General features: G+C 72.8%; 45 protein-coding genes (2 of these 45 running past the window's edge). 18 read left to right on the forward strand and 27 right to left on the reverse strand.

Annotation, left to right across the window (positions count from 1 at the left end; all coding sequences use genetic code 11):
* From ABT034_RS13085 to ABT034_RS13095, 3 genes are all read right to left on the reverse strand, one after another.
* Window positions 1-767: the 5' portion of a thiolase family protein gene (locus ABT034_RS13085; RefSeq protein WP_351214368.1), read on the reverse strand. The gene continues 301 nt to the left of window position 1, outside the view; the window shows 767 of its 1068 coding nt (coding positions 1-767); its start codon is at window positions 765-767; the stop codon falls past the left edge of the window.
* Window positions 764-1744, reverse strand: a complete 981-nt coding sequence (locus ABT034_RS13090) for a Zn-ribbon domain-containing OB-fold protein (protein WP_351214370.1) — start codon at window positions 1742-1744, stop codon at window positions 764-766. The genes ABT034_RS13085 and ABT034_RS13090 overlap by 4 nt, the downstream gene beginning before the upstream one ends.
* A gap of 106 nt (window positions 1745-1850) precedes the next feature.
* Window positions 1851-2651, reverse strand: coding sequence for a crotonase/enoyl-CoA hydratase family protein (locus ABT034_RS13095; RefSeq protein WP_351214372.1), 801 nt, complete (start codon window positions 2649-2651; stop codon window positions 1851-1853).
* 165 nt (window positions 2652-2816) lie between these two features.
* On the opposite strand from ABT034_RS13095, the gene ABT034_RS13100 reads away from it, so the two are divergent.
* Entirely contained in the window at window positions 2817-4475 is a 1659-nt protein-coding gene (locus tag ABT034_RS13100) for an acyl-CoA synthetase (protein ID WP_351214662.1), read from the forward strand.
* On the opposite strand, the gene ABT034_RS13105 is transcribed toward ABT034_RS13100, so the two are convergent.
* Window positions 4472-5986: an alpha/beta fold hydrolase gene (locus tag ABT034_RS13105; protein ID WP_351214374.1), complete on the reverse strand. Its 1515-nt coding sequence runs from the start codon at window positions 5984-5986 to the stop codon at window positions 4472-4474. The genes ABT034_RS13100 and ABT034_RS13105 overlap by 4 nt on opposite strands.
* A gap of 103 nt (window positions 5987-6089) precedes the next feature.
* On the opposite strand from ABT034_RS13105, the gene ABT034_RS13110 reads away from it, so the two are divergent.
* The gene (locus ABT034_RS13110; RefSeq protein ID WP_351214376.1) at window positions 6090-6905 is read left to right on the forward strand and encodes a pentapeptide repeat-containing protein; all 816 of its coding nucleotides are present in this window, start codon (window positions 6090-6092) and stop codon (window positions 6903-6905) included.
* Window positions 6906-6955: 50 nt separating this feature from the next.
* On the opposite strand, the gene ABT034_RS13115 is transcribed toward ABT034_RS13110, so the two are convergent.
* From ABT034_RS13115 to ABT034_RS13130, 4 genes are all read right to left on the reverse strand, one after another.
* Window positions 6956-8908, reverse strand: coding sequence for a serine/threonine-protein kinase (locus ABT034_RS13115; RefSeq protein ID WP_351214377.1), 1953 nt, complete (start codon window positions 8906-8908; stop codon window positions 6956-6958).
* Between the two features lie 79 nt (window positions 8909-8987).
* On the reverse strand, window positions 8988-9794 hold the full coding sequence (locus tag ABT034_RS13120; protein ID WP_351214379.1) for a GNAT family N-acetyltransferase: 807 nt from the start codon (window positions 9792-9794) through the stop codon (window positions 8988-8990).
* 60 nt (window positions 9795-9854) lie between these two features.
* Window positions 9855-10445, reverse strand: a complete 591-nt coding sequence (locus ABT034_RS13125; protein ID WP_351214381.1) for a cupin domain-containing protein — start codon at window positions 10443-10445, stop codon at window positions 9855-9857.
* A 16-nt stretch (window positions 10446-10461) separates the two neighbouring features.
* A complete protein-coding gene (locus ABT034_RS13130) occupies window positions 10462-11682 on the reverse strand; it encodes a cytochrome P450 (RefSeq protein WP_351214383.1) in 1221 nt (406 codons plus the stop codon).
* Between the two features lie 393 nt (window positions 11683-12075).
* Here ABT034_RS13130 and paaK point away from each other — a divergent pair, with 393 nt between their 5' ends.
* Window positions 12076-13365, forward strand: a complete 1290-nt coding sequence (gene paaK, locus ABT034_RS13135; protein WP_351214385.1) for a phenylacetate--CoA ligase PaaK — start codon at window positions 12076-12078, stop codon at window positions 13363-13365.
* Here paaK and ABT034_RS13140 read toward each other — a convergent pair.
* Window positions 13362-13868, reverse strand: a complete 507-nt coding sequence (locus tag ABT034_RS13140) for a YccJ family protein (protein ID WP_351214387.1) — start codon at window positions 13866-13868, stop codon at window positions 13362-13364. The genes paaK and ABT034_RS13140 overlap by 4 nt on opposite strands.
* A 167-nt stretch (window positions 13869-14035) precedes the next feature.
* Window positions 14036-15541: a fatty acyl-CoA synthetase gene (locus ABT034_RS13145; protein WP_351214389.1), complete on the reverse strand. Its 1506-nt coding sequence runs from the start codon at window positions 15539-15541 to the stop codon at window positions 14036-14038.
* Between the two features lie 156 nt (window positions 15542-15697).
* On the opposite strand from ABT034_RS13145, the gene ABT034_RS13150 reads away from it, so the two are divergent.
* Window positions 15698-18097, forward strand: coding sequence for a penicillin acylase family protein (locus ABT034_RS13150; RefSeq protein WP_351214391.1), 2400 nt, complete (start codon window positions 15698-15700; stop codon window positions 18095-18097).
* Here ABT034_RS13150 and ABT034_RS13155 read toward each other — a convergent pair.
* From ABT034_RS13155 to ABT034_RS13165, 3 genes are all read right to left on the reverse strand, one after another.
* Window positions 18087-19184: a calcium:cation antiporter gene (locus ABT034_RS13155; protein ID WP_351214393.1), complete on the reverse strand. Its 1098-nt coding sequence runs from the start codon at window positions 19182-19184 to the stop codon at window positions 18087-18089. The two genes, ABT034_RS13150 and ABT034_RS13155, sit on opposite strands and share 11 nt — an antisense overlap.
* Before the next feature lie 165 nt (window positions 19185-19349).
* Window positions 19350-20900: an acyl-CoA synthetase gene (locus ABT034_RS13160; protein ID WP_351214394.1), complete on the reverse strand. Its 1551-nt coding sequence runs from the start codon at window positions 20898-20900 to the stop codon at window positions 19350-19352.
* Window positions 20897-22021, reverse strand: a complete 1125-nt coding sequence (locus tag ABT034_RS13165; RefSeq protein ID WP_351214396.1) for an NAD(P)H-dependent flavin oxidoreductase — start codon at window positions 22019-22021, stop codon at window positions 20897-20899. The genes ABT034_RS13160 and ABT034_RS13165 overlap by 4 nt, the downstream gene beginning before the upstream one ends.
* On the opposite strand from ABT034_RS13165, the gene ABT034_RS13170 reads away from it, so the two are divergent.
* Window positions 21990-23831 (forward strand): serine hydrolase domain-containing protein, encoded by a 1842-nt coding sequence (locus ABT034_RS13170; RefSeq protein WP_502972902.1) that lies wholly within the window; start codon window positions 21990-21992, stop codon window positions 23829-23831. The genes ABT034_RS13165 and ABT034_RS13170 overlap by 32 nt on opposite strands.
* 164 nt (window positions 23832-23995) lie before the next feature.
* Entirely contained in the window at window positions 23996-26011 is a 2016-nt protein-coding gene (locus ABT034_RS13175) for an exo-alpha-sialidase (RefSeq protein ID WP_351214400.1), read from the forward strand.
* 56 nt (window positions 26012-26067) lie between these two features.
* Here ABT034_RS13175 and ABT034_RS13180 read toward each other — a convergent pair whose 3' ends face one another.
* The 8 genes from ABT034_RS13180 to ABT034_RS13215 form a co-directional block, all read right to left on the reverse strand.
* Window positions 26068-27231 carry an esterase-like activity of phytase family protein gene (locus tag ABT034_RS13180; RefSeq protein ID WP_351214402.1) on the reverse strand — a complete coding sequence of 388 codons (1164 nt, stop codon included), beginning with the start codon at window positions 27229-27231 and terminating at the stop codon, window positions 26068-26070.
* A gap of 123 nt (window positions 27232-27354) precedes the next feature.
* A complete protein-coding gene (locus ABT034_RS13185; protein ID WP_351214664.1) occupies window positions 27355-28578 on the reverse strand; it encodes a glycosyltransferase in 1224 nt (407 codons plus the stop codon).
* Between the two features lie 71 nt (window positions 28579-28649).
* The gene (locus ABT034_RS13190) at window positions 28650-29558 is read right to left on the reverse strand and encodes a LysR family transcriptional regulator (RefSeq protein WP_351214404.1); all 909 of its coding nucleotides are present in this window, start codon (window positions 29556-29558) and stop codon (window positions 28650-28652) included.
* Between the two features lie 80 nt (window positions 29559-29638).
* Complete coding sequence (locus tag ABT034_RS13195) at window positions 29639-30838, reverse strand: glycine C-acetyltransferase (RefSeq protein ID WP_351214406.1); 1200 nt, start codon at window positions 30836-30838, stop codon at window positions 29639-29641.
* A gap of 3 nt (window positions 30839-30841) precedes the next feature.
* Window positions 30842-31876, reverse strand: coding sequence for an L-threonine 3-dehydrogenase (gene tdh, locus ABT034_RS13200; RefSeq protein WP_351214408.1), 1035 nt, complete (start codon window positions 31874-31876; stop codon window positions 30842-30844).
* A 211-nt stretch (window positions 31877-32087) separates the two neighbouring features.
* Window positions 32088-33644, reverse strand: a complete 1557-nt coding sequence (locus ABT034_RS13205; protein ID WP_351214410.1) for a phytoene desaturase family protein — start codon at window positions 33642-33644, stop codon at window positions 32088-32090.
* A 68-nt stretch (window positions 33645-33712) separates the two neighbouring features.
* Complete coding sequence (locus ABT034_RS13210) at window positions 33713-36028, reverse strand: serine/threonine-protein kinase (protein WP_351214412.1); 2316 nt, start codon at window positions 36026-36028, stop codon at window positions 33713-33715.
* Window positions 36010-36924, reverse strand: coding sequence for an oxygenase MpaB family protein (locus tag ABT034_RS13215; protein WP_351214414.1), 915 nt, complete (start codon window positions 36922-36924; stop codon window positions 36010-36012). Before ABT034_RS13215 ends, ABT034_RS13210 begins: the two co-directional genes overlap by 19 nt.
* A 504-nt stretch (window positions 36925-37428) precedes the next feature.
* Here ABT034_RS13215 and ABT034_RS13220 point away from each other — a divergent pair.
* From ABT034_RS13220 to ABT034_RS13250, 7 genes are read left to right on the forward strand one after another with little or no spacing between them, the layout of a single operon-like run.
* Window positions 37429-38061 (forward strand): type 2 periplasmic-binding domain-containing protein, encoded by a 633-nt coding sequence (locus ABT034_RS13220; protein ID WP_351214416.1) that lies wholly within the window; start codon window positions 37429-37431, stop codon window positions 38059-38061.
* Window positions 38042-38746 carry a cupin domain-containing protein gene (locus tag ABT034_RS13225; RefSeq protein WP_351214418.1) on the forward strand — a complete coding sequence of 235 codons (705 nt, stop codon included), beginning with the start codon at window positions 38042-38044 and terminating at the stop codon, window positions 38744-38746. Before ABT034_RS13220 ends, ABT034_RS13225 begins: the two co-directional genes overlap by 20 nt.
* Window positions 38743-39525, forward strand: a complete 783-nt coding sequence (locus tag ABT034_RS13230; RefSeq protein WP_351214420.1) for an SDR family oxidoreductase — start codon at window positions 38743-38745, stop codon at window positions 39523-39525. Before ABT034_RS13225 ends, ABT034_RS13230 begins: the two co-directional genes overlap by 4 nt.
* Window positions 39526-39539: 14 nt before the next feature.
* Window positions 39540-40289 (forward strand): SDR family NAD(P)-dependent oxidoreductase, encoded by a 750-nt coding sequence (locus ABT034_RS13235; protein ID WP_351214422.1) that lies wholly within the window; start codon window positions 39540-39542, stop codon window positions 40287-40289.
* 39 nt (window positions 40290-40328) lie between these two features.
* Window positions 40329-41630 carry an MFS transporter gene (locus ABT034_RS13240; RefSeq protein ID WP_351214424.1) on the forward strand — a complete coding sequence of 434 codons (1302 nt, stop codon included), beginning with the start codon at window positions 40329-40331 and terminating at the stop codon, window positions 41628-41630.
* Window positions 41620-42807, forward strand: coding sequence for an aminotransferase class I/II-fold pyridoxal phosphate-dependent enzyme (locus tag ABT034_RS13245; RefSeq protein WP_351214426.1), 1188 nt, complete (start codon window positions 41620-41622; stop codon window positions 42805-42807). Before ABT034_RS13240 ends, ABT034_RS13245 begins: the two co-directional genes overlap by 11 nt.
* On the forward strand, window positions 42804-43097 hold the full coding sequence (locus ABT034_RS13250) for a Dabb family protein (RefSeq protein WP_351214428.1): 294 nt from the start codon (window positions 42804-42806) through the stop codon (window positions 43095-43097). The genes ABT034_RS13245 and ABT034_RS13250 overlap by 4 nt, the downstream gene beginning before the upstream one ends.
* A gap of 27 nt (window positions 43098-43124) precedes the next feature.
* Here ABT034_RS13250 and ABT034_RS13255 read toward each other — a convergent pair whose 3' ends face one another.
* From ABT034_RS13255 to ABT034_RS13265, 3 genes are all read right to left on the reverse strand, one after another.
* Entirely contained in the window at window positions 43125-44336 is a 1212-nt protein-coding gene (locus ABT034_RS13255; protein WP_351214429.1) for an acyl-CoA dehydrogenase family protein, read from the reverse strand.
* Window positions 44337-44525: 189 nt separating this feature from the next.
* Entirely contained in the window at window positions 44526-44726 is a 201-nt protein-coding gene (locus ABT034_RS13260; protein ID WP_030216321.1) for a hypothetical protein, read from the reverse strand.
* Window positions 44727-44846: 120 nt separating this feature from the next.
* Window positions 44847-48203, reverse strand: coding sequence for an AfsR/SARP family transcriptional regulator (locus tag ABT034_RS13265; RefSeq protein WP_351214431.1), 3357 nt, complete (start codon window positions 48201-48203; stop codon window positions 44847-44849).
* A gap of 141 nt (window positions 48204-48344) precedes the next feature.
* Between ABT034_RS13265 and ABT034_RS13270 the strand changes: the two genes are divergently transcribed.
* Window positions 48345-50429, forward strand: coding sequence for a SpoIIE family protein phosphatase (locus ABT034_RS13270; RefSeq protein ID WP_351214433.1), 2085 nt, complete (start codon window positions 48345-48347; stop codon window positions 50427-50429).
* Window positions 50430-50440: 11 nt separating this feature from the next.
* Window positions 50441-51466 (forward strand): PHP domain-containing protein, encoded by a 1026-nt coding sequence (locus ABT034_RS13275; protein WP_351214435.1) that lies wholly within the window; start codon window positions 50441-50443, stop codon window positions 51464-51466.
* A gap of 27 nt (window positions 51467-51493) precedes the next feature.
* Here ABT034_RS13275 and ABT034_RS13280 read toward each other — a convergent pair whose 3' ends face one another.
* Both ABT034_RS13280 and ABT034_RS13285 read right to left on the reverse strand, forming a co-directional pair.
* Window positions 51494-52891, reverse strand: coding sequence for an NADP-dependent succinic semialdehyde dehydrogenase (locus ABT034_RS13280; RefSeq protein WP_351214437.1), 1398 nt, complete (start codon window positions 52889-52891; stop codon window positions 51494-51496).
* A gap of 151 nt (window positions 52892-53042) precedes the next feature.
* The gene (locus ABT034_RS13285) at window positions 53043-53711 is read right to left on the reverse strand and encodes a ThuA domain-containing protein (RefSeq protein ID WP_351214439.1); all 669 of its coding nucleotides are present in this window, start codon (window positions 53709-53711) and stop codon (window positions 53043-53045) included.
* Between the two features lie 137 nt (window positions 53712-53848).
* Here ABT034_RS13285 and ABT034_RS13290 point away from each other — a divergent pair, with 137 nt between their 5' ends.
* Window positions 53849-54676, forward strand: a complete 828-nt coding sequence (locus ABT034_RS13290) for a DUF3626 domain-containing protein (protein WP_351214441.1) — start codon at window positions 53849-53851, stop codon at window positions 54674-54676.
* 98 nt (window positions 54677-54774) lie between these two features.
* Window positions 54775-55581: a class II aldolase/adducin family protein gene (locus ABT034_RS13295; RefSeq protein ID WP_351214443.1), complete on the forward strand. Its 807-nt coding sequence runs from the start codon at window positions 54775-54777 to the stop codon at window positions 55579-55581.
* On the opposite strand, the gene ABT034_RS13300 is transcribed toward ABT034_RS13295, so the two are convergent.
* Window positions 55545-56201: a TetR/AcrR family transcriptional regulator gene (locus ABT034_RS13300; RefSeq protein WP_351214444.1), complete on the reverse strand. Its 657-nt coding sequence runs from the start codon at window positions 56199-56201 to the stop codon at window positions 55545-55547. The two genes, ABT034_RS13295 and ABT034_RS13300, sit on opposite strands and share 37 nt — an antisense overlap.
* A 102-nt stretch (window positions 56202-56303) precedes the next feature.
* Here ABT034_RS13300 and ABT034_RS13305 point away from each other — a divergent pair, with 102 nt between their 5' ends.
* A protein-coding gene (locus tag ABT034_RS13305) for an FHA domain-containing protein (protein WP_351214446.1) crosses the window boundary here: on the forward strand, window positions 56304-57671 show its 5' portion. Its footprint extends 1272 nt past the window's final position; the window shows 1368 of its 2640 coding nt (coding positions 1-1368); the start codon lies at window positions 56304-56306; its stop codon lies beyond the right edge, outside the window.

Here is a 57671-nt window from a genome sequence, read left to right on the forward strand (position 1 = left end):
AGGCGGGTGGAGGGCGAGTGGGTGAGGTCGCGGACGCCGAGGGAGTGGGCCTCGATGCGGTGGTCCATGCCGCGGATCCACGCGGGCCGGTCGCAGAGTGCGCGGGCCCGGTCCCCGGCGGCGAGGATCACGGCGGCGGCGCCGTCGCCGATGGGCGGGCAGTCGCCGGTGCGCAGCGGATGGACCACGTAGCCGCCCTGGGGGCGGGCGCCGGGCAGTTGGGCGTGCGGGTTCGCCGTGGCGTCCTCGCGGCTGCGGGCGGCGATCGCGGCGAGGGCGGGCTCGTCGGCGTCGCCCGCGTCGAGGAGGGCCTGCGCCTGGAGGGCGGCGAGGGCGACGGAGTCGGGCCAGAGCGGGGCGAGGTAGTAGGGGTCGAGCTGGCGGGTGAGGACGTCACGGACGGAGCCGGGCGAGGACTTCCCGTAGGAGTAGACGAGGGCGGTGTCGGCCTCGCCGGTGAGGAGCTTCACCCAGGCCTCGTACAGCGCCCAGGCTCCGTCGGTCTCGACGTGGGACTCGGAGATGGGGGGCCAGGCGCCGACGCCGTCGAGGGCCATGGTGAACGAGAAGGCCCGGCCGGCGAGGTAGTCGGAGGAGCCGGAGCAGGTGAAGCCGATGTCGGAGGTCTTGAGCCCGGTCTGCCGGAGCACCTCGTGGAGGACGGGCATGACCATCTCGACCTCGGAGAGGTCGTCGGTGCGACGGCGGTGGTCGCTCTGGGCGAAGGCGACGATCGCCACCTCTCGGCCCGGCCGGTGCGGCGTCACAGCAGCTCCTTGTAGGTGTCGTAGTCGGCGTCGGGCTCGCCGGTGGGCCGGTAGTGGTCGGGATAGCGGCCGTCCTCGCTCCACACGGGTTCGACGCGCAGGCCCATGCGGACCTGGTCGTAAGGGATGCCGCCGATCCGGCCGTGGAGGGCGAGCCCGGCGCCGTCGAGGGCGATGTGGGCGTAGACGTAGGGCACCTCGATGTCGAGGTTCTTCGCCTTGATGTTGACGATGCAGTAGGTGGTCACCGTGCCCCGTGGGCCGACCTCGACCTGGTCGGTGGTGGCGATGCCGCAAGTGGGGCAGGCGCCGCGGGGCGGCACGTACACCTTGGCGCAGGAGGGGCAGCGTTCGCCGACGGTACGGCGCTCGGCGAGGGCGTGGAGATAGCGGGTCTGGGCGCGGCCGGGGCTGTAGGTGTAGTCGAGGCGGGCGGCGGCGACGATGCCGGTGACGGGGGCGTCGAACAGGCCGTCGTGGGGCTGCGGTTCGGGGGCGGTAGCGCTGTCGGTGTCGTACGGCTCGAAGCAGGCGATGTCGGTGATGGCGCCGACGCGTTCGGCGGCCCAGCGGATCCGGACCCGCAGTCCGGTGCGGACGGCTTCGGGGCCGGGTGCGTCGAGGGCGTGCAGGAGGGCGGTGTCGGCGCCGTCGAGACGGACGAGGACCCAGGCGAAGGGGGTCGCCAGGGGCTGGCCGGGGCGGGGCTCGGGGTTCCAGGCCCAGGTGGTGACGGTGCCGGTGGCGGCGACCTCGACGAGGTCGCGGAGCTCGGCGGCGGTGGCGGGGTCGTACTCGACGGGCGGGACGAGCACCTCGCCGGCTTCGGTGCGGACGCCGAGTACGGTCCGCTCACGCAGTCCGGTGAGGAAGGCGGACTGGACGGGACCGAGGGAGCGGGTGAAGGGGAACTCGACGATCAGGGGGGCGCGGAGGATCTCGGGGGGTGGGGTGGGGGCGGGGGTGGCGGTTGTCATGGGTGGGCTCCTTGATGGGGGTGATGGCAAACGCCGGGCGGGCTGGAAACTCGGCCCCGCCGGCGTTTGAGGCGCGGAGGTCCGGGGGTGGAGCCCCCGGTCACGGTCACTCCCGCCGGTACACCGCCGCCCGCTTCTCCGTGAACGCCCTCGCCCCCTCCCTCGCGTCCGCCGTGTCGAAGATCGGCCACCCCCGCTTCAGCTCGGCGGCAAGGCCCTCCGTCTCGGTCATCTCGGCCGTCTCGTAGACCGACGCCTTCACCGCCTCGACCGCCAACGGCCCGCACGCGTTGATGCGTTCGGCGATGTCGAGGGCCGTGTCGAGTGCGGTGCCGTCGGGGACGACGCGGCCGACGAGGCCGATGCGGGCGGCTTCCTCGGCGGTATACGGGCGGCCGGTGAGGAGCATTTCCAGGGCGTGGGTGCGGGCGATCTGGCGGGGCAGGCGGACGGTGGAGCCGCCGATGGGGAAGAGGCCGCGACGGACCTCGAAGAGGCCGAACGTGGCGGAGGTGGCCGCGACCCTGATGTCGGTGCCCTGGAGGATCTCGGTGCCGCCGGCGACGCAGTACCCCTCGACGGCGGCGATGACGGGTTTGCGGGGGCGGTGGTGGCGCAGCATCGCCTTCCAGTGGAGGTCGGGGTCGGCCTTCAGCCGGTCCCGGTACTGCTCGCCCTCCATGCCCTTGCCGGCCAGGGCCTTGAGGTCCATGCCGGCGCAGAAGGCGCCACCCGCGCCGGTGAGGACGACCGAGCGGACGCTGTCGTCGGCGTCGGCTTCCAGCCAGCCGTCGTAGAGGCCGACGAGCATCGGCAGTGAGAGGGCGTTCTTGGCCTCGGGGCGGTTCAAGGTGAGTACGAGCGTGCCGCCTTCGCGCCGCACGGTGAGGTGTTCGGTGCCACCCATGGGGGTCTCCCGTCTCCAGTTCTGGAACAGGTTGCAGTAGCCCGGGGCCCAGTTCAATAGTTTTCTGACACCTAGTCAGATTCTTCTGCGCGACCTCTTCCCCCCGTCGGCGTACGGCGCTCTAATGACCGCCCGAGTCCGTACGTGCCGGGGTCAGGAGGAATGGTGGAGTACAACCTTGCCGACCTGTTCGAATCGGTCGTCGACGTGGTCCCCGACCGCGAGGCGCTGGTGTACGTCGACCATCCGGGCACCGGCGCGGAGCGGCGGCTCACCTACGCCGAACTGGACGCGGCGGCCAACCGGATCGCCCACCACCTCGTCGACGCGGGCGTCCGGCCCGGCGAACACCTCGGGCTCCACCTCTACAACGGCGTCGAGTACCTCCAGACCGTCCTCGCCTGCCTCAAGGCGCGGATCGTGCCGGTCAACGTGAACTACCGGTACGTGGAGGAGGAGCTCGTCTACCTCTACCGGGACGCCGACCTGGCCGCACTCGTCTTCGACGCCGAGTTCACCGACCGGGTGGCGGCGGCACTCCCGCAGACCGAGAAGCTGCGGCACCTCGTACGGGTGGGGGCCCCGGCCGAGGGGGCGGGGGTCCTCGACTGCGTGCCGTTCGCCGAGGCGGAGGCCGCCGGCTCGCCCGAGCGGGGCTTCGGGCCGCGCTCGGCCGACGACCTCTTCATCATCTACACCGGCGGGACGACCGGGATGCCCAAGGGCGTCCTGTGGCGCCAGGAGGACCTCTTCTTCGCGGGGCTCTTCGGCGGGGACCCCTCGGGCGAGCCCGTGAAGCGCCCCGAGGAGCTGGCCGAGCGGGTGGCGGCCGGTGGCTCCGGCATCGCCTTCTTCCCCGCGCCGCCGCTCATGCACGGCACGTCCACGCTGACCGCGTTCATCGCCCTCAACTACGGCCAGCGGGTGGTCCTGCACCGCAAGTACGTGCCTGAGGAGGTTCTCCGCACCCTGGAGAAGGAGAAGGTGTCCAGCATCTCCCTGGTCGGGGACGCGATGCTGCGGCCGCTCGTGGACGCGCTGCGCGGGCCGCTGAGCGGCACTGACCTCTCCGCCCTGTTCAGCCTGTCCTCGTCCGGGGCCATCATGTCCGACACCGTGCGGGCCCAGCTCCAGGAACTCATGCCGAACGTGCTGCTCCTCAACAACTTCGGCTCCACCGAGTCCGGTTCCAACGGCCGCGCGACCGACGACTCCGGCCCGGCCAGGGGCTTCCGGCTGCATGTCAACGAACGCACCCAGGTGGTCGACCCGGCGACCCGCGCCCCCGTCGCCCCGGGCGAGATCGGGCGGCTCGCCCAGCGCGGCCACGTGCCGCTCGGCTACTACAACGACCCGGCCAAGACCGCCGAGACCTTCTTCGAGCGGGACGGGGTGCGGTGGGTGCTCCTCGGGGACATGGCGACCGTGGACGAGGCCGGGGTGGTCACCGTCCTCGGGCGCGGTTCCCAGTGCATCAACACGGGCGGCGAGAAGGTCTACCCGGAGGAGGTGGAGCAGGCCCTGAAGTCGCACCCCGACGTGTACGACGCGCTGGTCGCGGGAGTCCCCGACGCCCGCTGGGGCAACCACGTCGCCGCGGTCGTCCAGCTCCGCGCGGACGCCCCGCCGCTGGACCTGGACTCCCTCCAGACCCACTGCCGCCCCCGCCTCGCCGGGTACAAGGTGCCCCGCCAGCTGGTCCTGACCGACCGCATCCAGCGCTCCCCCAGCGGCAAGGCGGACTACCGCTGGGCCCGCTCGGTGGCGGTGGAGGCGGACGCGGCGGTCACGGGGACGGGCGGGGGCGCGGGGGCCGACGGCTAGAGCCCGAACTCCCGTACCGCCGTGAGGAATTCCTCGGGACGGTCGGTGTGGACGAGATGCCCCGCCTCGATCCCGACGAGGCGGGCGTCGGGGATGCGTTCGGCGAGCCTGGAGAGGTGCTCCTGAGGAACGTGGCTGGCCGGGCCGCCCGTGAGGACCAGAGTGGGGGCCTTGATCGCCGGCAGCTCCTCGCGCCAGGCCGGGTCGGGGGCGTTCAACTGGGCGTCGGTGGCCAGGACGATCTCCCAGTCGAACCCGAGGGGACCTGAGGGGCGCTCGGCCACCGGTCGCGGCGGGTCGAGCGGGACGAAGGCCGGGGGCTCCTCCAGGACGAGCCGGCCGATCAGGTCCGGTTCCCGCTGGGCGAGCAGGAAGGCCGCGGCGGCGCCCATCGAGTGGGCGACGACCGTGGCGCCGGTGAGACCGAGGGCCTTGAGGAAGCCGCCGAGTTCGTCACGGAAGACGTCGAAACCGTAGTGGCCCGGCCGGTCGCTCAGTCCGTGTCCGCGCAGGTCGACCGCGTACACCCGGTGGTCGGCGGCGAGTTCCTTCGCGACGCGGCTCCAGGTGGTGCTGTTCTCACCGCGCCCATGGACCAGGACGACGGGCGGGGCCTCCTCGGAGCCCCGTACCCGGTAGGCGAGGCGTACGCCGTCCACCGTGACCGTACGGACCTCCGGATCGAGGAACGCGGCGACCGGGCGGACGAAGGCATCCGCGTCGTCCACCCACGGGAAGTGTCCGGCGCCCGGCAGGACGACGAGTTCGGCGCCCGGGAAGTGGGAGGCGGCCTCGGCCGCCTTGGCCGGGGTGGGGCCCGCGTCGTACTCCCCCGCCAGGATCAGCACGGGCGCCGTGAGCGCGGTGAGGGCGCGGCGGGTCGACTCCGGATCGCAGGCGCCGTCGCCGTGGTAGGCGGAGACGGCATCCCAGCGCATCCGCCGCGCCGCGGCGTGCTCCTGGGCGGCGGCGTCCCACCGCCCGTACGAGAAGGGCCCGATGATCTCCAGGACGCGTGGGAGCGGGGTGTCCGGGCCGATCGTGGCGAGCGCGGCGCGGGCCTCCGGGTACCACGGCCGGTCGGCGAAGACCTCGACGGCCTTGTCCCATTCCTCGTCGGTGGTGTCGACGCCGACCGCACGGCCGGCGGGGGTGACGAGGACGAGGGAGCGGATCCGCTCGGGGTGCGCGGCGGCGTACAGGGTGGCCAGGGTTCCTGCCGCCGAATGGCCGAGGAGGTCGATCCGCTCCAGGTCGAGGTGGGCGCGGAGCGCCTCGACGTCGCCGACCTGCCGGTCGCAGCGGTACGTGCCGGGGTCGGCGGGTTCGGCGCTCGCCCCGGTGCCACGGGTGTCGAGCACGACGAGGGCGCGGTGGGCGGCGAGTCCCCCGAGGTCGCCGAGGTAGTCGGCGTCGCGCATCGGTCCGCCCGCCAGGCACACCAGTGGCTCGCCCTCCCCGAGGATCCGGTAGGCGAGTTCGGTCCCGTCGTACGTCGTGAACTTCGGCATGGCGCCGATCCTCACCCGCTCCCGGCGATCTTCGCAATCGGTTTCACCGAGAGCGCGATACGGTGGACGGACCGTCCCCGATCTGCGAAGGAACCGTTTCACCGTGCCTGAGACCGGAGATCCCGCGCTGCGCGGCGACTGCGCGAACTGCTTCGGCCTGTGCTGTGTGGCGCTGCCCTTCGCGAAGTCGGCCGACTTCGCCGTGGACAAGGCGCCCGGCGAGCCCTGCCGGAACCTCCGGGAGGACTTCCGCTGCGGCATCCACACCCGGCTGCGGCCCAGCGGTTTCCAGGGCTGCACGGTGTACGACTGCTTCGGCGCGGGCCAGCAGGTCTCCCAGGTGACCTTCGGCGGGGTGTCCTGGCGCGAGGCGCCGGAGACCGCGAGCCGGATGTTCGGCGTGTTCTATGTGATGCGTCAGCTGCACGAGCTGATGCGCTACCTCAGCGAGGGGCTGGCCCGGCCGGCGGCCCGCCCGGTCCACGCCGAGCTGCGGAAGGCGCTCGACCGGGTCGAGGAGCTCACCCGGGGCGCGGCGGACGCGCTGGAGGAGCTGAGGGTTCCCGAGGTGCGCGCCGACGTGAACCGGCTGCTGCTGCGGACGAGCGAACTGGTCCGCGCCACGGCGGGCGGGAAGCCGAGGAGCAGGCGCGGGGCGGACCTGGTCGGGAAGCGGCTGCGCGGGGCGAAGCTGCGCGGCACCGACCTGCGCGGGGCGCTGCTCATCGCCGCCGATCTGACGGGGGCGGACCTGTCGCTCGCGGATCTGATCGGCGCGGACCTGCGGGACGCCGATCTGTCGGGGGCGGATCTGACCGGCGCCCTCTTCCTGACGCAGCCCCAGCTGAACGCGGCGCGCGGGAGCGCCGCCACCCGCCTCCCGGAGGGTTTCGAGCGCCCCGCGCACTGGACGGCCTGACGGACCTCGTGACGAGGAGGCCGCCCCCCTTACGAGGAGGCCGCCCCCCGTTACGAGGAGACCGCCGCGTTGCGCCAGACCGTGACGTCGAGCGTCAGGTACGTGCTGGGCGAGTCCTCCGGGGAGATGCCCTTGACGGTGACGAGGCCGAGGTGCCCCGTGCCGGTCGTGACGCAGATCTGACGGCCCGTGGACAGCTTGTTCACGTAGACGTCCGTGGTGAACCGGGTCTCCGCGCGGCACACGGCGAGCGAGCCCTTCTGGCCCGGGTCGAGGAGGACCAGGCTGCCGCCGCTGGTCTCCGCGTCGAGGTATCCGCCGGTGTCGTAGGAGAGTTCGTATCCGCCGTCCTCGCCCTTCTGGGGCCGCACGGTGTCGTCGCCGAGCGTCAGGTGGTAGCCGGCGGTGAGGTTGACGGCCTTGAAGTCGGCGGGCTGCGGGTCGGCGGCGCCGGTCGGGGGCTGCGCGTCGGCGGGGCTGCCGGTGGCGCCGGGTGTCGTCCCACCGCCCTGGCCCGTCGACGGGCCACCGCTCGGCTTCGCGCCGCTCGGCTTGTCGCCGTTGGCCGTGGTCTCCTGCCCCTTGTCCTTCAGCATGACGTACGCCGTCACCCCGCCGACGGCGCCGAAGGCGAGGACGGCGGCGACGGCCACGAGCAGCCCTCGCCCGGCCCGGCCCCGCGCGGCTCCGGGCGCGGTGTGCGGGTGCCCGCCCGGGGCCCCGAGGTGCTGGTACGGCGTGGGGACGGGACCCTGCGTCGGCGCGTAGGCAGGGGTGGGGGCGGCGTGCGCCGGGTGGGGCACGGGCGTGCGGTACGGCCCTGCATGCGGGGGCGGCTGCTGTCCGGCCGGAGGCCCGTAGGCGCCGGGCGGGGCGGTCGGCGGGGCCGGGGTAGCGGAGGCGGTGGGCGCGTACGCCGCGGCGGGGGCCGTGGGCGCGTGGCCGACGGCCGGGGCGGTCGGGCCGGACGGAGCGGTGGGTGAGTAGCCCGCCGCCGGGGCGGTGGGGCCCGACGGAGCGGTGGGTGAGTAGCCGGCCGCCGGGGCGGTCGGCGGGGGCGGGGGTGTCTGGACGGGGGCGGGGGCCGCGGCCCGGGCGGTGATCTCGGCGGAGACCGCGCCCGGCAGCCAGTCCTCGGGGCGGCGGAGGACCGTCGCCGCGTTCGCCTCCTGGCAGAGGCGGATGACCTCGGCGAGCGTGGGCCGCGCCTCGGGGTCCTTCGCGAGGCACCGCGTGACGAGCTCGCTCAGCCGCTCCGGCACGGCGCTGAGGTCCGGCTCCTCGTGCACGATGCGGTACAGCACGCCGTGCGAGGTGCCCTCGCCGAACGCCGGGGCCCCCGTCGCCGCGTAGGCCGCGACCTGCCCGAGCGCGAAGATGTCCGTCGCCGGGGTCACCTTGCGGCCGGCGGCCTGCTCGGGCGCCATGAACGACGGGGTGCCGATGGTGACGCCGCTGCCGGTGAGCGAGGTCGCGTCGGCCGCGTGGGCGATGCCGAAGTCGATGACGCGGGGCCCGTCGGAGGCGAGCAGCACGTTGGACGGCTTGAGGTCGCGGTGGACGATCCCGGCGCCGTGGATGACGTGCAGGGCCTCGGCCATCCCGGCGACGAGCAGCAGCACCGTCTCCACGGGCAGGGCGCCGTGGGTGACGACCGCGTCGGCGAGCGAAGGGCCCGGGACGTAGGCAGTGGCCAGCCAGGGCTGGGCGCCTTCCGGGTCGGCGTCGATCACGGGTGCGGTGAAGAGTCCCTGCACGCGCTGCGCGGAGCGCACCTCCTGGGCGAAGCGGCGGCGGAACTCCGCGTCCTCGCCGAACTCGGGGCGGATCAGCTTGATCGCCACGGGTCGGCCGCCGGGCGTGTACGACAGGTACACCTTCCCCATGCCGCCGGCCCCCAGCCTGGCGGCGAGCCGGTACCCGGCGACCGTGGTGGGGTCGTCCGCGGCGAGCGGTTGGAAGATCTCGCCCGCGGCGCCTCGACCCGGCTGCTGACCACTCATGAATGCATGTCTCCCCACGTGGAACTGTGTTGCCGGACGGCACCCTACCGCCGTGGGGCGGTCGGGCCCGCCGCGCGGCCTACGGGCGGGGCGCCGGGGCGGTCCGTACGTCGTAGGTGTAGGGGGTCGTGGTGGAGAGGGTCAGGAAGCCGAGGCGCTGGAGGATCGGGCGGCTGGTGTCGGCGGCGTCGACCTGGACGTAGCGGTGGCCGCGTTCGGCCGCGAGGCGGGTGCGGTGCGCGACGAGGGCGCGGTAGAGGCCGCGGCCGCGCCAGCTCTCGACGGTGCCGCCGCCCCAGAGTCCGGCGAAGTCGGTACCGGGGCAGAGTTCGAGGCGGGCCGCGCTGACGGGTTCGCCGGCCGCGAGGGCGACGACGGCGGTGACGGTGCCGGGGTCGGCCGCGAGGCGGTCGAGGAGTTGGCGGCCGATGTGGGTGCTGTCGGTGCCGAAGGCGCGTTCGTGGACCTCGACCACCTGGCGTACCCCGGTCTCGTCGGTGACGGCGCGGAGTTCGACGCCTTCGGGGAGCGGTACGTCCAGGGGCAGCGCGGAGGCTTCGGCGGCCATCAGGGTCTCGGGGTCCTCGGCGGTGAAGCCCGCGGCGAGAAGCCGCTCGCCGAGGTCTGCGGGGGTGTCGTGGGCGTACAGCTTCCACTCGAAGGACCGGCCGGCGGTGCGGTAGTGGTCGATCTGCCGGGCGATGGCCCGGTCGGCGGCGGGGGCGTCCAGGTGGGACCAGAGCACGCCGTTCCAGGCGTGCGCGGGTCCCGTCTGGCGGACGACGTCGCCGTCGCGTTCGATCCGGCAGCCGGGTCCGTCGGGGCGGGCCCCTCGGCGGAGCTGACGGTCGTACAGGTCACGCAGGTGCTGGGGCTGGGGTTCCATGGGGGTCACTCCAGCACCGCGTCCGACCTGCGGCAACGGGATTTCCGCCGCCGCGGGGGGTCATGGGGTGCGGGTCGCCGTCCGGGGGCCCGATGGCGTGTCGGCGGTCTGTCCCGCGTCGTGCCGGAGCGGGGTGATCTGGTCGATGTCGTAGCGGATCCGGAGCTGTTCGACGGCCTGGTGGTCGACCTCGCCGCCCGAGCCGAGGATCTCCATGAGCTCCTCGAAGTACCGCTCGTGGTCGGGCGGCGGCGAGGCCTGGAAGAGCATGCGGACGGGGTCGCCGGTGGGGTTGGCGAAGGCGTGCGGGCAGCCGGAGGGCACCAGGATCAGGGTGCCGGGGGTGGCGCGCACGGCTCGCTGCCCGGAGGAGGACTCCCACTCCCGCCAGCTGTCCTTGGTGCGGACGAGCGGTTCGAAGGCGAGGACGTCGAGCTCGCCCTCCAGGACGTAGAAGAGTTCCTCGCTGTGTCCGTGGGCGTGGGCACCGACGTCGAAGCCGGGCGGGACGACGACCTCGAAGGTGGAGGCGGTACGGGAGTGCTCGCCGGTCACCTTGAAGGTGACGTGCTGGGCGGCGGTGGTGAGGGTCTTGCCGTGGCCGGGCGGCACGATGAGGCCGCCGCCCGGTCCGATCGCGGTGGCTGTCACGGTGTACGGGCTCCTCTCACCAGGTGACCGGGAGGGTCTCTGGACCGCGGATGAGGGCTCCGCGCTGCCAGCGGAGCTGGTCATCCGGCACGGCGAGCCGCAGGTCGGGGAAGCGGGTCCACAGGGAGTCGACGAGGATCTCCGACTCGATGCGGGCGAGCGCGGAACCCGGGCAGTAGTGGGGGCCGTGTCCGAAGGCGACGTGCGGGTTGTAGCCGCGGTCGAAGTCGAGGCGTTCGGGGTCGGGGAAGACGTCGGGGTCGCGGTTGGCGGTCAGGTAGGAGACGTAGACGGGGTCGCCGGCCGGGATGGTGATCCCGCCGACCTCGACGTCCTCCAGGGCGATCCGGGAGAGGCCGACGGCGTTGCGGTGCGGGATGTAGCGGAGGAGCTCGTCGACGGCCTGCGGGATCAGTTCGGGTTCCGCGCGCAGCCGGGCGAGGTGCTCGGGGTGGGTGAGCAGCGCGTACACCATGTTGGCGCTGTTGTTGCGGACGGCGTGGGCGCCGCCGATCTGGATGAGGACGGCGAGTCCGACGGCCTCGGTCTCGGTGAGGGTCTCGTCGTCGACGGCGTCGGCGAGGACGGCGGCGAGGGTCTCCTTGCCGGTGCCGTGGTTGCGGCCGACGAGCTCGGTGAAGTAGCGGCCCATGTCGGCCTTGGCCTGCTCGCTGGCCTCCCGGCCTGCGGCGGCGGAGATGATGGTGTCGGACCAGCGGGCCATCAACGGCTGGTCGCCCTCGGGCACTCCCATGAGTTCGCTGACCATGGCGAGAGGGAAGGGCCGGTTGACAAGCTCCATGAGGTCGGCGGGCGCGCCGTGCTCCTCGACCCGGTCCAGGAGCCGGTCCATGACGTCCTGGGCGTGGTCGCGCAGGGCGCCGAGCGCGCGGGCGCTGAAGGCACGGGCGACGACGCGTCGCATCCGGGTGTGGTCCGGCGGGTCGGCGAAGCCGACGGCGCCTTCCATCGGGATGAAGTGGGGGGCGACGCGGGTGATGGAGCGACCCCAGACGGCCTGGCGGCTGAAGCGGGAGTCGACGGAGACGAACTTGACGTCCTCGTACCGGGTGACGAGCCAGGCGTGCCCTTCGCCGTGCGGCAGCCGGACCCGGGTGACGGGGTCCTCGTGCAGCAGCTTGGCGAGCAGCGGGTCGAAGTCGAGGCCGGTGAGGTCGGGCACGGCCCAGAAGTGGACCTGGGGGGTGTCGGCGTCGGTGGCCGTGGTGGCGGTCACGGAGCCGCCGTCCCCTCGGGGGCGGTGACGGTGGCGGTCGCGGTGGCGGCGGCGACGGCGACGGTGGGAAGGTGCGGGTCGGGCATGACGTTCACTTTCGTCCGGGCACGCGGGCGGGCCGCCGTCCGGAACCGGGGCGGCGGAGCCGGGCGGCGGAACCGAGACCGGGCGGACCTCGGCTGATCCACCCTTCCCCGCGCCGGACGCACGCCGTGCCGGGGCCGCCGGAAAGACACCCCAAGGTGTGATGACCGGCCCGCACCCGGCCGTGCCGGGAAAAGTTCCGCAGCCCCCTTGCCAAGCCCCCGGTCCCTGCGGTTTTACTGGCCCGGAACGCATCTACCGAATGATCGGTCGTCCGTTTTACGAGCGGGACCGTGGAGGAGTGGCGCGATGAGGGACCTGCTGGACAGTGGCGAGCGGCTCGGACGCGAGGAGCTGGCGGCGCTCCAGCTGGAGCGGTTGCGCGCGAGCCTGCGGCACGCGTACGAGAACGTGGACTTCTACCGGCGCTCCTTCGACGCGGCCGGGGTGGCCCCGGACGACTGCCGGACGCTCGCGGACCTGGCCCGCTTCCCCTTCACCGCCAAGACGGACCTGCGCGACCACTACCCCTTCGGCATGTTCGCCGTCGACCAGTCCCGGATCCGGCGCGTCCACGCCTCCAGCGGCACCACCGGCCGGCCGACCGTCGTCGGATACACCGACGGCGACCTCGACATGTGGGCCGACGTGGTCGCCCGTTCCCTGCGCGCCGCCGGGGCCCGCCCCGGCCACAAGGTCCATGTGGCGTACGGATACGGCCTGTTCACCGGCGGACTCGGCGCCCACTACGGCGCGGAGCGCCTCGGGTGCACGGTGATCCCCGCCTCGGGCGGTATGACGGCCCGGCAGGTGCAGCTGATCCAGGACTTCCGCCCCGAGATCATCATGGTGACCCCCTCGTACATGCTGACGCTGCTCGACGAGTTCGAGCGGCAGGGCGTCGACCCGCGCTCGACCTCCCTGAAGGTGGGCGTCTTCGGCGCCGAGCCGTGGACGGAGGCGATGCGGAAGGAGATCGAGGAGGCCTTCGCAATCGACGCCGTCGACATATACGGCCTTTCGGAGGTCATCGGCCCGGGCGTGGCTCAGGAGTGCGTGGAGACCAAGGACGGTCTGCACATCTGGGAGGACCACTTCTACCCGGAGATCGTGGACCCGTTCACGGGCGAGGTGCTGCCGGACGGGGAGGAGGGGGAGCTGGTCTTCACCTCGCTCACCAAGGAGGCCATGCCGATCGTCCGCTACCGGACCCGCGATCTGACCCGTCTGCTACCGGGGACCGCGCGGGTGTTCCGGCGGATGGAGAAGGTCACGGGCCGCAGCGACGACATGATCATCCTGCGCGGGGTGAACCTCTTCCCCACCCAGATCGAGGAGATCGTCCTCCGCACCCCGGCCGTGGCCCCGCACTTCCAGCTGCGGCTGACCCGCGAGGGCCGGCTCGACGCCCTGACGGTCCGCGCCGAGGCCCGCGCGGGAGCGACGGCCGATGAGCGCGCCGAGGCGGCCCGGGCGATCGCGTCGGCGGTCAAGGACGGCATCGGGGTCTCGGTCGGGGTCGAGGTGGTCGACCCGGAGACGCTGGAGCGCTCGGTGGGCAAGATCAAGCGGATCGTGGACCTGCGGACGTCGGACTAGGGCCTGCCCGGCGGATGGGGGCTCGGCCCCGGCCCCGATCCGCCGGAAGGGCGTCGGAGCGGGGGCTCGGCCTCACCACCGGTCGGCGGTCTCGCGGGGGTCGTCGGCTCGAACCAGCCGCTGTCCGTGAGTTCCGTGGCCGTCAGGCGGGCGACTGTGTCCACGGGCTCCTCCCAGGCCGTGTCCGCGGCGGCGCGTGCGAGTTCGGCGTCGTACTCGGCCGCGTCGAACCGGACCTCCGCGGGCACGGGCACCCGGGTCTCGCTCGTGTTCCGCAAGGAGGACCACACCACGCGGTCACCCTCGCGGCGGATCGTGACGAAGACGCCACCGCAGCAGCCGGTGTGGCAGTTGTTGTGGGACAGCTCGACCTCGCGCGGTTCCTCCGGCGCCGACAGCGGCCATTCCCCAGGCGGACGGACCCAGTCCCGGGCCGAGCAGCTCGACACCCCGTCGGGGTGGATCTCCGCGAGCACGTCCCTGCCGTCGACGAGGGGACGCACCTCCGCTCAGGGCTCGATCGCGTACGGGCCCGGCGGCACATGGCGGAGGGCGAGTGTGCTGAGGCGTACGGGGATGTCCACGCCTCCATCATCGTCCCGACGGAGGCGGCCGCGGGTATCGGATATCGAGGGTGCTGAGCTGCTGCTCCGCAGGTCGGTGAGATGTCTCAGGCCTCCGCGTACCGTTCCCGGAGTTCGCGCTTGAGGATCTTGCCGCTGGCGTTGCGGGGCAGCTCGGGGGTGAAGTGGATGCGCTTCGGGGCCTTGAAGTGGGCGAGCTTCTCCCGTGCGTGGGTGAGGAGTTCGGTCTCGGTGACCTCGCCGTGCGGGACGACCACGGCCGTGACCGCCTCGATCCAGCGGTCGTCGGGGAGGCCGATCACGGCCACCTCGGCGACGCCGGGGTGGGTGTAGAGCGCGTCCTCGACCTGGCGCGAGGCGACCAGGACGCCGCCGGAGTTGATGACGTCCTTCACCCGGTCGACGATCGTGTAGTAGCCCTCGGCGTCGCGGACGGCGAGGTCGCCCGAGTGGAACCAGCCGCCGCGGAAGGCCGCCTTGGTCTCGTCGGGCTTGCGCCAGTAGCCGTCGCACAGTTGCGGCGAGCGGTAGACGATCTCGCCGGGGGTGCCGTCGGGCACGTCCTTGCCGTGTTCGTCGACGACCCGGGCCTCTACGTGGCGGACCGGACGGCCGCACGAGTCCATCCGGCCCTCGTGCTCGTCGGGGCCGAGGACGGTGGCGAGCGGGCCGATCTCGGACTGGCCGAAGCAGTTGTAGAAGGCGAGGTCGGGCAGCCGGGCGCGCAGCCGCTCCAGGACGGGCACGGGCATGATCGAGGCGCCGTAATAGGCCTTGCGGAGGGCCGACAGGTCGCGCGTCGCGAAGTCGGGGTGGTTGGCGAGGCCGATCCAGACCGTCGGTGGGGCGAAGAGGCTGTCGGCGCGGCCCGCCTCGATCAGGTCGAACAGGACGGCGGGATCGGGTCCGTCGATGATCGTGTTCTCGGCGCCGACGGCGAGGTACGGCAGCAGGAAGACGTGCGTCTGCGCCGAGTGGTAGAGCGGCAGCGCGTGCACCGGCCGGTCGTCCTCGTGCAGGTCGAGGGCCTCGATCGCGCTCGCGTACTCGTGGACGAGGGCCCGGTGGGTCATCATCGCGCCCTTGGGCTGGGCGGTCGTGCCCGAGGTGTAGAGCAGCTGGACGTACTCCCGGGCGTCGCGGTCCGTGTCGTACGTCTCCGGTGCGGCGAGCGCGTCGAGGAGTGAACCGGGCGCGTCCCGCAGCGTCTTGACGGCGAATCCGTCCGGTACGCGCTCCGCGAGGGCGGGGTCGGCGAGGACGAGCGAGGTGTCCGACTGCTCCAGGAGGTAGCTGAGGTCGTCCCCGGTCAGGTGGTGGTTGACCGGCACATGGATCAGGCCCGCCCGCGAGCAGGCGAGGAACGCGATCAGGTACGCGTCCGAGTTGAGGCCGTAGGTCGCGACCCGCGCCGTCTCGGGCAGCCCGAGGTGGTGCGGCTCCCGCAGGACTGCGGCGGCGGTGGAGACGGCCTCGTCCAGCTCGGCGTACGTCCAGGTCCGGTCGGCGTAGCGGACGGCGAGCCGGTCGGGGACGCGCTGGGCGCTCTTGCGCAGGACACCGTCGACGGCGCGGCTGAGGAGTCGATCCATGCGGTGATCCTCGGCGCGTACCGGGCGGAAGGTCAAGTACCGGGAGGCGGGTCGTACCCGCCTGGACCTCGGATACCGAACGGGATGTTGACAAGGGGGCGGGTGGCTGCGTGCATGGTGCAACCCACAGTGTCCATCCGTCCGTTGGGAGACACCTTGCATCTCCGCACCCGACTGAAACACCTGGCACTCACCGGCGCCGCCCTGGCCGTCGTCACCGCGTCGCTGCCGGGCGCGGCGGTCGCCGACTCCGGTGACGGCTCCGGTGGCCGGGGCCACCATCCGTCCGACCGGGGCCTGTCGGCCGTCATCCGGTACACCGAGTACGGCGTTCCGCACATCGTGGCCGGGGACTACGCGAACCTCGGCTTCGGGACGGGTTGGGCGCAGGCCGCCGACCAGGTCTGCACGCTCGCGGACGGCTTCCTGACCGTGAACGGGGAACGCTCCCGGCACTTCGGCCCGGACGCCGCCACGGACGGTTCACTGTCCTCCGCCGCCACGAACCTCTCCAGCGACCTGTACTTCCGCGGGGTGAAGGACGCGGGGACGGTGGAGGAGCTGCTCGCGACCCCGGCGCCGGCCGGGCCGAGCCGCGACCTCAAGGAGCTCATGCGCGGCTGGGCCGCGGGCTACAACGCCTGGCTGCGGAAGAACCGGATAGCGGACCCCGCCTGCGCGGGGGCCGACTGGGTCCGCCCGGTGTCCGCGCTCGACGTGGCCCGGCGCGGCTTCGCCGTCTCGGTGCTCGGCGGACAGGGCCGGGCCGTCGACGGCATCACCGCCGCCCGCCCGCCGGCCGCAGCCCCGGGGGCGCCCGTCCAGGTGCCCGACCCGGAGCGTACGGCCACGGCCGCTCGGGAGCTGTTCGCCGCCGAGAACGCCACCATGGGCTCCAACGCCGTCGCCTTCTCGGGCGCCACCACGGCGAACGGGCGCGGGCTGCTCCTGGGCAACCCGCACTATCCGTGGCAGGGCGGCCGGCGTTTCTGGCAGTCGCAGCAGACCATCCCGGGCGAGCTGAACGTCTCGGGCGCCTCGCTCCTCGGGACGACCGTCGTGAACATCGGCTTCAACGACAAGGTGGCCTGGAGCCACACCGTCGCCACCGGGGTGCCGCTCAACCTGCACCAGCTGACGCTCTCGCCCGGTGACCCGACCTCGTACCTCGTGGACGGCCGACCGGAGCGGATGACCCCACGTCAGGTGACCGTGCCGGTCAAGGACGGCGCGCCCGTCACCCGTACCCAGTGGTGGACCCGGTACGGCCCGGTCGTCGGCGGCCTCGGCCCGCAGCTCCCGCTGCCGTGGACGACGACCACGGCGTACGCGCTCCACGACCCCAACGCGGTCAACCTGCGGGGCTCCGACACCGCACTCGGCTTCGGAAAGGCCCGGTCCACGCAGGACATCGCCGACACCCTGCGCCGTACGCAGGGGCTGCCGTGGGTCAACACGATCGCGGCCGACTCGGCCGGGCACTCCTACTTCAGCCAGTCCCAGGTGCTCCCCCGGATCACCGACGAACTGGCAGCCCGCTGCTCCACCCCCCTCGGCCGGGCCACCTACCCGTCCTCGGGTGTCGCGGTCCTCGACGGTTCGCGGTCGGACTGCGCGCTCGGCTCCGACCCGGACGCGGTGCAGCCGGGGGTCTTCGGCCCGGCGCGGATGCCGGTGCTGCGGGACACCCCGTACGTGGGGAACTCCAACGACAGCGCCTGGCTGACCAACGCCGACCGGCCGCTGACCGGCTACGAGCGGATCTTCGGGACCGTCGCCACTCCGCGCTCGCTGCGGACCCGGGGCGGTGTCGAGGACGTGGCGGCGATGGCCGGGCGCGGCGGTCTGACGGTGGCCGACCTCCAGCGCCAGCAGTTCGCGAACCGGGCGCCGGCCGGTGACATGGCGGCCGCCGACGCGGCGAAGGCCTGCGCGTCCACCCTGCCCTCCGACCCGGAGGTCTGCCGGGTGATCGGCGCCTGGGACCGGACGGTGGACACGGACAGCCGGGGCGCGTTGCTCTTCGACCGGTTCTGGCGGAAGTTCACCGCCGCGGTGAAGCCGGCCGACCAGTGGAAGGTGCCGTTCTCGCCGGCCGACCCGGTCCGTACCCCGCACACCCTGAACACGGCGGCACCCGGTTTCGCGAAGGCGCTGACGGACGCGGCCGCGGAGCTGCGGGCCGCCGGGATCCCGCTGGACGCGCCGCTGGGAGCGCACCAGTTCGTCGTACGGAACGGGCAGCGGATCCCGGTGAGCGGCGGCACGGAGTCGCTCGGCGTCTGGAACAAGACCGAGGCCGTGTGGGACGCGGCGGGCGGCGGCTATGTGGAGGTCGCGCACGGCACCAGTCATGTGCAGGCGGTGGGCTGGGACGGCGGCCGGTGTCCGGTGGCCCGCACCCTGCTCGCGTACTCCCAGTCGTCGAACCCGGGGTCGCCGTACTACAGCGACCAGACCCGGCTGTACGCGGGCGAGCGCTGGGTGACCTCCCGGTTCTGCGAGAAGGACATCCTGCGCTCGCCGGCGCTGCGGGTGGTGGTCGTCAGGGGCTGAACGACAGGAAGACGAAGGCGGCGAAGATCGAGAGATGGACGCCGCCCTGGAGGAGGGTGGCGCGTCCGGGCACCACGGTCAGGGCGCTCACCACGCCGGTGAGGACGAGCAGGACCATGTGGAGCGGGCCGAGCCCGAGCACGAGGGGCCCGGACAGCCAGATCGAGGCGAGCGCGATCGCCGGAATCGTCAGTCCGATGCTGGCGATCGCGGAGCCGTAGGCGAGGTTGAGGCTGGTCTGCATACGGTCCCGGCGGGCCGCGCGGACGGCGGCGAGGGTCTCGGGCAGCAGCACCATCAGGGCGATGACGACACCGACGACCGCCTTGGGCAGGCCCGCCGACTCCACGCCGTCCTCGATCGTGGGCGAGATCAGCTTCGCGAGTCCGACGACGGCGACGAGGGCGAGGAGGAGCAGGCCGAGGCTGGTCCAGGCGTCGCGCTTGGTGGGCGGGTCCGCGTGCTCCTCCGCCGAGTCCTGGCCCGGACGCGGCACGGGCAGGAAGTAGTCCCGGTGCCGCACGGTCTGGACGCCGACGAACACGCCGTACAGGCAGAGCGAGGCGACGGCGGCGAAGGCGAGTTGGGCGGTGGAGAACTCGGGGCCTGCGTGGCTGGTGGTGAAGGACGGCAGGACCAGCGTCATCGTGGCCAGGGTGCAGACGGTGGCGAGTGCGCCGCCGGACCCCTCGGCGTTGAAGACCGCAACGCGGTTGCGGAGCGCGCCGACGAGGAGGGACAGGCCGACGATGCCGTTGCAGGTGATCATGACGGCGGCGAAGACGGTGTCGCGCGCGTAGGTCGAGGTCTTCTCACCGCCACCGGCCATCAGCGTGACGATGAGCCCCACCTCGATGATGGTGACGGCCACGGCGAGGACGAGCGATCCGTAGGGTTCGCCGACACGGTGGGCGATGACCTCGGCGTGGTGGACCGCGGCGAGGACGGCGGCGATCAGGCAGAGCGCGATGAGCCCGACGGCAAAGCCCGGCAGGTCGCGCCCCCAGGCCGCGCCAAGCGCAAGCGCCGCCACCACCGGCCCCCAGGTGGTCCACTGCCGTGTCAATGACGCCGTACTCGAACTCATGATCCGCATCCTGCCACAAAGGGGCTTTCGACCGTTTCGTACGGCGGGCGCGGTCGGTGGGAGGAACAGGTGATTGAGTTCCGGCCTGGCGGCCGCCCGCCCCGGCGTCGGGACGTTCGGAGGGGCGCAGCTGCTCCCGTGCCGGCCCCGTGGGCCTTCGGCCTGCTAGAGGAGCCGTTCCCGGCCCTCCCAGTACGGGTCGCGGAGACGGCGCTTGTACAGCTTGCCGTTGGGGTCGCGGGGCATGGTGGGGACGAAGTCGACCGACTTGGGGCGTTTGAAGCCGGCGAGGCGGTCGGCGCAGTGGGCCAGGATCTCGGTGGCGAGCGCCGGGCCGGGCTCGTGTCCCTCGGCCGCCTCGACGACGGCCTTGACCTCCTCGCCCCATTCGGCGTGCGGGATGCCGAAGGCGGCGGCGTCCGCGACGGCGGGGTGGGCGAGGAGCGCGGCCTCGATCTCGGCGGGGTAGATGTTGACCCCGCCGGAGATGATCATGTCGATCTTGCGGTCGCGGAGGAAGAGATAGCCGTCCTCGTCGAGGGTCCCGAGGTCGCCCACGGTGAAGAAGTCGCCGATGCGGTTCTTGGCCGTCTTGGCCTCGTCCTTGTGGTACTGGAAGCCGCCGGTGTTCATCTTCAGGTAGACGGTGCCGAGTTCGCCGGCCGGCAGTCGTACCCCGTCGTCGTCGAAGACGGCGAGTTCGCTGATGGGCCAGGCCCTGCCGACCGTGCCGGGCTTCTTCAGCCACTCCTCGGCGGTCGCGAAGGCGCCACCGCCCTCGCTGGCGGCGTAGTACTCCTCGACGCACCGGCCCCACCAGTCGATCATCGCCCGTTTCACGTGCTCGGGGCAGGGTGCGGCGCCGTGGATGGCGTGGCGCATCGAGGAGACGTCGTACCGCTCCCGTACCTCCTCGGGGAGGGCGAGGAGCCGGTGGAACTGGGTGGGGACCATATGGGTGTGGGTGCAGGCGTACCGGTCGATCAGGCGGAGCATCTCCTCGGGCGTCCACCGGTCCATGAGGACGAGGGGATGCCCGATGTGCAGGGCCGCCGAGGCGAACTGGAGGACCGCGGTGTGGTAGAGCGGTGAGCAGACGAGGTGGACGTTTCCGTCGTGCGGCCGGATGCCGAAGATGCCGAGGAAGCCGCCGAGAGGGGTCTCCTCGGGGAGTCTGCCGGGGAGCGGGCGGCGGATGCCGCGGGGGCGGCCCGTGGTGCCGGAGGTGTAGTTCATGACCCAGCCGAGGGTGCGGTCGCCGGGTGGGGATCCGTCCTGGCCTTCGAGCAGTTCGGCGTACGGGCGGAAGCCGGGCACCGTCCCGACGGCGTACCGGTGGATGGCGGCGAGACCGGCCTCGTCGGCGGCGAGGGTCACGGCCTCGGCGAACCGTTCGTGGGCGAGGAGGACCTTGGCGCCGGAGTCGGCGACGATCCAGGCGATCTCGGGGCCGACGAAGTGGTGGTTGACGGGGACGAGGTAGAACCCGGCCTGGGTGGCGGCGAGATGGGCGGCGAAGAACTCGGGGCCGTTGGGCAGGACGACGGCGAAGGCGTCGCCGCGTTCGAGCCCGGCGGCGCGCAGCCCGTGGACGAGCCGGTTGGCCTCGGTGTGCAGCCGGCCGGCGGTCCACTCCTCGCCGTCGGGTGCGACGAGGACCGTACGGCCGGGGTCGGCGGCGGCCTGGGACCAGAAACCGGTGGGACTCTGATTCACCGTGCGCTCCGTCCGGCTATACGGTTGATGCGGGTGACGGCCTTCTCGAAGCCGCGGGTGAGCTCGTCGACGACCTGCTGGACGCTGCGCTCGGAGTTCATCCGGCCGACGATCTGCCCGACCGGGGTGCCGAGGAGCGGCTCGACCTCGTACCGCTGGATACGGGAGACGGCCTCGGCGACGAGGAGTCCCTGGAGCGGCATGGGGAGCGTGCCGGGCCCCGACGGGTCGTCCCAGGCGTCGGTCCATTCGGTGCGGAGCTGCCGGGCTGGCTTGCCGGTCAGGGCGCGGGAGCGGACGGTGTCGCCGGAGCCCGCGGCGAGGAGCTTGGCCGTGAGGGCGCGGGAGTGCAGCTCGGCCTCGGTGGTGGTGAGCCAGATCGAGCCGAGCCAGACGCCCTGGGCGCCGAGGGCGAGTCCGGCGGCGATCTGCTCGCCGCTGCCGATGCCGCCGGCGGCGAGGACGGGCAGCGGGGACACGGCGTCGACGACCTCGGGGGTGAGGACCATGGACGCGATCTCGCCGGTGTGGCCGCCCGCCTCGTACCCCTGGGCGACGACGATGTCGATGCCGGCTTCGGCGTGGTGGCGGGCGTGGCGGGCGCTGCCGGCGAGGGCGGCGACGAGCACGCCGTGGTCGTGGGCGCGGGCGACGACGTCGGGGGGCGGCGAGCCGAGGGCGTTGGCGAGGAGTTTGATCGGGTAGTCGAAGGCCACGTCGAGCTGGTTGCGGGCGACCTGCTCCATCCAGCCGGTGATGCGCCAGCCGGAGGCCTCGCCCTCGGCGAGTTCCGGCACGCCGTGCTTGGCGAGGGTGGCGCGGACGAACGCCCGGTGCTCCTCCGGGATCATGGCCTCGACGTCGGCCTCGGTCAGGGTTCCCTTGTCCGGGGCTTCCACCTTCTTGGCGGGCATCACGACGTCGAGGCCGTAGGGCAGCCCGTCGGTGTGTGCCTGCATCCAGTCGAGGTCGCGGGCGAGCTCGTCGGGGTCGGTGTAGCGGACGGCGCCGAGGACGCCGAACCCGCCGGCTCTGGTGAGTGCGGCGGCCACCGCCGGGAAGGGCGTGAAGCCGAAGATGGCGTGCTCGATGCCCAGGGTGCGACTCAGCTCCGTCTTCATGGGCGGCAGGATGCCGCAGCGGCGCGCCGGAGGGAAGAGGTTTTCTGATGCCTCGTCAGATTCTTTGGAGGCGGCACGTCGGTACGCGGGTGCCGTCGCGGCCGGGCGTGAGGGAGGGTGGGCTCGGCGGAGGAGACGACGAGAGGGCGGGTCGACCGTGACGGGCGGAGCCGGTGGGGCCGAGCGGCGGAGCACCTTGCGGCAGGGGTCGGCCGAGCAGGCCGGGCTGCTCTCCGTACACCTGGACGCGCTGGTCGCGGAGGCCGGGAAGTTTCTCGCCCCCTCCCCCGCGCACCCCTGGTACGCGGGTGCCGTGCTGCTCGCCGGGCGGGGCGGGACCGTCGCCCTGCACCGGGCGATCGGTTCGGCCGTGCGGTACACGGCCTACGACGAGACGACGGACACCGGGGTCGAACCGCCGCCGGAGTGCCGGATCCCCATGGCGGAGGAGACCGTATTCGATCTGGCGTCGGTCACCAAGCTGTTCACCGCGGTCCTGGCGGTGCAGCAGGTCGAGCGCGGGGCGCTGGAACTGGAGGAGCGGGTCGCCGCTTACCTGCCGGAGTTCGGCGGTGGTGGGAAGCGGAAGGTCACGGTCCGTCATCTGCTCACCCACACGTCCGGGTTGCGGTCGTGGCTGCCGCTGTTCCGGGAGCCGACGCGGGAGGGGAAGCTGCGGCTGCTGTGGGACGAGGTGCCGGCGCACCCGCCGGGGAGCGCGTACCTCTACTCGGATCTGAACCTGATCGCGCTCCAGCTGGTTCTGGAGGAGATCACCGGTCGCGGTCTTGATGCCCTGCTCCACGACCAGATCACCGCTCCGCTCGGGATGCACCGCACTCGTTTCAATCCACCGCTCTCCTGGCGGCCGACGATCGCCGCCACCGAGGACGCACGGCCCCCGTGGTCCGGCCTCGACCGCGGCCTGGTGTGGGGCGAGGTCCACGACGAGAACGCCCACGCCCTGGGCGGGGTCGCGGGCCACGCCGGGATCTTCTCCCGCGCCTGGGACCTCGCGATCCTCGCCCGTACCCTGCTCGACGGAGGGGTGTACGGCGGGGCCCGTATCCTCTCCCCCGCCTCGGTGGAGCTGATGTTCACCGACTTCAACAGCGCCTTCCCCGGTGCCGGCCACGGTCTCGGCTTCGAGCTGGACCAGCGCTGGTACATGGGCGCGATGGCCACTCCCCGTACGGCCGGACACACCGGCTTCACCGGTACGAGCGTGGTCCTGGACCCGACGACCGACACGTTCCTGATCGTCCTCGGCAACTCCGTGCACCCGGTCCGCTCCTGGCGCTCGGGCTCCGCCCCGCGCGTGGCCCTCGCCGACCGGCTGGCCAGGGCCGTGCCCGTACGGCCGGCCCGGAACCGTACGGCCTGGTTCTCCGGCATGGAGTGCGGCAGCACCGGCACGCTCACCCTGCCGCCGGTGCCGGGTGCGGCACGGTTCGAGTGCGCCCTGTGGTGGGACACCGCGCCGGGCGCCGACCTCGCCCTCGAGGCCTCCGGGGACGGCGGGGCGACCTGGCGGCCGGTGCCCTTCACCACCGACGGGCGCACCGAGCACCCGGCGGGTACGGTCGGCGGCTGGTCCGGACGCGTCTGGCACACGGTGTCCGCGCCGCTGCCCGGGACGGACGGACGCGTGCGCTGGCGGCACGCCGCGGGCCTGCGGTACGTGGGGAGGGGCGTGTACGTGGATGAGCTGCGGGTTCTCGACGGGGCGGGGCGCCCGGTGTTCGACGAGGCCCGGCCGGAGGACGGGGCGCGGATCGAAGCGAACGGCTGGAGTAGATCAGCGGATTGAGCCCATCGGGCGAACCGTCAGTACGGAGCGCGTACAAGTGATCACATGAGGTACCGTCCCCGGCGGACGGCACGACCGCCTCCAGGCCCGGCCGCTCCCCCGCCCCTCACCGCTCACCCTCGCCGCCTCCCTTGCCCTTCGCCTTCGTAACGAGGTGTTCCTTCGTGTCGTCCCTGTCCGAGCGCCGTCCACCGGGCGCGCGCCGCTTCGCACGGTCCGCGTGGCTGTGCGCGCTCTCCCTCGCCGTCCTCGCCGCGGCCCTCCTCGCCGTCACGCCGTCGACGCGCGCGACCGCCTCCACGGCACCCACCTCCTCCACCGCGTCGCTCACGACTCAGGTGCTCAACACACCGTTCAAAGCGCGCGAGAACTATTTCTGCACGCGGATTCCCGCCGTCGTCACCAGCACGGGCGGCGTCCTCCTCGCCTTCGCCGAGGGCCGGACGCGGCTGACGACGACCGGCTGCCACGACGTCGGCGACAACGACATCGTGCTCAGGAGGTCCCTCGACGGCGGTGCGCACTGGGAGGAGCTCCAGGTCGTCGTCGGCGCGGGCGACGCCCTCGCGCACGGCAACCCCGCCCCTGTCGTGGACGCCGCCACCGGGCGGATCACCCTGCTGTACTCCAGCAGCGACTGGAACCGTGACGCGGCCAAGCCCAAGCGCGAGGGCTTCCCCCGCGCCGTCCACGCCGTCCACAGCACGGACGGCGGACTGACCTGGTCCCCCAGCGTCGCACTGCCGCAGCTGAAGGCCCCGGGATGGGGCTGGGTGTCCACCGGCCCCGGCCACGGCATCCAACTCGAACGCGGGCCGTACAAGGGCCGCCTCATCGTGCCCGGCGACCACACGGCGGGCGGCGACACGACCGGGGGCGGCCAGCTGTACTACAGCGACGACGGCGGCCTGACCTGGAAGCTCGGCGCCACCGCCACCGTGAGCAAGGCCGGCGCGTACCCGGGCGAGCTGACGGTCGCCCAGACCACCGACGGCGCCGTGTACGTCAACGCGCGCAACTCGGAGCCCACCCGCTGCGCCACCAACGAGCACCGGCTGAAGACCACGAGCGCCGACGGCGGCGCCTCCTTCGCCGCGCCGTTCACCCCCGTGGCCAACCTGGACACCTCCCCGACGTTCGGCTCACTGCTGCGGCTGCACGCGCAGGACATCGACGGCAAGCCCGACCGCCTGCTCTACTCGGGGCCCTCGCGGCTCGGCCCGAACCCGCTGGAGGACCGGCGTGAACTGGCGGTCCGCTCCTCGTACGACGAGGGCAGGACCTGGAAGACCGTCGGCACCCTGGTCTCGGCGGCCCGCACCGGCTATTCCGATCTGACGGTGCTGCCGGACGGTTCCCTCGGCATCCTGTACGAGACGGCCGGAAACATCCCGCACGGCAACCTCGTCTTCGCGGCCTTCACCGAGAAGGACATGGACGCCGCCGCGACCGAGCTGCGCCGCCCCCGTACCGCCGACACCCGCGTGCGGGCACCCGGCGAGGCCGGCAACCACGCCGTCATCCACGGCGGGGCGGTCCTCGGTACGCGCTTCAGCGGCAAGGCCATGGAGTTCGACGGTACGGACGACTACCTGCGCCTCGTCTGCTCGCCGTCCCTCCGGGTCGGCGACCAGGACTTCACCGTCACGGCGTGGTTCCGGCACTCGGCCACCACCGGCACGCTGCCGATCGTGTGGGCGTACGGGATGCCGGGCACCGACCCGCTGAAGAAGGGCCGGCACTTCTCGGTCCGGGCCGAACCCGGAACGGGCGGCGTGCTGCGCGCCACCGTCGGCACGGACATCGGCTCCACCGAGGTGACGCTCCCCTCCTCGTACAACGACGGCTCATGGCACCACGTCGTGTTCACCCGCGAAGGCCTGACCCTCGGCCTCTCGGTGGACGGGGGCGCTCCGGCCACCGCCGTCATGCCGCAGGGGACGACGGCGGCGGACAGGAACGTCACCCCCGCCGCCGAGTTCAACATCCACATCGGCGCCCGGCCCGACTTCCCCAACCAGCCGCCCGGGGTGGCGCAGCTCTTCCGCGGCACCCTGGACGACGTACGGCTCTTCCGGGGCGCGCTGACCCCGGAGGAGGCCGCCCTGGTGAAGAGCGGCTCGCTCGACGTGGCCACCGAGGACGAACGTCTCCGGCTCGGCTTCTCCACCATCTGGTAGAGCCGCTGGCCCTCGGGGCAGGACCGGCCGGTCACCGGGCCGACCCCGCTGTTCGTTCAGCGCAGGGCGAGGGCGACGATCTGGGTGACCGCGTCCTTGTCGAAGTTGTCGTCGCTGACGAGGATCAACGTCCGCTCGCCGGACGGCAGGACCGGTCCCCAGGTCATGCCCTCGGTGTTGTCGACGGTGGACAGCCCGAGGGTGTGGAAGTCCGCGACGAGCTTCTTGCGCATCGGGACGACGCGCTGTCCTGCCAGGGCGTCCACCGCCCGTACGTCGGTGGCGCCCCGTGTGGTGGCGTCGTACAGGCGGATCTTGTATCCGGAGCCGGCGACCCAGGTCCGTTCGAGCACGAGGTAGCGGTCGGGGTCGTCGGGGAAGGCGAGGAGGGACGGAACGCCGGTGTCGGGGCCCCAGGGGCTGTCCGGGTCGGACTCGGCGAAGATCTTCTCGATGGGGTACGCGAACTGTCCGAGCACCCGGCCGCCGCGGGTCTGCTGGGTGACGCGGACGAGCGCGCCGTGCGTCAGGTCCGGCACCGGGCCGTCCTGGAGCAGCGGGCCCTCGACCGCGCTGGTGACCATCTTGCCCCGGGCTCCGAAGGTGAGTGCCTCGACGGCCTGGTTCCGGCGCGGTCCGCGGTCCGCCGTGATCGTGTAGTTCTCCGGCAGGCGCAGGCTGCCGCGGTGGGCGCCGTCCGGGTCGGAGATCTCGATGGACGGCTGGATCACCGGCGGTCCGGTGACTGCGGGCCGGTCGCCCTCCTGCCCCCACCAGTAGCGGCAGTCGAGCGGGTCGACGCGGATCTCCTCCGGGTCGACGGCCTTGCCGTCGCCGAGGGCGGGCGAGGGGTGGACCGATCCGTCCGCCTGGCGGAAGGGCCGGGTTCCGGTGAAGGCGACGGAGTGCACGCCGTCGGCGTCGACGTCCAGCCGCGCGGTGTAGAAGCGCGCGTGCTGGAGGAAGGAGCGGTCGTCGCTGATGAACACGTACTCGCCGGTGCACCGGTCGCGGTCGACGCCGGAGAGGCCGCCGACCGTGGTGCCCAGGAAATCGAACTTGTGCGGGACGATCTTCTCGCCGAGCAGGCGGGCCTGCACCGCGTGCCCCGACTCCGGTCCAGGGCCGCCGGGTTGGGGGGCGGCAGCCGCCACGGGAGCGAGCGTGGACGTCATGAGCAGTGCCGCGGCACAGGCGCGGTAGATCAAGGAGGCACTCATGCCGGTGATCATGGCCCGCCCACCCCCGTCCCACAGTCACCCACACGGGTATTCCTCCCGTGATCGGGCCGCTTCCCCACCTTCTGGACCATCCGTCGGATGATCAGCCCGAGGTGGAGGGGTTCAGCGTTCCAGCCGGTCGAGTACGGCGAGTACCGGCGCGATGCCGTCCTCGGCGGCCAGGCGGTCGGCCAGCGCGCGGGCGCGCTCGCGGTGGGAGGCGTCCGTGGTCGCCCGGCGCAGGGCGCCGGCCAGGGCGCCGGAGGTGAGGCGGCGCAGCGGCACCGCCCCGGGGGCCGTTCCCAGCGCGGTCAGCCGGGACGCCCAGAAGGCGGCGTCGAACTGGACCGGTACGGGCACCGTGGGCACTCCGGCCCGCAGGACGGCGCCGGTCGTGCCCGCGCCCGCGTGGTGGACGACGGCTGCCATCCGGGGGAACAGCAGTGAGTGCGGCACGTCGCCGACGGTCAGGATGTCCTCACTCTCGGCGTTCAGCCCCGCCCAGCCCCGCTGGACGACGCCGCGTACCCCCACCGCCCGCAGGGCGGCGACGATGTCCCGGCTCGCCCGCTCGGGGCCGGGTACGGTGGCGCTCCCCAGGCCGACGAAGACCGGCGGGGGCCCGGCGGCGAGGAAGTCCTCCAGCTCCGGCGAGAGCCGCCCGGTGTCGTGCGGCCACCAGTACCCGGCCACGTCGACCCCGGTGGGCCAGTCCCGGGGGCGGGGGACGACGAGTTCGCTGTAGCCGTGCAGCACCGGGCGTGCCCGGCGGCTCCGGGACCGGCGGCTTCGGGACCGGTCCCCCACTGTGAGGCCGTGGCGCCGCAACGACCGTACGGAACGGGCGAACACCAGCTCCACCGAGGTCATGACGGCGTGTCCGCTCAGCCGGTTCCCCACCGTGCCCAGCGGCCGCGTCCCCAGCATCGGGGCGGGGAACTCGCCGGTGGGGTGCAGCGGTTGCAGGTGCAGGCCCACGGACGGTACCGACAGGCCCTCGGCGATGGCGTCCCCGAGTGGCCCGAGCGCCCCGCCGATCAGCAGGACGTCGGCGTCCCTCGATGCCTCCACCAAGGACCCGGTCAGCTCGTCGGCCACCTCCCGGGCCATGGACACAAGGCGTACCAGCTTGCCCGCACCGGTCCTCGCGCCGTGCAGCCGTCGGCCCCGCTCGGAGTGCAACTCGGCCCGGGGATCCACCGGCAGGGGATGGAAGCGCACCCCCGAACCGGCCACCAGCGGCTCGAACACCGCGTGCGCGGCCAACGTCACCTCGTGCCCGGCCCGTACGAGCCCGGCGCCGAGACCCGTGTACGGCGCGACATCGCCCCGCGACCCCGCCGTCATCATCACGATTCGCACCCGGCCAGTGTGGCCCACCCGGGCGCCACGCCGACGTATTCGACCCTCGACGGCTCCTAGGCGCCGGATTCCGAGGCCGTGCGGAGAGCGGTCAGTACCGGGCTGATCAGGGGGTGGCCCTCCGCGCCGCGCCGGACGGCGGCGAAGACCCTGCGCGTCGGGGCGACGCCGTCGATCGGGCGGACCTCCACGCCCGCGAGCTCCACGCCGCGGAGGGCCGAGCGTGGCACGAGCGCCACGCCCGCGCCCGCCGCCGCGAGGGCGACGACCGCGCGGAAGTCGTCGGACGAGTGCTCGAGACGCAGCGTGAACCCCGCGTACTCGCAGGCCAGGACCGTCACGTCATGGCAGGGGTTGCCGCTGGACTGGCCGATCCAGGTGTCCTTGGCGAGGTCGGCGAGCGCGACCCGCTCGCCGTGCGCGAGGGGGTGGCCGGGCGGCAGGACCGCGTCGAAGGGCTCCGCGTACAGCGGGACCCGGGTGAGGCGGGCGTCGTCCTCGCCGGGAGCGCCCCGGTACTCGACCGCGACGGCCACGTCCACCTGCCGGTCGAGGACCATGAGGAGGCTCTCGTCACCCTCGGCGTCCCGCACCCGGACCTGGATGCCGGGCGCGGTGCGGGACAGGGCCGTGAGGGCGGGGGCCACGACGAGCCCGATGCCGGTGGCGAAGGCGGCGACCGTGACCGTACCGGCGTCACCGGAGCTGTAGGCGGCGAGTTCCGACTCGGCGCGCTCCAACTGGGCGAGGACGGCGTTGGCGTGGCTCAGCAGGATCTCGCCGGCCGGGGTGAGGCGGGCGCCCCGGGCGCTGCGGTCCACCAGGCGGTGGCCGGTCTCCTGCTCCAGGGCGGCGAGCTGCTGGGAGACGGCGGAGGGGGTGAGGTAGAGCGCGGCGGCCGCCGCGGTGACCGTGCGGTGGTCGGCCACCGCACGGAGGATGTGCAACCGCCGCGCTTCGATCATGCCCCTAGTCTCGCAGGCCGCGAGGCCGGCCCGTGCCTGCCCGCCGCCGTCCGGCCGCGCAGGTTGGGGCCGCCCCCGTCTCAGCCGCGCAGGGCGGCGCGGGCGTCGACGAAGGCGTCGACGGCGCGGTTCACGTCGTCCGTGGAGTGGGCGGCGGAGAGCTGCACGCGGATCCGGGCCTGGCCCTGCGGCACGACCGGGTACGAGAAGCCGATCACGTACACACCGCGCTCCAGGAGCAGTTCGGCCATGCGGCCCGCCTCGGAGGCGTCACCGATCATGACGGGGGCGATGGCGTGGTCGCCGGGGAGGATGTCGAAGCCCTCCGCCGTCATCCGGGTCCGGAACAGCTCGGTGTTCGCGCGCAGCCGGTCACGGAGGTCGCCGGCGGACTCCAGGAGGTCGAGGACCTTGAGGGAGGCGGCGGCGATCACCGGGGCGAGGGTGTTCGAGAAGAGGTACGGGCGGGACCGCTGGCGCAGCAGGGCGACGATCTCGGCGCGGGCGGCGACGTAACCGCCGGAGGCGCCGCCGAGGGCCTTGCCGAGGGTGCCGGTGATGATGTCGACGCGGTCCATGACGCCGTGCAGCTCGGGGGTGCCGCGGCCGCCGGGGCCGACGAAGCCGACGGCGTGCGAGTCGTCGACCATGACCATGGCGTCGTACTGCTCGGCGAGGTCGCAGATCTCGTCGAGCGGGGCGACGTAGCCGTCCATGGAGAACACGCCGTCGGTGACGATGAGCTTGCGCCGGGCGCCGCCCTCCGTAGCCTCCTTCAGCTGCTGCTCCAGGTCGGCCATGTCACGGTTGGCGTAGCGGAAGCGGCGGGCCTTGGAGAGGCGGATGCCGTCGATGATCGAGGCGTGGTTGAGGGCGTCGGAGATGACGGCGTCCTCGGGGCCGAGGATCGTCTCGAAGACGCCGCCGTTGGCGTCGAAGCAGGAGGAGTAGAGGATCGTGTCCTCCTGGCCGAGGAAGGACGACAGGCGCGCCTCCAGCTCCTTGTGCACCTCCTGCGTGCCGCAGATGAAGCGGACGGACGCCATGCCGTAGCCCCAGCGGTCCAGCGCCTCGTGGGCGGCGGCGACCACCTCGGGGTGGTCGGCGAGGCCCAGGTAGTTGTTGGCGCAGAAGTTGAGCACCTCGCCGGGGCGGCCTCCCGAGGTGACGGCGACGGTGGCCGACTGGGGGGTGCCGATGACGCGCTCGGGCTTGTGGAGCCCGGCCTGCCGGATCTCGTCGAGGGTGGTGCGGATGTCGTCGCGTACGGAATCGAACATGGGTCAGGCTCCCGCAGTCCAGTCGAGGATGATCTTGCCGCTCTTGCCGGAGGCCGCGTCGTCGAAAGCGGCCTCGAAGTCGGTGTACGCGTAACGGCCGGTGACGACGGGGGCGAGGTCGAGACCGCCCTCCAGGAGCACCGACATCGCGTACCAGGTCTCGAACATCTCGCGGCCGTAGATGCCCTTGACGGTGATCATGGAGGTGACGATCTTCGCCCAGTCGACGGCGAAGTCCTCGCTGGGCAGGCCGAGCATGGCGATCTTGCCGCCGTTGGTCATGTTGGCGACCATGTCGCGCATGGCGTGCGGGTTGCCGGACATCTCCAGGCCGACGTCGAAGCCCTCCTTGAGCCCGAGGGTGCGCTGGCCGTCGGCGATGGTCTGCTCGGCGACGTTCAGGGCGAGGGTGACGCCCGTCTTGCGCGCCAGGGCGAGGCGTTCCTCGCTGACGTCGGTGATCATGACGTTGCGGGCGCCGGCGTGCTTGGCGACGGCGGCGGCCATGATGCCGATCGGGCCCGCGCCGGTGACGAGGACGTCCTCGCCGACCAGCGGGAAGGAGAGCGCCGTGTGCACGGCGTTGCCGAACGGGTCGAAGATCGCGGCGATGTCGAGGTCGACGGCGACGCGGTGCACCCACACGTTGGAGGCGGGCAGCGCCACGTACTCCGCGAAGGCGCCGTCCCGGCCGACGCCGAGGCCGACGGTGGCGCGGCAGAGGTGGCGGCGCCCGGCCAGGCAGTTGCGGCACTTGCCGCAGACGAGGTGGCCCTCGCCGCTGACCAGGTCGCCGACGGCGATGTCCTCGACGTCACGCCCGACGGAGACGACCTCGCCGACGAACTCGTGCCCGACGGTCAGGGGCGTGGCGATCGTCTTCTGCGCCCAGCCGTCCCAGGAGCGGATGTGCAGGTCCGTGCCGCAGATACCGGTCCGCTTGACCTGGATCAGTACGTCTCCGGGGCCGGTCTCCGGCTCGGGCACGTCCGTGAGCCAGAGTCCCGGCTCCGCCTTCAGCTTGACCAACGCCTTCAATGCCACGGCTCCCGACGTGCGTGTCCTGTGATGTGGGGGTGCGGGCACGGCTGCGTACCCAAGATCCCTGGAAGAGAATCTTCCTTACGGAGCGCTCGCGGTCCATCGAGGATTTCTTAAGCGCGCTCGCAGATCAGCTTCACACCCCGGGCGGGGGCGGAGCGCGGTCGACACGGCCGAACGGAGAGGCCTCGCGCGAAGGCGCCTGACGTCACCGGCCGAGGGCCGCCATCGCCGCGTTGTGGCCGGGGATACCGCTCACTCCCCCGCCCCGGATCGCGCCCGCTCCGCACAGCAGCACGTTGGCGTGCCGGGTCTCGACGCCCCAGCGGCCCGCGCCCTCCTCCGCGTACGGAAAGGAGAGGTCGCGGTGGAAGATGTGGCCGCCGGGCAGGCGCAGTTCGCGTTCGAGGTCGAGCGGAGTCTTCGCCTCCACACAGGGCCGGCCGTCCGCGTCGAGCGCGAGGCAGTCGGCGATCGGCTCGTCCAGATGGGCGTCGAGCTGGTCGAGGGTGGCCGCGAGGAGCGCGGCCCGGGTGCCGTCGTTGTCGGCGGTGAACAGCCGGGCGGGGGTGTGGAGCCCGAACAGGGTGAGCGTCTGGTGGCCCGTGGCGGCGAGTTCGCGGCCGAGGATCGTCGGGTCGGTGAGGGAGTGGCAGTAGATCTCGGAGGGCGGGGCGGAGGGCAGCCGGCCGGCGGCGGCCTCGGCGTGGGCGGTGGCGAGCTGACCGTACCCCTCTGCGATGTGGAAGGTGCCGGCGAAGGCCTCGTGCGGGTCGACGGAGCGGTCGCGGAGTTTCGGCAGCCGGGTGAGCAGCATGTTGACCTTGAGCTGGGCACCTTCCGGGGCAGGCGGGGGCGTCTCGCCGAGGAGGGCGGCGAGGTCGCGGGGGGAGGCGTTGACGAGGACGTGGGCCGCCTCGACGGTGCCCTCGCCGTCGGCAGTGCGGTAGGTGAGCGCGGCGCGGGTCCCGTCGGTCTCGATCCGGGTGACCTCGTGACCGGTACGGAGGTCGGCGCCGGCGGCGCGGGCCGCGTCGGCGAGGGCGTCGGTGAGGGCGCCCATGCCGCCGACGGGCACGTCCCAGTCGCCGGTGCCGCCGCCGATGACGTGGTAGAGGAAGCAGCGGTTCTGGAGGAGCGTCGGATCGTGGGCGTCGGCGAAGGTGCCGATGAGGGCGTCGGTGAGGACGACCCCGCGGACGAGGTCGTCGGCGAAGGTCCGCTCGACGGTGGCGCCGAGGGGTTCCTCGAACAGCATCCGCCAGGTGTCGGCGTCGTCGACGCGGTCCCGGAGCGCGGCGCGGGTCGGCAGGGGTTCGGTCAGGGTGGGGAAGATGCGGCGGGCGGCCCGGCCCGTGCGGGCGTAGAAGCCCTGCCAGGCCTCGTACTCGCGGTCGGAGCCGGTGAGTGCGGCGAAGGAGGCGCGGGTGCGGTCGGGGCCGCCGCCGACGAGGAGGCCTCCGTCGCCCTTCGGGGTGTACGAGGAGACGGACCGTTTCCGTACGGCGAACCGCAGCCCGAGCTCGCGCACGATCTTCTCGGGGAGGAGCGAGACGAGGTACGAGTACCGGGAGAGCCGCGCGTCGACCCCGGCGAAGGGCCGGGTGGACACGGCGGCGCCACCGGTGGAACCGAGCCGCTCCAGGACGAGCACGGAGCGGCCGGCCCGGGCCAGATAGGCGGCGGCGACCAGGCCGTTGTGACCGCCTCCGACGACCACGGCGTCGTAGGAACGGGCGGCGGCGGACGGTGCGGAAGCGGTCATGGCTCATGCTCACACGGGGCGCCGAACCGGGAAAGGGGACGGCGGACCGGGTCCCAGGGGTGGCGGGGTCAGGGCGGTGGTGGTGTGGCCGCTCTCAGGAGGAGGGCGGCCGCTTCGGCGTGGCGGCCCAGGCGCTCCAGGCAGTGGGCCTCGTCGTCGAGGGCCGCGACGGTGTCGGGGTGGGCGGGGCCGAGGAGTCGGGCGCGGGCGGCGGCGATCGCGCGGTGCGACTCGAGCGCCTCGCTCCAGCGGCCGAGCCGGCCGAGGGCGACGGCGGTCTCACGGCGGCTCAGCAGAGTGTCCGGGTGGTCCGGGCCGAGGACCCGCTCCCGGTCGGCGTGGACGCTCTCGGACTCGCCGAGCGCCTCCGGCCAGCGGCCGAGCCGGCCGAGGTTGACGGCGAGGGCGTGGCGGGCGCGCAGGGTCTCGGGCCCGTCGGCGCCCTGCGCGCGGGTGCGGGCCGCGACGAGGTCCTGGCACACCTCCAGGGCGTCGGCGGCCTGGCCGAGCCGCCCGAGGCAGACGCCGGTCTCGTAGCGGGCGGCGAGGGTGTCCGGGTGGTCGGGGCCGAGGGCGGCGGCGCGGCCGTCGGCGACGGCGCGGTAGTGGGCGAGCGACTCCTGTCCTCGGCCGAGCCGCCCCAGGGTGTACGCCACTTCGTGCCGGGTCACCAGGGTGTCGGGATGCTCCTCGCCGAGCAGCCGGGCCCGGGCCTCGGCGACCTCGTGCGCCGTACGGTACGACTCCTCCAGGCGGCCGAGGCGGCCGAGCGTGAACGCCAGGTTGTGCCGGCAGCGCAGGGTGTCGGGGTGGTCGGCGCCCACGGTGCGCTCGCGTGCGGCGAGGACGGTGACGTACACCTCGTACGCCTCCGGGTGCCGTCCGAGACGTCCGAGGGCGTACGCCCGCTCCTGCCGGGCCGCCAGGGTGTCGGGGTGGTCCTCGCCGAGGACGCGGGCGCGGGTGGCGGCGACCCGGTCGAAGACGCGCAGGGCGTCGGCGGGGCGGTCGAGCCGGGCGAGGGCGAAGCCGACCTCGTAGTGGCTGGCGAGGGTGTCGGGGTGGTCCTCGCCGAGGGCCGCCGCGCGGTGCTCGGCGACGGACCGGTGCACGGACTCGGCCTCGCCCCAGCGGCCGAGGCGACCGAGGCCCATCCCGGCTCGGTACCGGCCCGCGAGCACGGCGATCAGCTCGGCGGAGGGAGCGGCGTACGCGGGTGCGTCCAGGGCGGGTACGTCGGGGGCGGGGCCCGCGGTGGTCCACTCGGTGGTGAGCACGGCCGCGGCGGGGTCGTGGGCGACCGGACGCGGCACGCCGCCCGCGTCGGCGGGCCGGTGCCCTCCGGTGATCCCCTGGAGCCACGCGGGCGCGTGGGCCGGATCGGGAGTGCCGGTGGCGGTGCCGGCGGCAGCGCCCGGCCCAGGGGCCGGACCCGGACCCGCGCTCGGCCCCGGGACGAGACCCGGAACCGGCCCCGGGACGGGGGTGCCTCCCGGGAGGGGCAGGCCGACCGTGGGCGCGAGGGAGGACGGCGGGACCCGCCCCGAGACGATCCGGCGGCGCAGGTCGCCCGCGTCGGCCGGCCGCTCCTCGGGCACCTTGGCGAGCAGGTCGAGGACGATCCGGTCGAAGTAGTCGGGCAGCTCGGCGCGGTGCGCGCGGGGCGGGCGCGGCATCGTGTCCCGGTGCCCGATGAGGATCGCCCAGGAGTCGCCGAGGTCGAAGGGCGGGGCGCCGGTGGCCAGTTCGTACAGCACGCACCCCAGCGAGTAGAGGTCGCTGCGGTGGTCGATCTCGCCGCCGCCGATCTGCTCGGGGGACATGTAGTGGGGCGTGCCCATGGCGATGCCGGTCCCCGTGAGGCGGGAGGTGAAGCCCATGTCGGCGCCGAGGCGCGCTATCCCGAAGTCGCAGATCTTCACCGTCCCGTCGCGCAGCCGCATGATGTTCGCGGGCTTCAGGTCGCGGTGCACGATGCCGTGGCCGTGGGTGTAGGCGAGGGCGTCGGCGACCTGGTCGGCGATCTCGACGACGTCCTGGACGGGCAGCGGGTGCTGGGCGTTCGCGGCGAGGAGCTGGCTGAGGTTGCGCCCCTCCAGGAGCTCCATGACGAGGAAGAGCACGCCGTCGTCCTCGCCGAAGTCGTGCACGACGGTGATGCCGCGGTGCTGGAGCGCGGCGGCCACCCGGGCCTCGCGCCGGAACCGCTCGCGCACCACGGTGAGGACATGGGGGTCCTGCTGCGGTCCGAGCGGCTTGAGGCACTTCACGGCGACCCCGCGCCCGAGCGCCTCGTCGGTGGCGCGCCACACCTCGCCCATGCCCCCGCGGCCGATGACCTCGTGCAGGCGGTACCGGCCCTGGATCAGTCTGGAGTCCCCCATCGTGTGCTGCCGCCCCCGTCGGTTTTCTGCGCCTTCCCCGGCTCCTCCAGTATGGACGCCGGTTCGGACAGTGGGTACGGGGCGGGGTACGCGTAAGGGTCGGGCCGGGTCTGCGGGCCGAGCCGGTCCATGGCGCGGATGATGTGCCCGGGCGGGAGGCGCCAGCGCAGGTGGGCGGGGACGCGGCGGAGGAGGTCGGCCGTCGCGACGAGCCGCCGGGTGACGGTCTCCGGCGGTGGGGCGGGGCGGCCGTAGAGCGCGTGGGCGTGGGGGGGCAGAGTGTCGTACGCGAGCGCGGTGACGCGCCGCCAGATCACCTCGCGCGCCGGTATGAGGGCGGGTTTCACGGGCGGCCTGCGGAGGAAGTCCTCGACGGTGCGGGCGTCCGGCCCGCAGGTGAGCCGGGGGCGTACGGCGTCGAAGTAGGCGGCGAGTTCGGCGGTGGAGCCCGGGACGGTGGCCGGGTCGAGTCCGACGAGGCGGGCGGAGACGCGGTGTTCGTCGACGTAGCGGTCGGCGAGGGCGTCGGTGAGCGGGATGCCGGAGCGCCGTGCGACGGAGAGGTACGAGTCGGTCTCGGCGCAGTGCACCCAGAGGAGCAGTTCGGGGTCGTCCACCCCGAGCAGCCGGTGGATCCGGCGCACGCGGGCGCCGGCCGCCTCGGCGGCTTCGGTGGTCCCGTAGCTGAGGGTGCCGACGAAGCTCGCGGTCCGCATGAGCCGGCCCCAGGGGTCCTGACGGAAACTGCTGTTGATCATGACGCCGCGGACGGCGACGGGGTGCAACGCCTGGAGCCACAGGGCGCGGACGCCCGCGAGCCACATGACGGGGTCGCTGTGCAGCTGCCAGGTGACGGAGCGGGGACCGAAGAGCCCGGGGTCGGCATCCTGCGTCATGGCGCTCAGGCTACGCCGGGCGCACGGAGCGCGAACAGACCGCGTGAGCCCGTAACAGCCCCTTGTCGAAGGCCGCCCATAGTCCCGGGGGCGCCGTCTTCGCGACACGCGGACTGGCATGATCCCGCCAACCATGCGGGGGTGGGAGCGCCGGGGAGGGGGTTCCGGAGGCCGGGGGAGGGCCATCGTAGGCGGTGCCCCGGGACTCTCCGTATACGCCGGCCGGTCACGCGTCTCGACTCGAAGCCCGGCCCAAGCCGACCATACGCAACAAAAGGACCGGCGCCATCGCGCCATCCGACTCGTTTAATTCGCCCGAAACGAGAGCGAAACGAATCGACCGTTCCGAAAAGAATCAGCCGTGACCTGACGGCAGTTCATGGTCACTCTTGATTGCCCGTCCGACGGGGTCCTAGGGTTCACTCCAGCTCAAGATCACCAGGGCAAAGCGCCACGGCCGGCACCGTTCACCCATGAGTGCCGACGCCATAGAGGGGTCGAGACATGGATACAGTCCGAATTCCTGACAGTGAAAAACAGGCACTGATGGCGCTCATTCCCACCGACGCCGCACAGCGCGTCGCGATCGGGACATTGGGTCCGAAGGGGACCAGCAGCGAGCACATCGCACGACTGATGCTGCACTGCGTCGGAGACCCCGAATCCTGCCGGATCGTCCTGAAGGACACCTTCGAGCAGTGCATGGAGGCGCTCGTCGGCGGCCGCATCGATCTGGCGCTGGTACCCCACGCGTACGCGTACATCAACGCCTTCTACATGCATCCGGCACTGGAGCCGGTGAGCCTCTTCCACGGGAGCACGCCGGAGTACGGCCTTGCCGCACGGACCGACTTCTCCTTCGACGAAGAACTGCTCAGCACCGAGGTCGTAGCCACTCACCCGGCTCCCGTTCCCATGCTGCGCCACCACTTCGACCGTCCCGTGAAACTGGCCACCGTCAGCTCCACGAGCCAGGCCGCCGACCACGTCGCCAGCGGTCTGTACAACATCGCTCTCACGAACGAGCAGGCGGTCGAGGAATACAACCTGAAGTTCGTCTACAGGTTTTCACGGATCCCCATGACCTGGACGGTTTTCGCACGGAGGAAGGATCTCAATGACCGCGGAAGTGCGTGAGCACCCCTATTTCCCGGCTCCCGGCGTCGCGCTCCACGACGACGGCATCCGGATCGAGTCCTACCGGCGCGAGGACACGGAGGTACGGCTCCTCTTCATCGCCCCCGGGGCCGTCCTGCGGAGCGACGCATCCCGGCGGGAAGCGCACGTCGGAATGGTCATCCGCGGCGAGGTCACCGCGACGGTCGGAGACGTCACGAAACCGATGGAGCCCGAGCACGACGTGTACGTCGCCCCTCCCGGCATCGGGCTCTCGGTCGCGAACACGACCTCGGCCGAAGCCGTTCTCCTGGAGATCAGGCGCTCCAAGCCGGGCGAGTCCTACCCCGCGCCGAGCGGCTACTTCCTCGAACCGCTCGAATCGCGCAAGTTCGTCAAGATGGACGTCACCTTCTTCCTGGCCGACTGGATCGAGCTGATGATCGCCGACATCCCCGGCGGCGGCGAGATGCCGTACCACAAGCACTCCCATGAACAGATCGGGACGTGCCTGGACGGTCGGTACGAGATGACGGTCGAGGGAACGCGCCACGAGCTGCAATTCGGCGCCACCTACTTCTGCGGGAGCCAGGAAGGGCACGGTGCCGCGAATCCCCATGAGGGCCTGGCCCGCTCCCTCAACATCTTCATCCCGCCGCGGTACCACCGGGTTCCCCAGCAGGAAGCCGAGCAGGGGACGCGGTGACCCGGGTAGCGATCATCACGGGCGCAGGCCGCGGCATCGGGAGGGCGACCGCACTGCACCTGAGCGCCAAGGGGTACACGACCGTCCTGTGCGCGCGCAGTTCCCACGACCTGGAGAAGGTCGCCGCCGCATCGCACGCGGAAACCCGTCACGGCGGGCAGACCACGTACGTCCTCCCGGGCGATGTCACCTCACGTTCCTTCCGTGAGGAACTGGTGAGTGACGTCGAGAGCCGTTTCGGCAGGATCGACGTCCTGGTCAACAACGCGCCGGGCCCGCCGCCCGGGTATTTCGACGAGATCCAGGTCGACGACATACGTTCCGCGATGGATCAGAAACTCGTCCCGTACCTCGATCTGATCAAGTCCGTCGCCCCGGTGATGATCCGCAACGAATTCGGCCGGATCGTCAACATCGTCGGCAACATCGGCAAGGAACCCGCCGCCGGCATGTTTCTCTCCGGTCTGGTCAACGCGGCCGTCTCGAATGCCGGCAAGTACCTGGCGAATCAGTACGCGAGACACCACGTGACCGTGAACTGTGTGCACCCCGGGGTCATCCGAACCCAGCGTTACGACAACGCCGTCGCCCATATGAGCCGGGCCGGCGACATGTCGCGGCAGGAGGCGGAGGAGCGCCTGCGCGAGGCGATCCCGATAGACCGGCCGGGAGAGGCCGACGAGGTCGCCGCCCTCATCGGCTTTCTGGCATCCGATGAATCGTCCTACGTCACCGGGCAGCAGATCTCGGTCGACGGCGGTCAACTGACATGCGTGTGAGAGGAGACCTGCTCATGTTCGAGGACAAGGTGGTCGTCGTCACCGGCGCCGCGTCGGGGATCGGCAGGCAGACCGCGATCGACTTCGCGCGGCAGTCCGCGAAGGTCGTCGTCGCGGACATCGACGAGAAGGGCGGGGCCGAGGTCGTCGCCGCGCTCCGGAGCGACGGACACGACGCCGTCTTCGTACCGACGGATCTGACGGTCGAGGCGGACTGCAGGAACCTCATCACCTCTGCCGTCGACGGTTACGGCAGGCTCGACGTCCTGGTGAACAACGCGGGCATCGAGATAACCACTCCTTTCCACGAGATGTCGGAGCTCGAGTGGGACAGGTTGGTCGACACCAACTTGAAGAGCATGTTCCTGTGTTCCAAGCACGCGCTGCGCGAGATGATCGCGGTGACGAGCGGAGTCATCGTCAACGTCTGCTCCGTGAGCGGTCTGGTGGCCTGGCCCGGTATCGCCGCCTACAACGCCACCAAGGGGGGAGTGATGATGCTGACGAAATCCCTCGCCGTCGACTACGCCCGGTACAACATCAGGGCGAACTGCGTCTGCCCCAGCATCATCGACACCCCGATGACGGACGTGTCCAACGGACACGATGCCGAGATCAAGGAACAGAAGGCGAAACTGAATCCGATCGGACGCCTGGGAACGCCGGAGGACGTCTCGAACGCGATCCTGTTCCTCGCTTCGGACAAGTCGTCGTTCATCACGGGCAGCGCGCTCACGGTAGACGGCGGTTACACGGCCATCTAGCCGTCCCGTTCCCCATGCACGAATGAAAGGTTGGCTGGAGTGTCGGACCGATCGACCGACGAGGAGCGCCCGCAGGGGTTTCCCGTCCTGACCGTCCTCGCGCTGATGGCGGGGATCTTCGCCGTCGGTTCCGAGGAACTGGTGGTCTCACCGCTGCTCGTGAACATGGCCGAGTCCTTCGGCGCGACGGTGGCGCTGATGGCGCTGTCGGTCAGCGTCTACGGCATCGGTACGGCGGTCGGCGCACTGCTCTTCGCTCCGCTCGGGGACCGGGTGTCGCGCCGGCTCAGCCTGGTGGCCGGGATGGTGATGTTCGTCCTGGGCACCCTCCTGTGCGCGTCCGCCACGGGCCCGGGGATGTTCTTCGCGGGCAGGGTGCTGGCCGGACTCGCGACAGGTGCGTTCGTCCCCACCGCCTATGCCTTCGTCGGTGACCGGATTCCGTACCAGCACCGTGCCAGGGCCATGGGCATCCTCGTGTCGAGCTGGTCGATCTCGCTCGTCCTCGGCGTGCCGATGGGGTCCTTCGTCGGGGAATGGGCGGGCTGGCGCTGGACCTTCGGGCTGCTCGCGATCCTGGGAGCCCTCGTCGTCTTCGTCCTGCTCCTGTTCGGTGGCGGGAAGCCCGCGGGCGCCGAGGGCGGGCCGGCCCCGTCGGGGAAGGCCGCGGAGCCGTCGGAGCGGGGCTGGGTGCGATCGGCGGCCCAGGCGCTCCGTGGGCCGAAGGTGTCCGTGTACGTGCTGGCCACGTTCCTGAACATGTTCGCCTTCTACGGGATGTACACCTTCCTCGGCAGCGCGCTTCAGTACCGGTTCGGCTCGGGAAGCTCCATGACCGGCGTCATGATCCTCCTCTACGGGCTTGGGTTCGCGACCAGTTTCCTCACCGGCAGGTGGGCCGACGAGCTGGGCAAGGAGAGGGTGCTGGTCGCCCTTCTCGCCGGGCTGGTCCCGGCGCTTGTGGCCATCCCGCTCGTCACCGGGTGGACGCCGCTGCTCGTCGTCTGCCTGTTCCTGTGGGGCGCGATGCAGAGCCTGGTCGTCACGCTGCTCAGCACGCTGCTGAGCGAGTGTTCGGCGCAGCACCGCGGCACCGTCCTGGCCTTCTACAGCCTCGCGACCAACCTCGGCGTGGCCCTCGGCGCGGCCCTGCTCGGCCCACTGTTCACGGCGTACGGGTTCTCCGCCGTGGGTTATGTCTGCGCCGGGATCACGCTCGTCGCGTTCGGCCTGAGCGCGTGGGTCTACAGGCACAGGGACAGGGACAGGGACAGGGACAAAGACAGGGGACAGGACGAGGACAGGGCGCGCGAGGCGGGAGTTGCGGCATATGAAGACTGAGTTCGCGCGACGGCTCCTCGATCTGCCCAGGAGTTCCTTCGCGACGACCGTGGGCAGGATCGACCAGCTCGTCGGGGCCGGTGAGGACGTCGTCAACCTCTGCCAGGGGAATCCCGACCTGCCCACTCCGCCGCACATCGTCGAGGCCTTGCGCCGCGAGGTGCTCGACCCCGGAACGCACCGGTATCCGTCCTTCTCGGGACTGCTCGAACTCAAGGCCGCCATCGCCCAGTGGTACGAGGCGAACCACCAGGTCCGGCTCGACCCGGAGACGGAGGTCGCGATCCTGTTCGGCGCGAAGGCCGGACTGGTGGAGATCAGTCAGTGCTTCCTGAACCCGGGCGACGTCTGTCTGATGCCCGACCCGGCCTTCCCCGACTACTGGGCGGGCGTGGTCCTCGCCAGGGCCCATATGCACCCCCTTCCGCTCCTGCGGGAGAACGGCTTCCTGCCCGACTACGGCGCGCTCGACCCGGCGACGTGCGAACGGGCCAAGCTCATGTTCCTCAACTACCCCAACAACCCCACCTCGGTGACGGCGCCACCGGAGTTCTACGAGGACACGGTCCGCTTCGCGGCCGAGCACGACGTCATCGTGGCGTCCGACTTCGCCTACGGGGCCCTGGGCTTCGACGGACAGGTCCCGGCCTCGTTCCTGGCGACGGAAGGCGCCAAGGACGTGGGCGTCGAGTTCATCTCGTTGTCGAAGATGTTCAACATGGCGGGTTGGCGGATCGGTGCCGTGGTCGGCAACCGTGACGTCGTCGCCGCGATCAACCTCATCCAGGAGCACTACTACGTCTCGCTCCCGCCGTTCATCCAGCGGGCCGGCGTCGCGGCCCTGTCCGGCCCGCAGGACTGCGTCCGGGAGCTGACGGGGATCTACCAACGCCGCAGGGACGTCTTCGTGGCCGGGATGAGGGAGGCCGGCTGGCGGATCGACGTACCTCGGTCGATCTTCGCCTGGCTGCCGATACCCGGCGGCGGAGGGTCCGTCGCCTTCGCCGACGAGCTGCTGACCCGGGCCAAGGTCGCGGTGGCGCCCGGCCGTTGGTTCGGGGCGTACGGCGAGGGTTACGTACGGGTGAGCCTGCTCGCGCCGGAGGAACGGCTCCGGGAAGCCGTCGCCCGACTGTCCGCGTTCCGCCCTCACCCATGCGCAGGAGATGCTCCGTGATACGTCATGTCGTGCTGTTCAAGTTCAAGCCCGGGGTCGACTGGAACGACCCGCGCGCCGTGGAGGCGGAACGTTCCACCGCCCAGGTGGGCGGTGAGGTCCCCGAGCTCCGCGCGTGGCGCCACGGGCGCAACGTCTCCCCCAGGGAGATCGCCTACGACTTCCTCGCCGAGGGGCTCCTGGACGACATGGAAGCGGTCGACCGGTACATCGTGCACCCCTTCCATCAGGAGTCGGTCCGGCTGTGGCGCGAGATCAGCGACTGGGTCGTCGTCGACGTCGAGGACTGACTCCTACCGGTCGGTGTCCGGTCCGTCCTAGCGGCGGACCCTGGGCATGCCCAGGCCGATCCACGAGATGATCTCGCGCTGGATCTCGTTGTTGCCGCCGCCGAAGGTGAAGATGACGGCCGAGCGGTAGCCGCGTTCCAGTTCGCCGCGGAGGACCGCGCCCGCCGAGCCCTCCTTGAGGGCGCCGGCGGCGGCGACGACCTCCATGAGGGACGCGTAGGCGTCGCGGCGGGCCTCGGAGCCGTAGACCTTGACGGCGGAGGCGTCCTGGGGGGTGAGCGTGCCGTGCTGGACGGCGCTCACCATCTGCCAGTTGAGGAGCTTCATCGCGTCGAGCCGGACGTGGGTGCGGGCGAGGGCGCGGCGGACCCAGGGCAGGTCGATGACGCGCCGGCCGTCGGTGAGCGGGGTGGTGGCGGCCCAGCGCTGCACGTCGTGAAGGGCGCGGATCGCCATGGTGCCGTGGGCGGCCAGGGTGACGCGTTCGTGGTTGAGCTGGTTGGTGATCAGGCGCCAGCCCTTGTTCTCCTCGCCGACCCGGCGGGAGGTGGGGACCCGGACGTCGTCGTAGTAGCTGGCGGTGGTGTCGTGCGAGGCGAGGGTGTTGATGATGGTGCAGGAGTAGCCGGGGTCGGCCGTGGGGACGAGGAGCATGGTGATGCCCTTGTGGGGCGGTGCGTCGGGGTCGGTGCGGACGGCGAGCCAGACCCAGTCGGCGGTGTCGCCGTTGGTGGTCCAGATCTTCTGCCCGTTGACGACGTACGTGTCCCCGTCCCGTACCGCACGGGTCTTCAGGGCCGCGAGGTCGGTGCCCGCGTCGGGCTCGCTGTAGCCGATGGCGAAGTCGATCTCGCCGGAGAGGATCCGGGGCAGGAAGTACGCCTTCTGCTCGTCGGTGCCGTACCGCATGATCGTCGGCCCGACCGTGTTCAGGGCCATGAGGGGCAGCGGTACGCCCGCCTGCGCCGCCTCGTCGAAGAAGATGAACTGCTCCATCGCGGTCAGCCCGCGGCCGCCGTACTCGGTCGGCCAGCCGACCCCCAGCCAACCGTCGGCGCCGAGCCGTCGCACGGTCTCGCGGTAGAAGCGCTTCTGCGCGGCCGGGTCCGCGACGGGGGCACCTCCCCTGCCCTTGAGGCTAGGGGGGAGGGTGTGGACGTCGGCCGGGACCAGCTCGGTGAAGTACGCGCGCAGCTCGGCGCGCAGGCGGTTCTGGGCGGGCGTGTACTCGAGGTGCATGGGGCCTCCCGTGGCGGCGGTCCTGCGACGCGCGACGGCGGCCACGGTAGAACGTGTTCCACAAATGCGGAAGCCTCGGGGCGGTACGGGACGCCTCGGAACGGCTCCGGGCGGCCCGCGGCCCCGGCTCGGGGCTGCCGAACCGGGGCCGACGGGGTGGGCAGGGGCGGATGCCCCGGCCCGGTCGGACTACGGCAGGAGCTCGTCCATGGAGGCGCGACCCTTCTCCGCCATACGGCGTTCCGCCCAGGCGAGGCTCTTCGGATTCACGTCACGGCCTGAGGCGAGGACCAGGTCCTCGGCCGTGAACTCGCCCTCCGACCCGGCGTGCAGCAACCGGTCGGGCGTCGGGAAGTCCCCCAGGGACGTCTTGTCGGGCTCAGCGTTCATGCCGCCTCCTACGTGTTCTTCCGGCACTGGCCATTCTCGTGTCCGACCACCCGGACCGCATCCGGGCGACGCTGTGGGCCGTGACCGGGGCCCTACGCGCGAGGCCCGGCGGGGCCGTGGTCAGGCGCCCCCGGTCTCCCCGCCGCCGCGGACGAGTTCCGCGGCCGCCCGGAGGGAGAGCGTGGCGCCCTCCTCGTGGTGGTGGGCGTAGGTCGCCGGGGCGAGCAAGGCGCGGACCGCCTCCTCGGCGCGGGTCCTGATCAGGGCCTCCGTCTCCGGGCTGAAGGGGCGGAAGCCGCCGTCCACCGCGGAGCCCGCGTGGGCGTCGTACGCGCCGAGGAGCCGGGCGCCGGTCTCGGCGTCGCCCGGTCCGCCCCGCCCCGCGAGCGCCCACGCACCCGTCGCGAACTGGACGAGGAGGAGGTACGGGGCGACCAGGTGGGCGAGGGTCTCCACCTCCGCGGCGGCGCGGGCGAGACGCCGCACCGCCCGGTCGTACGGGCCGCCGTCCACGCAGTCCAGCCACGCCCACATCCCGCCGACGAGCCCCCAGAAGAGGGCCGGGGTCGCGTCCCCGAATTCTTCCTCGAGCAGGGAGAGCTGCGCGCGGGCGAGGTCGGTGCGGCCGGTGCCGCCGTAGTGCTGGGCGAGCAGCATCCGCGCGGAGCCCGCGGCCTCGGCACCCCACTCCCCCGCCTCGTCGGCGGCCTCGGTCAAGAGCCGTTCCGCCGCCGGGTCCCCGTCCGGACGGAGCCTGAGCCTGGCGGCCGCGAGGCGGGCGGTGAAGACGGGGACCTGGGAGCGCGCGCCGACACGGGCGGCGGCGTCCGCGGCCCGTTCGAAGTCGGCGGCGGCCTCGGCGAGCCGGCCGGCGCGGTCGTACGCCTCGCCCCGGGCCGCGAGGGACTCCGCGATGCCCCAGGCGTCCGCGGCGGCCTCGAAGAGGGCGAGGGCCTCGGCGGCGTCGGCGGGGCCGTGTCCGATCAGCTTGGCCCGGATGAGGAGGGCGAAGCCCAGGTCCCAGCCGGGGGCGTGGGCGCGGCAGGCGTCGACGATCGAGGTGAGGGCCGCGTCGAGGCTCGGGAGTTCCCCGGTCATGAGCCGTGCGAAGTGCCACATCGTCCCCGGCTGGCGGCAGGTCTGCGGAAGGCCGGGGCGGTACGCGGAGACCAGCGCGTCGAGCCGGGCGCGGGTCTCGGGGTGTTCGAGCGCGGCGGCGCCCTGGCCGCCCTGGGTGGCGAGCGCGTAGAGGTGGCCGCCGCGCCGGGCTTCCAGGAGCCGCTCGCCGGTCCACGGCGGCGGTACGTCCGTGCACCGGCCGTCGAACGGCTCGGCGCGGCGGACGGGCTTCTGGAACGGGTCGGGTCCGAGGCGGGCGGACTCCGCGGCCCAGGTCCTGGCGTCGATCTGGTGGTTGCGCAGTTGCCAGAACCAGCTGAGGGAGTGGACGAGGCAGAGCACCTCCTGCTCGTCGCCGAGCGCCAGGGCCGTCCGTAGAGCGCCGCGCAGGTTGTCGTGCTCGCGCTCAAGGCGGGCGATGGCGGTGACCTGTCCCGGCCCTCGCAGCTCGGGGTCGGTGCGGCGAGCGAGCTCCCGGTAGTACGTGAGGTGGCGCCGCTCGGTCCCGGCCCGCTCCCCGGCCTCGTCGAGCCGTTCCCCGGCGTACTCCGCGACGGTCTCGAGGAGCCGGTACCTCATCCCCCGGCCGTCCGGTCCCGGTCCCGGTCCCGGCGACGCCACGACCAGCGACTTGTCGACAAGGGCGCCCAGCACGTGCAGTACGTCCGCGGTGTCCCGCCCGGCCTGTCCGTCCCGGCCCGGAGCGTCGGCGCACACCCCCTCCGCCGCCTCCGGGTCGCAGCCCCCCGTGAACACCGCAAGCCGCCGCAGCACCGCCCGCTCCGCCCCGTCGAGCAGCTCCCACGACCAGTCCACCACCGCCCGCAGGGTCTGCTGGCGCGGCAGCACCGTCCGCGCGCCCGAGGTCAGGAGCCGGAACCGGTCGTCGAGGCGGTCCGCGATCTGCCGCGGCGACAGCAGCCGCAACCGGGCCGCGGCCAGCTCGATGGCCAGCGGCAGCCCGTCGAGACGGCGGCACACCTCCGCCGCCGCCTCGGGGTCCTCGCCGATCGCGAACCCCGGACGCGCCGCCGCACCCCGCTCCCCGAAGAGGCGCAGCGCCATCGCCATCGGCAGCGGCCCCAGCGGACGCACCACCTCCCCCGGCACTCCCAGCGGTTCCCGGCTCGTGGCGAGCACGGTCACGCCCGGGCAGCGCGTGAGGAGGGCCTGCGCGAGCTCGGCCGCCTCGGTGATCACGTGCTCGCAGTTGTCGAGGATCAGCAGCATCCGCCGCCCCGCGCAGTGCTCGACGAGGTCGGCGAACGAGTCGTCGGGGCCGGTCCCGGGGGCGGCGGGGCGGTGCCAGAGGTGGGTCTCGCGTGCCCCGAGCGCGCTGAGGACGGCGGCGGCGACCGTGGCCCCCTCGCGTACGGAGGCGAGTTCGGCGAGATGGACGGGGCCGCTGTACGTCTCGGCCGCCTCCAGGGCGAGGCGGGTCTTGCCCACGCCGCCCGGGCCGGTGAGCGTGACGAGCCGCCGGTCGTCCCACGCGGCGGCGAGCGCGCCGAGTTCCCCGTCCCGGCCGATGAACGAGGTCAGCCGGGCGGGCAGGGCGGGCGCGCGGGACGGGACTCCCGGCGGCGGGGGCGGTGTCCCGTCGGTCAGGATTTCGGCGTGCAGGGAGCGCAGTTCGGGCCCCGGGTCCGTGCCCAGCCGGTCCGCGAGGCCCGCGCGTACCTCCTCGTACGCGGCGAGGGCCTCGGCGGGCCGTCCCGCCGCGCGCAGGGCCTGGATCCGCAGGGCCTGGAGGGGTTCGTCGAGCGGCTGCCCGGCCGCGAGGGCGGCGAGCGGCGCGAGGACCTCGTCGGCCCGCCCGAGGGTCAGGTCGGCGGCGAGCCGGTCGCGCCGCGCCCGGGTGTGCCGCTGCTCGACCCGTACGACCAGGGGGTCGGCGTCCCGGCCGGGCAGGTCCGCGAGGGCGGGGCCGCGCCAGAGCCCCAGGGCCTCGTCGAGCAGGTCGGCGGCGCTCGCCGCGTGCCCTGCGGCGAGGGCGGCGGCTCCCTCCGCGGCGAGGCGTTCGAAGCGGTACAGGTCGACGGCGTCGGGCTCGGCGGCAAGCCGGTAGCCCCCGCCGGGCACCGACTCCACCGCGTCCCGGCCCACAGCCCGGCGCAGTCGGCCGACGAGGGCCTGGAGCGCCGCCGTACGGTCCTGGTCGCGGTCCTCGGCGAGAGCGGGGCCGGCGTCGGCGGCCCACACCTGGTCGATCAGCGCGCGGGGGCTCACCACGCGCCCACCCGCCGCGGCGAGCGCGGTCAGGAGGGCCCGGAGCCTGACGCCGCCGAGGTGCGCCTCCGTCCCGTCGTCGGTACGGAAGGCCTGGCACGGACCGAGAACACGGTAGGACGGCTGCACCGGCCCATTCTGCCCCGCCGGCCACCCTGGCCCCCCGGTATTTCCCCCGTACCGGAGACCTCCCGCCCGGCCGAGGCGAACTCGCGCCACGCCGTGTCATCGCCATGGCGTCGGCGGGGCGCGGGTTCGACAATGGGGAGGATGACCGATGAAGACCGGCCTCCGCGCAATGGCGAGATCGGGCCCGCCGAGTGGCTCGCCATGAACAGGACCGGCAGCTTCGACTGGGATCTCGACACGGGCACCATCGATGTCGACACGTCCGGGCTGCTGGTCTTCGGGCTGTCACCGGACGCCTTCGACGGGCGTCCGGAGACGCTCGTGGTGCGGCTCGTCCCCGAGGAGCGGGCCCGTCTCGACGAGGTCGTGCGGCAGGCGGTCACCGGCGGCGAGGTCTCGTACACCGCGCACTTCCCCATCCCGCAGGACGACGGACCACCCCATTGGATCCATGTGCAGGCCCGGATCCTGCGCTCGCCCGACGGCTGGGCCCGGCGGATCGTCGGCGTCGTGCGGGACACCACCGCCGAGGTCACCCGCTTCGCCTTCGTCCAGGAACTGGAGAAGCGGCGCGAGGTCCAGACGAGCATCGTCGAGCGGACGACGAACGCCCTGTCGCGCGCGGTGACGGTCGACGACGTGACCGCCGCACTGACCGGCCCCGGCGGGCTCGCCCGGCTCGGCGCGGACGGGCTCGCGCTCGGACTCGTCGAGAACGGCTCGCTCAACATCATCGCGCTCAGCGGCGAGTCCCTCGACGTCCTCGACGACCTCCGCATCCGCCGCCTCGACCGGGGGCTTCCGCTGGCCGAGGCCGTACTGAGCGGGCGGCCCCGCTTCGTCTCCTCGTTCCCGTCGCTCGGGCGGGACTTCCCCGAGCTCGCCCCCTACCTGGCGCAACTCGACTTCCGGGCCGCCTGCTATCTGCCGCTGGTGGCGCAGGCACGTTCCCTCGGGGGCATGGCCCTCTTCTACCGGGGCCGTACGTCGTTCAACGCCGACGAGCGCAACCTCGCGCTCGGGCTCGCGGCGATCGTCGCCCAGTCGCTCCAGCGGGCGATCCTCTTCGACGAGGAACGGGAGCTGGCGACCGGCCTCCAGGCGACGATGCTGCCGCGCCGCATCCCGGCGATCACCGGCGGGGAGATCGCCGTGCGCTACCACGCGGCGTGGAGCGGCCGGCAGGTCGGCGGCGACTGGTACGACGTGATCCCGCTGCCCCGGGGCAGGGTCGGGATCGTCGTGGGCGACGTCCAGGGGCACGACACCCACGCCGCCGCCATCATGGGGCAGCTGCGGATCGCCCTGCGCGCGTACGCGGGCGAGGGCCACGCCCCTTCGACGGTGCTGGCCCGGGCCTCCCGGTTTCTGGCCGAGCTGGACACCAATCGCTTCGCCACCTGCACGTACGCCCAGGTGGACCTGGGGAGCGGAACGCTGCGGGCGGTGCGGGCGGGGCATCTGGGGCCGCTCATCCGGCACACCGACGGCCGGGTCGGACAGCCCAATCTGCGGGGCGGGCTGCCGCTGGGGCTCGCGACCTTCTTCGGGGACGAGGAGTTCCCGGAGACACGGCTCGACCTCGTGCCCGGGGAGACCCTCGTGCTGTGCACGGACGGTCTCGTCGAACAGCCGGGCTCGGACATCGAGACCGGGCTCGCCGCGCTCTCGGAGGCGATCGGGAGCGGCCCGCCGCAGGCGGAGGCGCTCGCCGACCACCTCTCCGAGCGGCTGTGGGAGCGCTGGGGCTCGGGTGACGACGTGGCGCTGCTGGTGCTGCGGCGCAGCCCGGACCCGGGCACGCCGAAGGCGCCGCGCATCCACCAGTACATCCACCAGGCCGATCCGCAGGGCCTCTCGGACGCGCGCGCGGCCGTCGGGCAGGCGTTGCGGGACTGGGGCATGCCGGAACTCGCCGACGACGCCGAGCTGATGACGGGCGAGCTGCTCGTCAACGTGCTGCTCCACACCGAGGGCGGTGCGGTGCTCACCCTCGAAGTGCTGCCCGAGCCGGTGCGGCGGGTACGGCTCTCGGTGCAGGACCGGTCGAGCGCGTGGCCCCGGCGGCGTACCCCCGGCGAGGCCGCGACCTCGGGCCGTGGGCTGATGCTGCTCGACGCGCTGGCCTCCCGGTGGGGGGTCGAACCGCGCGGCGAGGGCAAGGCCGTGTGGTGCGAGATCGGTCCGGCGACGGTGCCGACCGGCACCTCGGCGAACGGTGCCTGAGGAGGAACGTCATGGACCCTGTGGCCGCCTTGAACCGGATCGCGTTCCTGCTTGAGCGGGCGCAGGCGCCGGGGTACCGGGCGAAGGCCTTCCGTACGGCCGCCGCCGCGGTCGCCGCCCTGCCCGAGGGCGAGGCGGCCGGGCGCGCGGCCGCGGGCACGCTGGAGTCCGTGAAGGGTCTCGGGCCGAAGACGGGGGCGGTGGTGCGCGAGGCGCTGGCGGGGCAGGTGCCGGAGTATCTGGCCCATCTGGAGGAGGAGCTGGCGGAGTCGCTGCGGTCGGCCGAGCCGGGGACCGGCGGCGAGGCGCTGCGGGCGGCCCTGCGCGGCGACTGCCATCTGCATTCGGACTGGTCGGACGGCGGAGCCTCGATCGAGGACATGGGCCGCGCGGCGGCGGAGCTCGGCCACGAGTGGGCGGTGCTCACGGACCACTCGCCCCGGCTCACGGTGGCGCGCGGTCTGTCGCCTGAGCGGCTGCGGGAGCAACTGGACGTGGTGGCGCGGCTGAACGAGGAGTGGGCGCCGTTCCGGCTGCTGACCGGGATCGAGTGCGACATCCTGGAGGACGGCTCGCTGGACCAGGAGCCGGAGCTGCTCGAACGCCTCGACCTGGTGGTCGGTTCGGTCCACTCGAAGCTCCGGATGGACGCGAGGTCGATGACCCGGCGGCTCGAACGGGCGGTACGCGACCCGCTGATGGACGTCCTCGGGCACTGCACGGGCCGTCTTGTGGCGGGCGGACGGCTGCGGCCGGAGTCCGAGTTCGACGCGGAGCGGGTGTTCGCCGCGTGCGCGGAGGCGGGGACGGCCGTCGAGATCAACAGCCGCCCGGAGCGGCTCGATCCGCCGCGGCGGCTGCTGCGGATCGCGGTGGCGGCGGGGGCGTACTTCGCGGTGGACACGGACGCGCACGCGCCCGGCCAGCTGGAGTGGCAGATCATCGGCTGCGCGCGGGCGGAGGAGTGCGGGGTGCCGGAGGATCGGGTGGTCAACACCTGGTCGGCGGAACGGCTACTGGAGTGGACAGGGGCCTGAGGGGGCCGGGGGCGGGGGGGCGGGCGGTCAGGCTCGCTGCCAGACGGTGGTCGGGTTGCAGAACTCGCGGATGCCGTGGCCCGCGAGCTCCCGTCCGTACCCGGAGCGCTTGATCCCGCCGAAGGGCAGCGCCGGGTGGGAGGCGGTCATGCCGTTGACGAAGACGCCGCCGGCCTCCAGGTCCCGGACGAAGAAGTCCAGCTCCTCCGGGGAGCGGGTCCAGACGTTGGAGCTGAGCCCGAACGGGGAGTCGTTGGCGACGGCCACGGCCTCCTCGGCGTCGCTGACCGGGTAGACGGTGGCGACCGGGCCGAAGGCCTCCTCCTGGTGGATCCGCATCTGCGGGGTGATGCCGGTGAGGACGGTGGGCCGGTAGTACCAGCCGTTCCGGAGCTGCGGGGTCTCGGGACGGTGGCCGCCGCACAGGACGGTGGCGCCGTGGCGTACGGCGTCGTCGACGAGCTCCTCCAGGTCGGTCCTGCCCTGTTCGGTGGCGAGGGGGCCGACGTCGGTGGACTCGTCGAGGGGGTCGCCCACGGTGAGGGCGTTCATGGCGGCCGTGAAGCGCTCGGAGAAGTCGTCGTACACGTCCCGGTGGACGATGAACCGTTTGGCGGCGATGCAGGACTGCCCGTTGTTCTGTACCCGCGCGGTGACGGCGGTCTTCACGGCGCCGACGATGTCGGCGGAGGGCATGACGATGTACGGGTCGCTGCCGCCGAGTTCCAGGACGGTCTTCTTCACCTCGTCGCCCGCGACGGCGGCGACGGCCCGGCCGGCCGGTTCGCTGCCGGTGAGGGTGGCGGCGACGACGCGGGGGTCCCGCAGCACCGTCTCGACGTCGCCGGAGCCGATGAGGAGGGTCTGGAAGCAGCCCTCGGGATATCCGGCCCGGCGGAAGAGGTCACCGAGGTAGAGCGCGGTCTGGGGCACGTTGGAGGCGTGCTTGAGGAGGCCGGTGTTGCCCGCCATGAGGGCGGGGGCGGCGAAGCGGATCACCTGCCAGAGCGGGAAGTTCCACGGCATCACGGCGAGGATCGGGCCGAGGGGCCGGTAGTGGACGCGGGCCACGTCCGCGCCGGAGTCCTGGACGTCGCTCTCGGCCGGGTGCTCGTCGGCGAGCAGCTCCTCCGCGTTACGGGCGTACCAGCGCATGGCCTTGGCGCACTTGCCGGCCTCCGCGCGGGCGGCGGCGATCGGCTTGCCCATCTCGACGGTCATCGTGCGGGCGATGTCCTCGGTGTCCTCGTCGAGGAGGCTTGCTGCGGCACGCATGAGGCGGGCGCGTTCGGCGAAGGAGGTGGTGCGGTACTGGCGGTACGCCTCGTGGGCGGCGGCGATCCGCCGCTCGACCTCCTCGGGCCCGTGGGCCTCGTAGGTACGCAGCGTCTCGCCGGTCGCGGGGTTCACGCTGGCGATGCCCATGCCCTGCCTCCTCCTGCCGTCCGTCCCCGTCTGTGTCCCTGCCCCCGTCTGCACCTGCCCCGGTCCCCCGTCTGCAACCTTCCGCCAAGCACGGCGGAGCGCAACAGGGGCGGGGCGGTGGGGTGACCGGGGGGTGGGGGCGCGGGGCGTGTCAGGCGGTCAGCCAGGCGAGGGCGCCGGAGAGGTGTGCGCGGAAGACGGGGTCGCGGTAGGCCTCCGGAGCGTGTCCGAGGGCGGTGAAGAAGACACGGCCCCGGTCCACGTCCCGGCACCAGACGAGCGGGTGGTCTTCTCCGTGGGTGCCGCCGCGGTAGGTGGACTCGTCGGCCCGGGCGAGGATCCGTACGCGGTCGGCGCCTGTGCTGCTCGGGTGGGAGGTGAAGTTGTACCACTCGTCGGTCCAGGCCCAGCGGTCCGGGAGCGGGGCGGTCGCCGGATGGTCGTGGCCGTCGACGAGGACGACTCCGGGCTGGACCTCGGGGTGGCCGTCGAAGCGGGTGCCGAGCAGTTCGCCGTAGAAGGGCCAGTCCGGTTCGGCGTTCGCCGCGGCGTGGACGGCGAGCAGCGCGCCACCGCCTCGCAGGTACGCCTCGAAGGCGGCGCGGCCTTCGGGCGTCAGGACGTTCCCGGTCGTGGACAACAGCACGACGACGGCGCACGCGGCCAGACGCCCCGGATGGAAAGCACCCGGATCCTCGGTGACCTCGGCCGTCCGCCCGAGCTCCCGAGCGAGCTCGGAGAGCGCGGCGGCGCCGTCGGGGATGGACTCGTGGCGGTAGCCCGCGGTGCGGGTGTAGATCAGGACGTCGGCGGTGGACACGGTGCGGACTCCAGAGGCGGCGGGAGGGGCGGGGCGGCAGGCGGGTGACCCTAGAGAGTAAGCGCTTTCCCCACCCGTCGACCGTAGCCACCGAAAACCCCGGGCCGCAACCCCCGCCCCTCCGGCACACTGCCCGGATGACACCGCTCGACGCCCCCGGTCTCGCCCACGCCAGGAAGGCCCTCGCCCATGTGGCCGACGGCTCCACGGGAGACGCGCTCGACCCCTCCCTGCGGGTCACCCTCAACTTCCACCCGCATTTCCTCCGCCGACTCGCGGACGAGGGGGTGTACCGCTCCCAGTTCGTCACCGGCACGAGCAACGGCGGGCTCACGGCCCGGCCCGGCGGAGACCGGTGGCGGTGGGAGAGCCGTATCTTCGGCGGGGCGTACGACGAGGCACCCGCGCACACGCGCCCGGTCTACGGCGCCCTGAACTTCCGCCACCGCCCCTTCGGTGCCGCTCCTCGCTTCGGCTCCGCCCATCTGCGTCTGACAGCCGCCGCCCTGGAGCGCACCACCTTCTGCTATCCGGACAGCTTCTTGGAACCCGTGGACTTCGGCGTCGCGTCCCGGATGCGCCTGGTCGCCCTCGCCGAGGCCGACGACAAGGATCCGCTCGACGACTACATCGAGGCGCAGGTGCACGGACCGGTGGTGATCGGGCGCGATGTGGAAGCGCTCGTCCTGGATCCGAGTCACAAGGGCACGGAGGTGGAGGCGGCCGCTCGGCTGGCGCCGTGTCCCGTCGAGTGGCACGGCGGCTTCCGCCTCTCCGTCGGCGAACTGCGCCGTCATCCCGGATTCCGGGGGCCCGCGTACGTGGAACTCGGCGCCCGGGTCGCCGTCGACGGATGGCTCGACGCCGCGATCGTGCAGGAGGCGGCCGGCTCGGGGCGGTACGACCCGCAGGACGTGAAGAAGCTCTGGCACTGCGTGGCCCGGTTCGGGGCGCCGGCGGTCTGATCCCGGCGGCACGGAGCCGGCCGCCGTCCGTTGTCGTATCGGATGCACCTCTGTATCTTTTGGCGCGCCGTGCCCCACCCGCTCACCGAGGAGCCGTCATGAGCACCGTGCCTCCCGCGCTCGCCGCCGTCGTCGGAGCGTTGCCCGACGGGGTGGTCCTGCCGCTGCCGCCCACCTTCGGCTCCGTCGAGGAGGAGCGGCGGTACCGGAAGGAGCAACTCGCCGCCGGGTTCCGGATCTTCGGAAGGTTCGGGTTCTCCGAAGGGGTCGCCGGGCACATCACCGTCCGCGACCCCGGCGAACCGAACGCCTTCTGGGTCAACCCCTTCGGCATGAGCTTCGGCCAGATCAAGGCCTCCGACCTCATCCTGGTGGACCACGAGGGGACCGTCATCGAGGGGCGCCGGCCCGTCAACCGGGCCGCGTTCGTCATCCACTCGCGGGTCCACGCCGCCCGGCCGGACGCGGTCGCCGCCGCGCACTCGCACTCCCTCCACGGCAAGGCGTTCTCCAGCCTCGGCATCCCGCTCGCCCCGATCACCCAGGACGCCTGCGCGTTCTTCGAGGACCACGGGATCTACGACGACTACCGGGGCGTCGTGAACGAGACCGAGGAGGGCGAGCGGGTCGCCAAGGCCCTCGGCGACCACAAGGCGGTCATCCTCAAGAACCACGGCCTGCTCACGGTCGGCCACTCCGTCGCCGAGGCCGTCTGGTGGTTCGTCACCATGGAGCGCTCCTGCCAGGCGCAGCTCCTCGCGATGGCGGCGGGCACCCCGCAGCTCATCGACCGGGAGACGGCCCTCCTCACCCGGGGCCAGGTCGGCGGTCATCTGGCCGGCTGGTTCCAGGCGCGCCCGCTCTGGGATCAGATCACCGCGTCCGACCCCGACCTCTTCGACTGATCCGCCGGGGCGGGGATCTCCCGCGTCGACGCCTCCAGGAGCGGGGCGAGGAACTGCCGTTCCAGGCTGCCGGGCGGCAGCACGTCCGGTTCCACATAGCTCTGCGCGAGACCCCCCTCGCGCAGGGCGATGAGAAGCCGCGCGAACCGGTCGGCGTCCACGGTCAGTTCGCGCCCCGCCCGCCGCAGCACGAGCGTCAGCCCGCGGGCGATCTCGGCCCGCAGCCGCTCGTCGTGGCGGGCGAGCACCCAGGCGGCCTGCGGGTCGCGGATGGCGTGCAGGGTGAACTCCGTGGTGACCAGGTACCAGTCCCGCTCGTCCGCCTCGACGCGGGCGGCGAGCTCCGCGAGCCGCGTCAGCGTGTACTCCTCCGCCGACAGCGCGTCGATCGCCTCGGCCAGCCGCCGCACGGTCCGGTCGCTGTGTTCGTCGAAGAGAGCGAGGAAGAGTTCCTCCTTGCTCGCGAAGTTCGAGTAGTACGCGCCTCTCGTGTAGCCGGCGCGCTCACAGATCTGCTCGATCGTCGTCGCGTGGAAGCCGTGCTCGGCGAAGGTCTCCAGGGCGGCCTTCAGGAGCGCCGCGCGGGTACGGGGCCGCCGCCTGGTGACACCTTTCGGCACGGGTGCTTCCTCCTTCGTCGGGCGCCGCCGCTGCGGCGGACGCCCACCCTACCGGCGGTCCCATCCCGGGCACGGATGAGCACCGGCGGATAAAATTCACCCATGGGAGAGCGACCCGTCGCGCCCGCGGCGCCTGACCTGGTTCTCGAGATCGAGGGGGACGCGACGCGCATGACGCCGGGCCGCGTCTACCGCGTCGGACGAGACCCCACCAGCGACGTCGTCCTCGCGGACGCACGGGCGTCCTGGCATCACGCGGTGCTCAGCGCCGCCGACGGCCACTGGACCCTGGCGGACGAGGGCAGCACGAACGGCACCTACACGGACGACGGCCTTCGCGTGGCCGGAACCCGGGAGGTGCGCCCCGGGACGATCGTACGGTTCGGGCACCCGGAGGACGGGCCGCGCGCGGTGTTCTCGGCGGCGACACCGTCTGCTGTGCCGGGACCCCTCCCCGTACCGGATACGCCGGCCGCCGTACCCGAACCTCCGGCCGTAGCACCGGAGCTGGTCGGCGTACCGGAACCCCCGGCCGGAGCGCCGGATACGCCGGTCGGCGTACCGGAGCCCCCGGCGGTCGTACCGGAACCTCCGGCCGCCGTACCGGAGCCCCCGGCCGTAACGCCACCGCCCCCCGTACCGGAAGCGCCACCCCCGCCACCCCGGCCCGAGTCCCCCCGGCCCGATCCCCTCCCGCCCGCGGCGGCCCCCCGGCCCCCCTCCGTCTCGCATCCCGCCGCCACCGGTACCTTCCGGCGTCCGACCTCCGTGCGGCCGTTGCCCGCGCACACCATCCGGATCGGCCGCGCCCCCGAGAACGACGTCGTCGTCTCCGACCTCGTCGTCTCGCGGCGGCACGCCGAGCTCCGTGCCCAGCCGGACGGCACGTACTGGATCCATGACCTCGGCAGTCACAACGGCACCTTCCTCAACGGCGCCCCCGTCGTCGACGCCCGCGTGACGCCGGACGACATCGTCGGCATCGGCCGCTGCGCGTTCTGTCTGATCGGCGGGCAGCTCGTCGAGTTCACCGACACCGGCGAGGTCTCCCTCGACGTCCAGGAACTGGCCGTCACCGTCGACCACGGCCGCCGGACGCTCCTCGACGAGGTGTCCTTCCCGGTGGGCCAGAAGTGCCTGCTCGGGGTCGTCGGGCCGTCCGGCGCGGGCAAGTCGACGCTCCTCGGCGCGCTCACCGGCCAACGCCCCGCCGACCGGGGCACGGTGCTGTACGACGGCCGTGACCTGTACCGGGACTACGCCGAGCTCCGCCAGCGCATCGGGCTCGTCCCGCAGGACGACATCCTGCACCTCCAGCTCACGGTGCGCCGCGCCCTCGGTTACGCCGCCGAGCTGCGCTTCCCCGAGGACACCGCCCCGGCCGAGCGGCGGGCCCGGGTGGACGAGGTGATCCGCGAGCTGGGTCTCGTGGAGCGCGCGGAGCAGCCGATCCACAGCCTCTCCGGCGGC

Source organism: Streptomyces sp. NPDC002773 (assembly GCF_040295605.1).
GTDB lineage: Bacteria > Actinomycetota > Actinomycetes > Streptomycetales > Streptomycetaceae > Streptomyces.

Excerpts from the sequence above, each read along its gene's own strand:
- ABT034_RS13225 (WP_351214418.1), top strand. The coding sequence starts at position 38,042 with ATGACCGCGGAAGTGCGTGAGCACCCCTATTTCCCGGCTCCCGGCGTC.
- ABT034_RS13145 (WP_351214389.1), bottom strand. The coding sequence starts at position 15,541 with ATGGATCGACTCCTCAGCCGCGCCGTCGACGGTGTCCTGCGCAAGAGC.
- ABT034_RS13155 (WP_351214393.1), bottom strand. The coding sequence starts at position 19,184 with ATGAGTTCGAGTACGGCGTCATTGACACGGCAGTGGACCACCTGGGGG.
- ABT034_RS13120 (WP_351214379.1), bottom strand. The coding sequence starts at position 9,794 with ATGGAACCCCAGCCCCAGCACCTGCGTGACCTGTACGACCGTCAGCTC.
- ABT034_RS13180 (WP_351214402.1), bottom strand. The coding sequence starts at position 27,231 with ATGAGTGCCTCCTTGATCTACCGCGCCTGTGCCGCGGCACTGCTCATG.
- ABT034_RS13295 (WP_351214443.1), top strand. The coding sequence starts at position 54,775 with ATGAGCACCGTGCCTCCCGCGCTCGCCGCCGTCGTCGGAGCGTTGCCC.
- ABT034_RS13195 (WP_351214406.1), bottom strand. The coding sequence starts at position 30,838 with ATGTTCGATTCCGTACGCGACGACATCCGCACCACCCTCGACGAGATC.
- ABT034_RS13275 (WP_351214435.1), top strand. The coding sequence starts at position 50,441 with ATGGACCCTGTGGCCGCCTTGAACCGGATCGCGTTCCTGCTTGAGCGG.
- ABT034_RS13290 (WP_351214441.1), top strand. The coding sequence starts at position 53,849 with ATGACACCGCTCGACGCCCCCGGTCTCGCCCACGCCAGGAAGGCCCTC.
- ABT034_RS13170 (WP_502972902.1), top strand. The coding sequence starts at position 21,990 with ATGCCCAGGGTGCGACTCAGCTCCGTCTTCATGGGCGGCAGGATGCCG.
- ABT034_RS13215 (WP_351214414.1), bottom strand. The coding sequence starts at position 36,924 with ATGACGCAGGATGCCGACCCCGGGCTCTTCGGTCCCCGCTCCGTCACC.
- paaK (WP_351214385.1), top strand. The coding sequence starts at position 12,076 with ATGAGGGACCTGCTGGACAGTGGCGAGCGGCTCGGACGCGAGGAGCTG.
- ABT034_RS13260 (WP_030216321.1), bottom strand. The coding sequence starts at position 44,726 with ATGAACGCTGAGCCCGACAAGACGTCCCTGGGGGACTTCCCGACGCCC.
- ABT034_RS13220 (WP_351214416.1), top strand. The coding sequence starts at position 37,429 with ATGGATACAGTCCGAATTCCTGACAGTGAAAAACAGGCACTGATGGCG.
- ABT034_RS13205 (WP_351214410.1), bottom strand. The coding sequence starts at position 33,644 with ATGACCGCTTCCGCACCGTCCGCCGCCGCCCGTTCCTACGACGCCGTG.
- ABT034_RS13090 (WP_351214370.1), bottom strand. The coding sequence starts at position 1,744 with ATGACAACCGCCACCCCCGCCCCCACCCCACCCCCCGAGATCCTCCGC.
- ABT034_RS13235 (WP_351214422.1), top strand. The coding sequence starts at position 39,540 with ATGTTCGAGGACAAGGTGGTCGTCGTCACCGGCGCCGCGTCGGGGATC.
- ABT034_RS13210 (WP_351214412.1), bottom strand. The coding sequence starts at position 36,028 with ATGGGGGACTCCAGACTGATCCAGGGCCGGTACCGCCTGCACGAGGTC.
- ABT034_RS13095 (WP_351214372.1), bottom strand. The coding sequence starts at position 2,651 with ATGGGTGGCACCGAACACCTCACCGTGCGGCGCGAAGGCGGCACGCTC.
- ABT034_RS13255 (WP_351214429.1), bottom strand. The coding sequence starts at position 44,336 with ATGCACCTCGAGTACACGCCCGCCCAGAACCGCCTGCGCGCCGAGCTG.
- ABT034_RS13190 (WP_351214404.1), bottom strand. The coding sequence starts at position 29,558 with ATGATCGAAGCGCGGCGGTTGCACATCCTCCGTGCGGTGGCCGACCAC.
- ABT034_RS13105 (WP_351214374.1), bottom strand. The coding sequence starts at position 5,986 with ATGCCGAAGTTCACGACGTACGACGGGACCGAACTCGCCTACCGGATC.
- ABT034_RS13270 (WP_351214433.1), top strand. The coding sequence starts at position 48,345 with ATGACCGATGAAGACCGGCCTCCGCGCAATGGCGAGATCGGGCCCGCC.
- ABT034_RS13115 (WP_351214377.1), bottom strand. The coding sequence starts at position 8,908 with ATGAGTGGTCAGCAGCCGGGTCGAGGCGCCGCGGGCGAGATCTTCCAA.
- ABT034_RS13245 (WP_351214426.1), top strand. The coding sequence starts at position 41,620 with ATGAAGACTGAGTTCGCGCGACGGCTCCTCGATCTGCCCAGGAGTTCC.
- ABT034_RS13280 (WP_351214437.1), bottom strand. The coding sequence starts at position 52,891 with ATGGGCATCGCCAGCGTGAACCCCGCGACCGGCGAGACGCTGCGTACC.
- ABT034_RS13165 (WP_351214396.1), bottom strand. The coding sequence starts at position 22,021 with ATGAAGACGGAGCTGAGTCGCACCCTGGGCATCGAGCACGCCATCTTC.
- ABT034_RS13185 (WP_351214664.1), bottom strand. The coding sequence starts at position 28,578 with ATGACGGCGGGGTCGCGGGGCGATGTCGCGCCGTACACGGGTCTCGGC.